We start from the raw sequence: 55036 nt of genomic DNA, 5'->3' as shown, positions 1-55036 counted from the left end.
TCCAGGCGTGACTGCATGAACGAATCGTTCCCCCGTTTTCATACCGGCCGCTCGCGAACCCTGTCCGCGTGCCGCGCCGGACTTGCTGCGCTGATTGTCGCGTTGCCGCTCGCCGGCTTCGCGCCGCTCGCGCACGCAGACCGCGCCGACAAGGACAAGCCGCTCAATATCGAAGCGGACAACATGACTTACGACGACCTCAAACAGGTCAACATCTTCACCGGCCATGTGGTCGCGACCAAAGGCACGATCGTGATCAAGGCCGACCGTGTCGACGTGACGCAAGACCCGCAGGGCTATCAGTACGCAACCGGCACGTCGAGCGGCGGCAACCTGTCGTATTTCCGCCAGAAGCGCGAAGGTCTCGATGAATACATCGAAGGCACGGCCGTTCGTATCGACTACGACGGCAAGCAGGACCTGACCACCCTCACCACGAATGCGACCGTCAAGCGTCTGCAAGGCCTTTCCACGGTGATGGACCAGGTGCACGGCAGCGTCATCACATATGACGGGCAAAAGGACTTCTATACCGCGAAGGCAGGCAAGGACGTCGCGGGACCGGGCAACCCGAGCGGCCGTGTGCGCGCGATGCTTTCGCCGCGCAACGGCGGCGCGGCGCCGCTGAACGGTGCGTCGGCCACGCTCGCGCCGTCCACCACGATTCAGGGAGCGCCGAATCAGTGAGCACCTCCGCGTCCCTCCCCAATCGCAAGCCGGCCGGCACCAGTAGTTCGCTGGTCGTACGCAATCTGAAGAAGCGCTACGGTTCCCGCACAGTCGTCAAAGACGTCTCACTCGACGTGAAAAGCGGCGAAGTGGTCGGGCTGCTCGGGCCGAACGGCGCGGGCAAGACCACGTCGTTTTATATGATCGTCGGCCTCGTGCCGCTCGACGCAGGCGAAATCGATCTGGACGGCAAGTCCATCAGCTTGTTGCCGATCCACAAGCGTGCTTCGCTCGGGCTCTCGTATCTGCCGCAGGAAGCTTCAGTGTTCCGCAAGCTTTCCGTCGAGCAGAATATTCGCGCGGTGCTGGAATTGCAGCACGAAGACAACGGCAAGCGCCTCACAAAAGACGCAATCACGAGCCGCGTGGAAGCCTTGCTGGATGAGCTGCAAATCTCGCATTTGCGCGAGAATCCTGCGTTGTCGCTGTCGGGCGGCGAACGCCGCCGGGTCGAAATTGCCCGGGCGCTCGCCACCAATCCGAGCTTCATTCTGCTGGACGAGCCGTTCGCGGGCGTCGATCCGATTGCGGTGCTCGAAATCCAGAAGATCGTTAAATTTCTGAAGCAACGCAATATTGGTGTGCTAATCACCGACCATAACGTGCGTGAAACGCTCGGTATCTGCGATCACGCCTACATTATCAGCGACGGCAGCGTGCTGGCCGCCGGCGCGCCGAGCGAAATCATCGAAAACGAAAGCGTGCGGCGCGTCTATCTGGGCGAGCATTTCCGCATGTAAGTGCTCGCGGGAATCGGCGGCGCCGCGCGCGTTTGCCGGTTCTTCCGTGGCAAGCGCCCGGGCCTGTTCCTGTCGCGGACGGCGCGCGTCCGGCGTCGCCGGGACCGGCGCAGCATAATTGCGAATTCGCAAGGTATCGCGGTCGTGGCAAACTCTCTACAATGAATCTGAACTTGCCATGAAAGCCAGCCTCCAACTCCGCCTATCGCAGCATCTTGCGTTGACCCCGCAACTGCAGCAGTCCATCCGGCTGCTTCAGCTGTCCACGCTCGAACTGCAGCAGGAAGTGGCAACCGCGATCTCGCAGAATCCGCTCCTTGAGAACGAGGACGACTGGATCGCGAGCCCGCTTCGCGTGGCGGCCGACGGTTCGCTGATTACCCAGACACCCAGTTCGTCAGCGCCACCCGACCAGATGGGCGGCAACGGCTCGTCATCGTCCAGCAGCAGTGAGCGCGCGGAAAACGGCGAGCCGCAAGGCGTGGACGAGTACAACGGCCTCTCGGGCGACAGCAACGGCGACGCGTCGCAATGGAATCTCGACGACTACGGCCGCTCCGGCAACGCCTCCGACGACGACGATCTACCCCCGCTGCAAATTCACGAATCGAGTACTTCGCTGCGCGATCACCTGATGGCGCAACTCCGCGTTACGCAGGCGGGTCAGCGTGACCGGGCGCTGATTACCTTCCTGATCGAGTCGCTAGACGACGACGGCTACCTTGCCGCCACGCTCGACGAAGTGCTCTCGGATCTGCCGGAAGAACTCGAAGTCGACCTCGACGAGCTGAATGCCGCGCTCGCGCTGCTGCATAGCTTCGACCCGGCGGGCGTCGGCGCACGCTCCGCCTCCGAGTGTCTCAAGCTGCAACTATTGCGGCTGCCGTCCTCGCCCACGCGAACGCTCGCGCTCGAAATCGTCGCCCATTATCTGGAACTGCTGGCCGCGCGCGATTTCACGCGTCTGCGCAAGCATCTGAAAGCAAACGACGACGACCTGCGCGACGCGCACATGCTGATCCGCTCGCTCGAGCCGTTCCCCGGCGCGGCGTACGGCAAGGCCGAAGCGGACTATGTGGTGCCGGACATCATGGTGCGCAAAACCGCCCAGGGTTGGCAGGCTGAACTCAATCCCGAAGTGGTGCCGAAGCTGCGCATCAATCACCTGTACGCCAATATTCTGCGCAACAACCGCGGCGATCCGGGCAGCGGTTCGTTGCGCCAGCAACTGCAGGAAGCGCGCTGGCTCATCAAGAATATCCAGCAACGTTTCGAAACAATCCTGCGCGTCGCGCAGGCCATTGTGGAGCGCCAGAAGAGCTTTTTTGTGCACGGCGAAATTGCTATGCGCCCCTTGGTTTTGCGGGAAATTGCTGATACGCTGGGCCTACACGAGTCGACTGTCTCGCGTGTGACAACCGGTAAGTACATGCTCACCCCGTTCGGGACGCTAGAGTTCAAGTACTTCTTCGGATCGCATGTCTCGACAGACACGGGCGGCGCGGCCTCTTCCACGGCCATTCGCGCGCTCATCAAGCAACTGATAGGAGCGGAAAACGCAAAAACGCCTCTTTCAGACAGCCGCATAGCCGAACTGCTGGCGGAACAGGGCTTCGTGGTCGCACGGCGCACCGTGGCGAAGTATCGCGAAGCACTCAGGATTCCGGCAGTCAACCTGCGCAAGTCTCTGTAGCCCGTCGCCTTCCGTGGCGGGCATTTACCGGCCGCTCCGCAAGTTGGCGGACAGGCCGGCCGATGCGACCTGCCAGAAGTCAGTCACCGGGGGGGCGACTCAGGCAAGCCGACAGATCGACCGGACCTACGTCATCGTGCGGACCAAGCGGCCATTAGCTTGGAGAAGCACTATGAATCTGCAGATCAGTGGACACCACCTCGAAGTAACGCCTGCGTTGCGCGAATACGTGATCACCAAACTGGATAGGGTGCTAAGACATTTCGATCAGGTCATCGACGGCAGTGTGGTCCTCTCGGTCGACAACCACAAGGAAAAGGACAAGCGGCAAAAGGTTGAAATCAACCTGCATTTGAAGGGCAAGGACATTTTTGTCGAGAGCTGCGACAGCGACCTCTACGCTGCGATCGATCTCATGATCGACAAGCTCGACCGGCAAGTGATACGTCACAAGGATCGTCTGCAAGGCCATCAGCACGAAGCGATCAAGTATCAACCGGCGCCGCAACTTGACGTGCCGCCGCAGTAAGCGAAATTAGAAGACTTACTTCATTTCGCTTCACCTCAGCCGCCCGAATTCGGGCGGTTTTTCGTTGGGATTGCGGTTTGTTTGTCGGTTGCTGTCCGGTTCCCACCGAACGATCCGCAAGGTTGCCGCGGCGCGAATCGCCCTGAAAAAAGAACCTATTGAGCATTGATGGCGCGCCGCACCATACGCCGCCGCCCTGTTCTATAATGTTCCGGTTACCATCGGGGTCTAGGTCGCATGCACGCGGTCTGCCGGAGTACTGTGCTTTCGGACTCCAACGCACATCGCGGTGAGCATCAAACGAATGGAACGCCAATCAATCGCCCCAGCGAGGAGAACCCAGGCCACGTTTTCGCCTGTCAACATGAATCGTTTAGCCAAATTTCTTCCCCTCGAGAACGTCGTCGTCGGACTATCGGTCACCAGCAAAAAGCGCGTGTTCGAGCAAGCGGGCCTCATCTTCGAGAACCAGAACGGCATCGCCCGTAGCACGGTCACAGACAATCTGTTTGCGCGCGAGCGCCTCGGATCGACAGGGCTTGGCGAAGGCGTCGCGATTCCGCACGGCCGCATCAAAGGACTCAAGCAGCCGCTCGCCGCGTTTGTCCGTCTGGCCGAACCCATTCCCTTTGAATCGCCCGACGGCCAGCCGGTCTCGCTGCTGATCTTCCTGCTCGTGCCTGAACAGGCCACGCAGCAGCATCTCGAAATCCTTTCGGAAATCGCGCAACTTTTGTCCGATCGCGAGGCCCGCGAGCGCCTGCATACGGAAGAAGACCGCGAATCATTGCATCGCCTGCTCACTCAGTGGCAACCTTGATGCAGCGGCGGTCATCCGCACGCCGCCTATCCGCACGTCCCACCGCCCGCGTGCGGATATAGCCAGGCTCGGCGCACGGCCCGCGTTAGCGTGGCCAGCGGTTTGCCCGGCAAGCGGCCAACACTGGAGTCACTGACTCATGGATACGTCCAGCATCAACGCCCAGAGCATTTTCGACGATAACGCCGCCACGCTGAAGCTAAGCTGGCTGACAGGGCATGAAGGCTGGGAACGCGGCTTTTCTTCAGAATCGGTCGCCAATGCCACGTCGAGCGCGGACCTCGTCGGCCACTTGAACCTGATCCACCCGAACCGGATCCAGGTCCTCGGCGACGCCGAAATCGACTACTACAAGCGCCAGACCGACGAAGACCGCTCGCGCCACATGGCCGAGCTTATTGCGTTGGAACCGCCGTTCCTCGTGGTGGCGGGCGGCGTCGCAGCTCCGCCGGAACTGGTGCTTCGCTGCACGCGCTCGTCCACACCGCTGTTTACGACGCCGATGTCGGCGGCAGCGGTGATCGACAGCCTGCGCCTATACATGTCGCGCATTCTCGCGCCGCGCGCCACATTGCATGGCGTGTTCCTCGACATTCTCGGCATGGGCGTGCTACTCACCGGCGACTCGGGTCTCGGCAAAAGCGAGCTCGGTCTCGAACTCATTAGCCGCGGGCACGGCCTCGTCGCCGACGACGCCGTCGACTTCGTCCGGCTAGGCCCGGACTTCGTCGAAGGGCGGTGCCCGCCGCTGCTGCAAAATCTGCTGGAAGTGCGCGGCCTGGGGCTGCTCGACATCAAGACGATTTTCGGTGAAACCGCCGTGCGCCGGAAAATGAAGCTCAAGTTGATCGTGCAACTGGTACGCCGTCCTGACGGTGAATTCCAGCGGCTGCCGCTGGAGAGCCAAACCGTCGACGTGCTCGGCCTGCCCATCAGCAAGGTCACGATTCAGGTGGCCGCAGGCCGCAACCTCGCGGTGCTGGTCGAAGCTGCGGTGCGCAATACCATCCTGCAATTGCGCGGCATCGACACGCTGCGTGACTTCATGGACCGACAGCGCCTCGCCATGCAGGACCCGGATAGTCAGTTTCCCGGCAAACTGATCTGAGTCGGTCGTAGATCGAGTACTTGCAGCCCACGCCAGTGGCCGGCTGCAGGTACGCGCGAGAGCAGTCAGATGCTATGATGAAACGGACCGATTTCACGACTCCATGCGCATAATCCTCATCACCGGCATATCCGGCTCTGGCAAATCCGTCGCGCTCAACGCGCTTGAGGACGCGGGCTATTACTGCGTCGACAATTTGCCGCCGCGCTTTTTGCCCGAACTCGCCTCCTACCTCGCCGAAGACGGAAACGACCGCCTCGCGGTCGCAATCGACGCCCGCTCGAGTGCGTCACTCGACGACATGCCCGCGATGATCCGCGACCTCTCGCGCGCTCACGACGTGCGGGTGCTGTTCCTCAACGCGAGCACGCAGTCGCTGATTCAGCGCTTCTCAGAAACGCGTCGCCGCCATCCGTTGTCGGGCTCGACCGCGCATGACGCAGATGTCGGGTTGCTCACGTCGCTTGCGGAAGCAATTGAACGCGAGCGTGAGCTCGTCGCGGGACTTGCCGAATTCGGCCATCAGATCGACACGAGCAATCTGCGCGCGAACGTGCTGCGCCAGTGGGTGAAGCGTTTTATCGAGCAGGAGCATGCAGGTCTCGTGCTGATGTTCGAGTCGTTCGGCTTCAAACGCGGCGTGCCGCTCGACGCCGATTTCGTGTTCGATGTGCGCACGCTGCCGAACCCGTACTACGACCATGAGTTGCGCCCGCTGACGGGTCTAGACAAACCGGTGATCGATTTTCTGGACGCGCTGCCGGTCGTTCACGAAATGATCGACGATATAGAGAAGTTTCTCGCCAAATGGCTGCCGCATTTCCGCGATGACAATCGCAGTTATCTGACAGTCGCGATTGGTTGTACGGGTGGCCAACATCGCTCGGTGTTCATTGCGGAGACGCTTGCCGCGCGTCTCGCCAATGCAGCGAATGTAATCGTGCGGCATCGCGACGCACCGGTCGACGCCGGGGCGTCATCGAAGTTAGTGGCTTAACTGGCCGCATCGCGCGGCCTTAACTCGAAGCGTTGCGCCATGTCCTCTACTTCTACTGTGCTCGCCGATGTGCCGCTGTTCCCGCTGCATACCGTTCTGTTTCCTGACGGCATTCTGCCGCTGAAAATCTTCGAAGCGCGCTACCTCGATATGGCGCGCGACTGCCTGCGCGAAAAGACGCCGTTCGGCGTGTGCCTGTTGAAAAGCGGCGCCGAGGTCGCGCGGGAACACGAGCCTTCGGTGCCCGAATCAATCGGCTGCCTCGCCGAAATTGAAGAATGCGACGTTGAGACCTTCGGCATGCTGTTGATCCGCGCGCGCGGCACGCGGCGCTTCCGGCTGCTGTCGCATCGCGTGGAAAGCAGCGGTTTGCTGGTCGGTATGGCCGAGCCGCTCGGCGAAGACCGGCCGCTGGAAGGTAACCAGCAACTCGCCAAGTTCGGCGCGTGCGCGGAGGTGCTGGAGCGCATCATCGCGACGATCCAGGAGCGTGATCCGGAAAGCCTGCCGTTCGCTGAACCGTTCAAACTGGAAGACCCGTCGTGGGTGTCCAACCGTCTCGCCGAAGTACTGCCGATCGCATTAAAAGCGCGGCAGAAACTCATGGAAATGCTGGATGCCGGCGCGCGCATCGACGTGGTTCATCACTACATGCAGCAGCATCAACTGCTGTAAGAGGCCGCTCCGCGCGTGACCGCTCAGATCAGCGAACCCTGCAGACTCTCCAGAAGTTTCCGTACGGGCGCGGGCACGCCGAAAGAATCGAGATCGCTCACCGACACCCAAGCCGTGTCCGCATCACGTAACGCCGCGAGAGCGCCGACACCGCGATCGAACTCTGCAAGCCGCGGCTCGATTTCCAGTTTGAAGTGCGTGAACACATGCGTGAGCGGCGCGAGCGGCGACACCGCGCCGTCGCCGCCGAACTCGCGCGCTCGCACGGCGAGTGCCGCTTCGTCCGCAGCCTCGGGTAAGCTCCACAGGCCGCCCCAGATACCGGACGGCGGGCGCTTTTCGAGCATTACCGCGTCGCCGTCGCGCAGCACGAGCATCCACGTGCGACGCGTCGGCACCGCTTTCTTCGGACGCGCGGTCGGCAGTTCGCGCTGACGTCCCGTCAGGTTCGCAACACAGTCGGCGGCGAACGGACAACGCAAACAGTCAGGCTTGCCGCGCACGCACAACGTGGCGCCGAGGTCCATCAGACCCTGCGTGTACGCGCTGACTTCGTCGTCCGATGCATTCGACGGCAACAGCGATTCAGCCAGCGTCCACATAGCATTCTCGACCTTCTTCTCGCCGGGGAACCCTTCGACGCCGAACACCCGCGCGAGCACACGCTTCACGTTACCGTCGAGAATCGTCGCGTGGGCGCCGAATGCAAACGACGCGATCGCCGCCGCGGTGGAACGGCCGATGCCGGGCAGTTCCGCGAGTTCGTCCACCGAAGCCGGGAACGCGCCGCCGTGCCGCTCGACGACCGCCTGCGCGCAGCGATGCAGGTTTCGGGCGCGCGTGTAATAGCCGAGGCCGGCCCACAGCGCCATTACGTCATCGACGGGAGCCGCGGCAAGCGCGGCAACATCCGGAAACCGCGCGAGAAACTTCGCATAGTACGGAATCACCGTCGACACTTGCGTCTGCTGCAGCATGATTTCCGACAGCCAGATGCGATAGGCGTTGCGCGTGTTCTGCCATGGCAGATCATGGCGCCCATGCTTGCGCTGCCACGCGATCAGCCGGGCGGCAAACCGGGACGTCAGCGCAGATGCGGGCACTGCGGATACAGCAGGCGCGGCGGACGGCGCGGAACGCGGACCGGAGTTCGGAGTTAAGCGGGAAGGCATTGAAAATTAGCGCTGACAGGTGGGACAAAAGTAAGTGGAGCGCTGACCTTGCACGATCTGTCTGATCGGCGTGCCGCACACGCGGCACGGCTGCCCCGCGCGGTCATAGACGAAATAGTCGAGCTGGAAGTACCCGCTTTCGCCATCGCTGCCGACGAAATCCCGCAGCGTGCTGCCGCCTTTCTCGATCGCCGCTGCGAGCGTCACGCGTACCGCATCGGCCAACAAGCCGTACCGTACGAGCGAGACGCGGCCTGCCGCAATGGTGGGCCGGATACCTGCGCGAAAGAGGCTTTCGGACGCATAGATATTTCCCACGCCGACCACGATTTCGCCGGCCAGCAGAGCTTGCTTCACCGACACCTTGCGCCCGCGCGTGAGCCGGTGCATCAGCGCGCCTGAGAATGCGGGCGAAAACGGCTCAACGCCAAGACTCGCAAGCAACGGATGCTCAAGCACGTCGCCGGCTTCACGCGGATGCCACAGCACCGCGCCGAAGCGTCGCGGATCGCGGAAGCGCAGAACGAAATCGTCGAAAATCCAGTCGACGTGGTCGTGCTTCGCCGCGGCCGGAGGATGCGGCACATGACGCAATACACGCAGTGTGCCCGTCATGCCAAGATGCACGATGAACCAACCCGCGTCGATTTCGAACAGCAGATATTTGCCGCGCCGCTCGACGTTGCGCACGACGTGCCCTCGCAAGGTCTTCGCAAGGTCCGCGGGAATCGGCCACCGCAGCGCAGGCGTACGGACATCGACGCGCTGCACCTTGCGGCCGGACACATACGGCTCGATCCCTCGTCGGGTAACCTCAACTTCTGGCAGCTCTGGCATGTCTAACTGGTCTGCAACTTGCGTGAGTGGTTGTGCGCGTATTGTAGCGAGCGCGTTACAATCGTCCGAAACATTGAACGGATTTCCATGAACTTGTCCTTCGTGAAGCTGTTTTCGAAGCGCCCGGCTAGCGCGTCCCGCGTGCCGCACGCAGTGTCCGCGCGGCGCTCGCTGGGGGTGGCCGCGCTCGCGCTCTGGGCGTTCGCCGCGCTGCCCGCGCACGCGCAGGACCCATCGCCGGAGTCGGACGACACCTCGGTCACGCTGTCCGACCCGCTCGGCCCGCCGTCAGCGGAAGAACAGAAAGCGCTGCCGAACGTGCAACTGACGAGCCAGATCGTATTCCAGGTGCTCGCCGCCGAAGTCGCGCTGCAGCGTAATCAGCCTGCGCCCGCCTATCAGACGTATCTCGCGCTCGCGCGCGACACGCACGATCCGCGCATGGCGCAGCGCGCCACTGAAATCGCGCTGGCCGCGCAGAGTCCGTCAGACGCGTTGGCCGCCGCGCAATTGTGGCAGCAGTATGCGCCGAACTCGGAACGCGCCGCGCAACTCGACGCGTCGCTGCTGGTACTGTCAGGCAAGCCCGATGACGCAGCGCCGCTGCTTGCGCGCGAGCTCGAGCAGGTGCCCGCCCAGAATCGCGGCAGCGCAATTCTTGCGCTCCAGTTGCTGATTTCTCGCGGACCGAATCGCATCGGCGGTCTGCACGTGTTGCAGGACCTGCTGAAGAACGATATGAACCGGCCGGAAGCGCAGCTGGCCATCGCACGTCAGCAACTCGTTTCCAATGACGCGCCGGGTGCTCGCAAGTCGCTGGAACAGGCGCTTGCCCTTAAGCCTGACTATTTGCCCGCCGCGCTGATGCTGTCGCAAATGGGCCCTGAGGAACGCAAGGAAGGAATCGCGTCACTCGAGAAATACGTGCAGCAAAACCCGAAATCGCATGACGCGCGTCTCGCGCTCGCTCAAATGTATCTGGCGAGCGACCGCCTGGACGACGCGCAAAAGCAGTTCGAGATCATGCACAAGGCGAATGCGAACGACCTCACGCCGCTCATGGCGCTCGCGCTCATCAAGATCCAGCAGAAGAATTTCAACGAGGCGCAGACCTATCTCACGCAGTACGCGCAGCAAGCCGAGAAGACGCCTGGCGCGGATGCGGGGCAAGCGTATATCTATCTTGCGCAGTTGTCGCTCGAACAGAAGAACGAAGCGGCCGCCGCCGACTGGCTCGACAAGATTTCGCCGTCGAGCCAGCAGTACATGCCCGCGCAGATCACGCGCGCGCAGCTGCTCGCGAAGCAAGGCAAGCCTGACGACGCACGCCGCCAATTGGCCAATCTGCGGCCAGCCGATCCGCGCGACCAGGCGTTGGTCGCACGAACCGACGCGGCCATCCTGTTCGACGCGAAGCGCTACCCTGAAGCGGAAACGCGCCTGCAACAAGCCACGGCGGCATTTCCGGACGACCCGGATCTGAGCTACGACTACGCAATGGCGGCCGAAAAGAACGGCCACTTCGACGTCATGGAAGCGCAGTTGCGCAAGCTCATTCAGACGCAGCCAGACAATCCCCAGGCGTACAACGCGCTTGGCTATTCGCTTGCCGATCGCAATCAGCGTCTCGCGGAAGCGGACAAGCTGGTCGAGAAGGCGTCGTCGCTTGCACCGAACGACGCGTTCATCATGGACAGCGTCGGCTGGGTCAAGTACCGCATGGGCAACACGTCGGACGCGATCAAAGTGCTGCGCAAGGCCTACGACATTCAGCCGAACGCTGAGATCGGCGCGCACCTTGGCGAGGTGCTGTGGAAAGCCGGCGATCAGGACCAGGCCCGCGCCGCTTTCCGCGAAGCTCGCAAGCTCGAACCCAACAACGAAACGCTCGTCAAAACGCTGCAACGTCTTCAGGTGAACGATCTTTGATGCGTATTTCCCGTTTCAATTCTTTTTCATGGGCGCCGCGTCGCGCGGCGCTCGGGCTCGCTGCGGCGGCCGTCGTAACACTGGTCGGCTGCGCCTCGGTGAAACCGCAGGGGCCGTCCACGTCGAATGCGGCGACCGCGGTGACCACGCAAACGAGCCGTGCTTACCAAGGCCGTTTCGCCATCCAGTACAGCGACCAGAATGGCCAGCAGCGCAATGCGTACGGCAATTTCTCGTGGCAGGAAACGGGCGACACGGTGACCTTGCAATTGCGCAATCCGCTTGGGCAGACACTGGCGATCGTCACGTCGTCGCCGGCTTCGGCCACGCTTGAATTGCCGAACCGCCAACCGCTCACCGCTGACAACGTCTCCACGTTGATGCAAAACGCGCTCGGCTTTGCACTTCCCGTCGAAGGATTGCGTTACTGGCTGCAGCCTTCGCCCGCGCCCACCTCGCGTGCCAAGACGGAACGAGACCCGGAACAGCCGTCACGCTTCAAGGAAATCACTCAGGACGGCTGGACGATCGACTATCTTGCTTACGCCGAAGCGCCGGCCACTGGCGTAAAACGGGTGAATCTGACGCGCTCGGAGCCGCCGCTCGACATCAAGCTTGTACTGGACCAATAAAACGCGCGCCTCGCGCTCTTGCCGCTTATTCGGCGCCACCTTGGCGCATGCAGCCTCGACATGATCGAAACGACCGACTCGCTGCGCGATTGCCTCGCGCCAGCGAAACTCAACCTCTTTCTGCACATCACCGGGCGCCGGCCGGACGGTTATCACACGCTGCAAACGGTCTTCCAGCTACTCGACTGGGGCGACACGCTGCACTTCAAGCGTCGCGCCGACGGGCTCATCACGCGTAGCACCGAAATCGCCGACGTGCTCCCCGAACACGACCTCACCGTGCGCGCCGCCACGCTTCTGAAAGCGCATACGGGCTCGCCGGAAGGCGTCGACATTGAAATCGAAAAGCGCCTGCCTATGGGCGCAGGGCTTGGCGGCGGCAGTTCCGACGCCGCCACCACGCTGCTCGCGCTGAACCGGCTGTGGAAATTGAACGTGCCGCGGCTGGAATTGCAGGCGCTGGCGTTGAAGCTCGGCGCCGACGTGCCATTTTTCGTTTTTGGAAAAAATGCGTTTGCCCAGGGTGTCGGTGAAGCTTTAGACGTTGTACAATTGCCGCCGCGTCATTTCCTGGTAGTGACGCCGAGGGTTCATGTTCCGACTGCAGCGATTTTTTCCGAAAAAGCGTTGACAAGAGATTCAAAAGCCCTCACAATTACGGACTTTCCTGCAGAACTTAGCTGCAACACTGAATGGCCAGAAAGCTTTGGCCGTAATGACATGCAGCAGGTTGTCGTCGGAAAGTACGCGGAAGTAGCGCAAGTGCTGCGATGGTTTGAAAACGTCGCGCCGGCGCGGATGTCCGGATCTGGTGCAAGTGTCTTTGCAGCGTTCCGTAGTAAAGCTGAAGCAGAAGCGGTGCAAGCTAAACTGCCAGGCGAATGGAACAGCGCAGTGGCCGCCAGTCTGGAACAACATCCACTCTTTGCTTTCGCGTCATAGGTTTTGCATCGTCGAACGAAACTCCACGTTCGGCGGGGCTCAAAGTTAGTGTAGGGGAGTCGCCAAGCTGGTTAAGGCACCGGATTTTGATTCCGGCATGCAAAGGTTCGAATCCTTTCTCCCCTGCCAATAATTCTCGCATTTCCCCTCGCCCCCAGCCTGAAGCAGGTGCACGATGAGCAGCCATGACGGCCTGATGGTTTTTACTGGCAACGCAAATCCCGCGCTTGCACAGGAAGTCGTCAAAATCCTCGGTATTCCCCTCGGCAAAGCAATGGTTAGCCGTTTCTCGGACGGTGAAATCCAGGTCGAGATTCAGGAAAACGTGCGTGGCAAAGACGTCTTTGTTCTGCAGTCCACGTGCGCACCGGCGAATGACAACCTGATGGAACTGATGATCATGGTCGACGCGCTCAAGCGCGCATCGGCCGGTCGGATCACGGCAGCCATCCCCTACTTCGGTTATGCACGTCAGGATCGCCGCCCTCGTTCGGCGCGCGTCGCCATCTCGGCGAAAATCGTGGCGAACATGCTGGAAATCGCAGGCGTCGAGCGGATCATCACGATGGATCTGCACGCCGACCAGATTCAAGGCTTCTTCGACATCCCCGTCGACAACATCTACGCTACGCCCGTGCTGCTCGGCGATCTGCGCAAGCAGAACTACGAGAACCTGCTGGTCGTTTCGCCGGACGTCGGCGGCGTGGTGCGTGCCCGGGCATTGGCGAAGCAGTTGAACTGCGACCTCGCGATCATCGACAAACGTCGCCCGAAGGCGAACGTTGCCGAGGTGATGAACATCATCGGTGAAGTGGAAGGCCGCACCTGCGTGATCATGGACGACATGGTCGACACCGCCGGCACCCTTTGCAAGGCGGCCCAGGTTTTGAAGGAACGTGGCGCGAAGCAGGTTTTCGCTTATGCCACCCACCCGGTTCTGTCGGGCGGCGCCGGCGAGCGCATTGCCGCATCCGCACTCGACGAACTCGTTGTCACGGACACGATCCCGCTCGGCGAAGAAGCCCGCTCGTGCGCGAAGATCCGTTCGTTGACCAGCGCCGGCCTGCTTGCCGAAACGTTCTCGCGGATCCGCCGCGGCGATTCGGTCATGTCGCTGTTCGCTGAAAGTTAAGTATTTGCGAAGGCGCGGTGTATCGCTTCATGCGACACACGCGCTTTTGCACAATCGGCGTGAACGAACGAAGGTTCATGCCGCAGCTCTGGGGCCTCAGCCATAACGGCTTGCGGGCCCCGTTTTTACTGCCTGGTCGCGGGCAGTGCATTGGAGATTCAAAATGAAAGTTGTCGCTTTCGAGCGTTCTTTGCAAGGTACGGGTGCGAGCCGCCGCCTGCGTAACTCGGGCAAGACCCCGGGCATCGTATATGGCGCTGGTGCTGAAACGCAATTGGTCGAACTGGACCACAACGCGCTGTGGCACGCGCTGAAGAAAGAAGTTTTCCACTCGTCGATCCTCGATCTGGAAGTTGGTGGCAAGTCGCAACAGGTTCTGCTGCGCGACGTGCAATACCACCCGTTCCGTCAGCTCGTGCTGCACGTGGACTTCCAGCGTGTCGATGCATCGAAGAAGCTGCACACCAAGGTGCCGCTGCACTTCATGAACCAGGAAAGCAACCCGGCTGTGAAGCTGGCGAGCGCGGTTATCTCGCACGTCGTCAATGAACTGGAAATCGAGTGCCTGCCGTCGGCACTGCCTGAATTCATTGAAGTCGACCTGGCCAAGATCGAAGCTGGTCAATCGGTTCACGCTAAGGACATCCCGCTGCCGGCAGGCGTGTCGCTGGTTGCTCACGTCGAAGCAGAAAACCCGGTGGTCGCTGCTGCAACGATCCCGGCTGGCGCAGTGTCCGAAAGCGACGCCGCTGCTGGTGAAGGCGAAACGCCGGCTGCTTGAGTGCGCCTCGCGCAGCGAGCAAGTAATCCTCTCGATCCGTTTCAATGAGACGATCGATGTGACCCGCCGAGGCTCGCCCCGGCGGGTTTTTTTTCGGTTATTTCGGCCCGGCCGCGTTTGGTTTGCGGGCCAAGATGGACCCACGCAATCATGATCAAGCTGATCGTCGGCCTCGGCAATCCGGGCGCCGAATACACTGCGACGCGCCATAACGCCGGCTTCTGGCTGGTGGATCAAATGGCGCGCGAGGCGGGCACAACGCTGCGCGACGAGCGGCGCTTCCATGGCTTCTACGCTAAGGCGCGACTCCACGGCGAGGAATTGCACCTGCTGGAGCCGCAGACTTATATGAACCGCTCGGGTCAGTCCGTCGTCGCGGTGGCGCAGTTCTTCAAGATTCTTCCCGACGAGATACTCGTCGCGCACGACGAGCTCGACATGCCGCCCGGCAGCGTAAAGCTCAAGCTCGGCGGGGGGAGCGGCGGACACAATGGCTTGAAGGACATCACCGCGCATTTGTCGTCGCAGCAATATTGGCGGCTGCGCATCGGCATCGGGCATCCGCGCGACCTGATTCCCGAAAGTGCGCGTGCGGGCGCCAAGCCCGACGTCGCGAACTACGTGCTGAAACCGCCGCGGCGCGAAGAGCAAGACGTGATCGACGCGTCCATCGAGCGCGCGTTGGCAGTCATGCCGCAGATCGTCAAAGGCGAGCTTGAACGGGCAATGATGCAACTGCATCGCAATTCTTAAGCTGTGTTGCTCGGCGGCGCAGGTTGGGATGAAGCAGCGCGGCCTCGTGCCAGAGCAGCAAGAGCGGCCGGAGCGCCAACCCCGACCAACCGCACTGCAACGATAGGAGAGCGCTTTGAGCCGATACTGGAGTGACATTGTTCACCGTCTGACGCCGTATGTGCCGGGCGAACAGCCCCTCCTCGCCCGTCCGGTCAAGCTGAACACCAACGAAAATCCCTACCCTCCGTCGCCCCGCGTGCTCGAGGCGATTCGCCAGGAACTCGGCGACACGGGTGAGTCGCTGCGCCGCTACCCGGACCCCACCGCGCTCAAGTTGCGCGAAACGGTCGCCACGTACCACGGCATCCGTGCGGATCAGGTCTTTGCGGGCAACGGCTCAGATGAAGTGCTTGCGCTCACGTTCCAGGCTTTGCTCAAGCACGACAAGCCTCTGCTGTTCCCTGACATCACGTACAGCTTCTATCCCACGTACGCGAGGCTTTTCGAGGTCGACTACCAGACGATTCCGCTCGACGATGGTTTCGCGCTCAACGTCGACGACTACGCCGTTGCGAACGGCGGCATCCTGTTTCCGAATCCGAATGCGCCCACCGGACGTCCGTTGCCCCTCGCCGATATTGAGCGCCTCGTAGCGAAAAACGCTGATTCCGTTGTGGTGATCGACGAGGCCTATGTGGACTTCGGAGCCGAATCGGCGATCGGACTGATCGATCGCTATCCGAATCTGCTCGTTGTGCAGACAGTGTCCAAGTCGCGCTCGCTGGCGGGCATGCGCGTCGGCTTCGCCTTTGGCAACGCGGACCTAATCGACGCGCTCAATCGGGTAAAAGACAGCTTCAATTCGTATCCGCTCGACCGCCTCGCACAAGTCGCCGCCCGCGCGGCCTACGAAGACGACCGGTGGTTTCGCGACACCTGCGCAAAGGTGATTGCAAGCCGGGAGCGACTGAGCGCGGGGCTGACGGCGCTAGGCTTCGACGTCGTGCCGTCGGCAGCCAATCTGCTTTTTGCGCGTCACGAGGCCTACGACGCGGCAATGCTCGTGTCTCTTCTTCGTGAAAGGGAAATTTTCGTGCGTCACTTCAACGCACCGAGAATCGACCAGCACCTGCGCATTTCGGTCGGTACCGACGCCGAATGCGGCATTCTGCTCGACGCATTGCGCGACATATTTAGCGCTTACATCGGCTGAGCAGATCTGCGCAAAAAAAAGGCGAGGCCCGTGGCTCGCCGCTTCACATTTCCATCGCAACAACATCACGCGCTCTTTGCTGCCTGCAATGCGTGATATTTCGCCATCAAGCCTTCCGGCGTTTCGAGGTGCTCGGGATCGCGCGGAATGCACTCGACCGGACACACCTGGATGCACTGCGGTTCGTCGAAATGACCGACGCACTCAGTGCACTTCTTTGGGTCAATCACGTAGATTTCCGGGCCCATCGAAATCGCGTCGTTCGGGCACTCGGGCTCGCACACGTCGCAATTGATGCACTCGTCGGTAATCATCAGGGCCATACTTCTCTCACTTCGCGCCGGCCGCAGCCGGCTTTGATCCGTCAAACCGACAGTTTACGCCGGTTACGGCTGCGCCGCCGAAGCACCGTTATCCGGGTCCAATGCCGCAACCTTCTCCTTCAGCCATTTTTCGACCGACGGAAAAACGAACTTGCTCACGTCGCCGCCCAGCTGCGCGATCTCGCGCACGATCGTTCCCGAGATGAACTGGTACTGATCGGACGGCGTCATGAACATGGTCTCGACGTCGGGCAACAGATAGCGGTTCATGCCCGCCATCTGAAACTCATACTCGAAGTCGGACACCGCGCGCAGCCCGCGCACGATCACTCGCGCGTTATTGCTGCGAACGAAGTCCTTCAGCAGCCCTTTGAAGCTCATGACCTGAACATTCGGGTAATGGCCCAGCACTTCGTGAGCGATATCGAGCCGCTCTTTCAGCGTAAAGAACGGCTTCTTGTTGCGGCTGTCGGCGACGCCGACCACCAGCGTGTCGAAGATGCTCGACGCGCGCCGAACGAGGTCTTCGTGACCGCGCGTTAGCGGATCGAACGTGCCCGGGTACACGGCGACTACCATGAGACTTCTCCTCTCTTCAGACAGATGGGCACGTCAAAGCGTCCACGCGACGCATTTGGCACCGGCCGCGCGCGTGACGGCGAACCCGTCCGGCGCTTGTTATGGAAGGCGCATTATTCCTCATTTTCGCGTTGCAGCAAATGGAAGTGGACAGCGCCCGCTTTGCCCTGCCGCACGATTTCCCACCCGGCAAGCGCTTCGTTCGCGCCGGGCTCGATCGCCACGCCGGCTTCCACATACAGGAAACCGTCGCCGCTCACGAGCGGAGCCGCCAGCGCGAGCGCTTTGTCCAGTACATCCGAGCCAAACGGCGGGTCGAGGAATACCACGTCGAACGAACCGGGCGGCAGACTCGCTGCAAGACGCAAACCGTCCGCCTCGGCAATTTCGATCATCCGCGCCGCGAGTCGTTCCTGGTTCGCCCGCAACTGGGACGCCGCTCGCGAGTTACGCTCAACCATTAATACGCGTGCGGCGCCGCGCGACGCCGCTTCGAAGCCGAGCGCGCCGCTGCCGGCAAACAGGTCAAGGCAGCGCTGGCCATCCAGACGTTGCCCGAGCCAGTTGAACAGCGTTTCGCGGACCCGGTCCGGCGTGGGGCGCAAGCCGTCGAGGTCGAGCACGGGCAGCGGCGTGCGTTTCCAGTCGCCGCCAATAATCCGGATGGCGTGCGGCTTACCGCCTTTAGACGAAGCGCCATGGGCGCGGGAAGAGGCTGAACGGGGCATGCAGTTTCGATTGCGTTGACAGAAGCGTCCGCTGCGTCGAAGCAAGCGGACCGGAGCGCCAACGTTACCACAGGGGCGCGGCGCGTCCAGCCTGGCCGTTCGGCCTATACAACGTGCGACGGCGCGCCTGATAAAATGTGCGGCTTCCAGCGCCTTGCATCCCGCATCGCAACGCTGCCTGCCGCTTTCGCCGGTGCTGTACCGGCCGCGCGCATCGGCGCGCGCTCTCACCACGCCAGATCATGTTCAGCTTTTTCAAACGATTCAAGGGTTCGAAAGAGTCCGAAAACGCGCCAGACGAATCGCAAATCGCGCCTGAGGGGCTAATTGACGAGCCGGCTGCAGCAGCGCCGGCCGAGCCGCCTGTGCCCGCGAAAGCCGGGCCGGCCGCAAGTGCCAGCGTGCCGGCGAGCATTGTGTCGCCGCCCGCCGCCTCGCCCGAACCCCAGCCCCAGCCCGATTTCGAGGAATCGACGCTCGAGACGGTCGAAATCGTGCCTCCGCCGTTGCAGGATGCGAGCGCGAAACGCTCGTGGCTGACTCGCCTGAAGACCGGCTTGTCGAAGACCAGTTCGAGCCTCACCGGCATTTTCGTCGGCACCAAGATCGACGAGGATCTTTACGAAGAGCTGGAAACCGCGCTGCTCATGTCCGACGCGGGCGTCGACGCAACCGAATTCCTGCTTGAAGCGCTGCGCGAGAAGGTGCGCACCGAGCGTCTTACGGAGCCGCAACAGGTCAAGACGGCGCTGCGCACGCTACTGGTCGAGTTGCTCAAGCCGCTCGAAAGCTCGCTCATGCTCGGACGCGCGCAGCCGCTCGTCATGATGATCGCGGGCGTCAACGGCGCGGGCAAGACGACGAGCATCGGCAAGCTCGCCAAGCATCTGCAGAGTTTCAACCAGTCGGTGCTGCTTGCCGCCGGCGACACGTTCCGCGCCGCCGCGCGCGAGCAGTTGGCAATCTGGGGGCAACGCAACAACGTCACCGTGGTGTCGCAGGAAAGCGGCGATCCGGCGGCCGTGATTTTCGACGCGGTCGGCGCCGCGCGGGCGCGCAAAATCGACGTGATGATGGCGGATACGGCCGGCCGTCTGCCCACCCAGTTGCATCTGATGGAAGAGCTGCGCAAGGTCAAGCGCGTGATCGGCAAGGCGCAGGACGGCGCGCCGCACGAGGTGTTGCTCGTAATCGACGCCAATACCGGGCAGAACGCGCTTGCGCAGGTCAAGGCTTTCGACGACGCGCTCGGCTTGACCGGCCTGATCGTCACCAAGCTCGACGGTACGGCCAAAGGCGGCATTCTTGCAGCCATCGCGCGGCAACGACCCATCCCGGTGTACTTCATTGGCGTTGGCGAAAAGGTGGAGGACTTGCAGCCTTTCAGCGCTGAAGAGTTCTCCGACGCATTGCTAGGCGGATAGGCGGAAGCCTCGCCACTATCGGCGCCTCGCCAGCAAGTCACAAAAAAGGGCACTCTTCGGAGTGCCCTTTCTACACCGGCAACGCGGTACGGCTCATTCGGCGTCTGGTTGCACGCCGGGCGCGGCGCGCGCGAATGCGTCGATTTGCATCGCGTGGTCGTAAATGCGCTGTATGGTCGGATATTTCGACGTATCGACGTTGAAGCGCTGCGCGTTGAACACCTGCGGGATCAGGCACGCGTCCGCGAGTGTCGGTTCGTCGCCGAAACAGAGCTTGCCGGTGCGCGCGTCGCTCGCAAGGTGAGCCTCCAGCGTCGCAAAGCCTGTGTCCACCCAGTGCCGGTACCAGGCGTCTTTCGCGTCGTTCTCCACGCGCAGCGTGTGTTTCAGATACTTCAGCACACGCAGATTGTTGAGCGGATGAATCTCGCACGCCACCTGCAACGCGAGCGAGCGGACATACGCACGGTCGGCGGGCGCCTTCGGCAAAAGCGGCGGCTCGGGATGCGTTTCTTCCAGATATTCGATGATGGCAAGCGACTGCGGCATCACCTCATGGCCGTCGATCAACGTGGGGACGATGCCATCCACGTTGACCGCGCGATATTCCGGCTTCAGCTGCTCCCCACCATCTCGCACGAGATGCACAGGCACATACTCGTACGGCAGGTTCTTCACGTTGAGCGCGATCCGCACCCGATACGACGCCGAGCTGCGAAAATAGCTGTAGAGCTTCATGTCGTTGTCTCCTCCCAAAACTGCTTCAGACGACGCGCACGCTGAATTCGCCCAGTCCGTCCACGCCGCCTTTCATCAGGTCGCCCTGCACCACCGCGCCGACGCCTTCTGGCGTGCCGGTGAAAATGAGATCACCCGGCTGCAACTCGAACAACGTCGAAAGGTAGGCAATGGTCTCGCCCACGGACCAGATGAGTTGCGACACGTCCGAGCGTTGCTTCTCTTCACCGTTCACGGACAGCCAGATCGCGCCCTTCCCGATGTGGCCGACGCTCGACACCGGATGAATCGGGCCGAGCGGTGCAGATTGATCGAAACCCTTTGCGGTGTCCCACGGACGACCCAGCTTCTTCGCCTCGGCCTGCAGGTCGCGGCGCGTCATATCGAGACCGAGCGCGTAGCCGTAGACGTGATCCAGCGCGCTTTCCGCGGAGATATTTTTGCCGCCTTTACCGATCGCCGCGACGAGTTCCATTTCGAAGTGGAGGTTTTTAGACAGCGTCGGATACGGGAATTCGCCGGTCTCGCCCGGCGCGACATACAGGACGGCATCCGCCGGCTTGCTGAAGAAAAACGGTGGCTCGCGGTCCGGATCATGACCCATCTCGCGGGCATGCGCCTCGTAATTGCGGCCGACGCAATAAATGCGACGCACAGGGAACTGCTCGCTGGACCCAACAACCGGCACTGCGACCACCGGTGCCGGTGCAAATACGTAACTCATCCGGTTCTCCGTTCTTCGATATGAGCCGCGGTGCGGCGATAAAACAGCGAGTGTAACGCGCGCTAGAAGGTGGCGCGCGCAAGTCAGGCACGGGTTCGGGACAGCGACGCGTCAGTGCGCGCGTCTCGGCGGACGGCTATAGATGCGATACTCACACCAGAACGTCCCTTGAATACCGTGGCGACCGCCCCGACGGCGGCACGCCAGCACGTCAATCGCCCTCATGACAGACTCTGCCGACACCGCCAATCCATTCCCCTGCGCCCGCTTCATCAAGGAAATCGGCCGCGGGCCGAACGGAGCCCGCGCGCTCACCGCCGAGGATACGCGCGCGCTCTACACTGCCATGCTCGACGGCCGCGTCGGTGAACTGGAACTGGGCGCGGTGCTGCTCGCTTATCGTGTGAAAGGCGAAACCGCCGACGAACTCGCGGCGATGCTGGCAGGCGCCCATGCGTCGTTCGAGCCGGTTCATCTGCGTCCCGGCGAGTTCCGGCCAGTATCGATCCCCAGCTATAACGGCGCGCGCAAACAGCCGAACCTCGTGCCGCTGCTTGCGCTGCTGCTGGCGCGTGAAGGGGTGCCGGTTCTCGTGCACGGCATTACCGACGATCCTGGCCGCGTGACGAGCGCCGAAATTTTCACGCATCTGCGGATACCGCACGCGACCTCGCACGACGACATTGAAGACGGCCTCGCAGAGCGCCGTCTCGCGTTTGCGCCGATCGACGTGCTCGCGCCAAAGCTTGCACGTCTGCTCGCGCTGCGGCGGCGCATGGGCGTGCGCAATTCGACGCATACGCTCGTCAAGATTCTCCAGCCGTTCGCGCCCGCCGGGCTGCGTCTCGTGAACTACACGCATCCGCCGTATCGGGACAGCCTCACGCAGCTATTTAGCACCCATCCCGACGCGGCGGCCGGCGGCGCTTTGCTCGCGCGCGGCACTGAGGGCGAAGCAGTCGCCGACACCCGGCGTCAGGTGCAGGTGGACTGGCTGCATGACGGGATCTGCGAGACGCGAGTGCCGCATGAGCGCTCGTCGCGCGACGCACCTGAGGTCGAGTTGCCTGAAGCGCGCGATGCCGCGACGACAGCGGCATGGATCGGCGCCGTGCTGCGCGGCGAGGCGCCGGTGCCAAGCGCGATAGAGAGGCAAGTCGAGTTGATTGCCGACGTCGCGCGAACGCCCGCGCACTGAGGCTCACTCAATCGCGCAACGCGTCGCCTGCCATGCAATGAGGCGCCATTGGCCGTCTTCCTGCGTGTGGATCGCCGTGTAGGCAATCGGAAAAAGCAGTGCGCCGCTATTCGCTTCCATCTCGATCAGCGCGCGGCCGGTCACGACGCAGGTTTCGCGGCCGACCGGCAGCACATCTTGCGACTGCACTTCGATTTGCCGATAGCGGCGGCGCCCGGCGGTAATGCCGTCGATGAACTGCCGCTTCGTCTCGCGCTTGCCGTTCGTGTGCACGTAGCTCACGTTCTCTGCGAGCAGCGCGTCGAGCGATTGACCGTCGCCGTCGACCATCGCGCGGAAGCGTTCGCGTTCCAGCCCGCGGATCGCCTCGATTGTCTTTGCCGCCATTGCTCAGCCCCTTGCACCGGTGAGCCAGACGCGGCCACGGTCGTCAGAAGTTATATTGCAGGTATAGCTGGTGGAAATTTATACCAGGATTCGGCTCTTTGATACCGCCATTCGAAACATGCTGGAAGCGGTAGCCCGCCTGATACTGCTGATGGCCGCCGAATTGTATGCCCACGCCCGCCATATCGGCGAACTGGAACGCAGTGGACAGTGTGAAAGTCGAAGAAATTCTCGGGCTCGACAACAAGCGCACACCCACGCCTGCCTCGACGAAAGGCCGGATAGATCCGGATCCTTTAATGAAGCGAATGATAGGCGTCACACCGATCTCGCCGATGTTCTCATGCACATTGCCTTCGTTCGTGTGCCACCAGGCAACGTGGGCCTCGCCGATCAGCGCGAAATGCCAGTCGCCGACCTGCCACCACGTGAGATTCGGGTCCCACACGAGGCCGAGGTCCAGTTTCTTGACATGATGATCGCCCAGAGCCCCGGTGACCTGGACTCCGAACTGATCGGCGGCAGCAACGCCGGAAAGAGTAAGCAGCAGAGCCGCGCATGCAGCTTTTAGAGCCAGACCACGGAAGACATTCTTTTTGTTGTCCATCTGATACCCGAGCTCAGCAAGTTGAACATTCTGTAACAGTTTGCGTATTCTAAAGACAATCTGAAGGCGGTGGATCCTGTTAAGAAATTTAAATTTTCGCAATTACATACATCATAAATTGAAAAAATCGGTCGAAAGTAAGAATGAATGGACTTCGTTAGGTAATTTCTACGGCACCAGCGCTGGCCGTCAAAGGCGAGTATGATGACTATTGAAAGTTGAAATTCAATAGGAAACAACGGAACTTGGATGCCCCTATGGGCTCTAAGTATTAGCACTCGGAAATCGAGAGTGCTAACATCCAACGCTGGAGTCGTTACCTGAACAAGCTTTTGCCTGATTCCAAAGGAGCTTTAAACGTGAGCCATGCATTGACCCTTCCGAGTACTCTGAGCCCGTCGTCGGCTAAGGCCGCTCCGGCAGGTGCGCTGGCGCTCTCGCATTCCTCCCTGCTGCCCGGTCAACTGGGCAACATCGACGCCTACATCCAGGCCGTAAATCGGATTCCGATGCTGACGCCGGCAGAAGAACGCCAGTTCGCCACAGAATTCCGCGAGCACGACAACCTCGAGGCTGCACGCCGCCTCGTGCTGTCGCACCTGCGGCTGGTCGTCTCGATCGCGCGCAACTACCTGGGCTATGGGCTGCCGCACGCCGACCTGATCCAGGAAGGCAACATCGGCCTGATGAAGGCCGTGAAGCGCTTCGATCCGGAGCAGAACGTACGTCTCGTGTCGTACGCCATGCATTGGATCAAGGCCGAGATCCACGAATACATCCTGCGCAACTGGCGCATGGTGAAGGTCGCCACAACCAAGGCGCAGCGCAAGCTGTTCTTCAACCTGCGCAGCCATAAACAAGGCTTGGGCGCTTTCACGCCGGACGAGATCGAAGGTCTCGCCAAAGAGTTGAACGTCAAGCGCGAAGAAGTAGCCGAGATGGAAACGCGCCTCTCGGGCGGCGACATCGCGCTGGAAGGCCAGGTTGAAGACGGCGAAGAGTCGTATGCGCCGATCGCGTATCTCGCCGACTCGCATAGCGAGCCGACCGCGGTACTGGCCTCGCGTCAACGCGACAAGCTGCAAAGCGACGGTATCGCGACGGCACTGGAGGCACTCGACGCCCGCAGCCGCCGCATCATCGAAGCTCGCTGGCTGAAGGTGGAAGACGACGGTTCGGGCGGCTCGACGCTGCACGAACTGGCCGACGAGTTCGGCGTATCGGCTGAGCGTATTCGCCAGATCGAAGCTAGCGCAATGAAGAAGATGCGCGGTGCGCTGACCGAATACGCGTAACGCACGCTAGCGGTCACATCGGCGTGGTGCAAGCCCGGTTGACCCAAAAAGAAGCGCTGAAGTCGCAAGCCCTGCCTCGCAAGACGGCGGGGCTTTTTTTATGCGTCGTTCCCGCGCTGCGACAGATGAACATGCGCCGGCTACGCGAGAAGGGTCGGCGTACAGCACACTAACGAGTAGTGTGTCCGGCATGGCGCCGGTAAACGCAAAGCGGCACCTCGGATCGAGGTGCCGCTTTCTTATTGCGCTGCTGGTCGGGCGTTCAGTTGACCCGCGCTAACCGCATCGCGGCGTGGCACGAAGCGCCTTGAGCGCTTCGCCGCCACACCTGTTCAGTCACGCAGGCAAAGGCGCCGCGCCGCCGCTGGGCGGCAGGCGAGTTGCCAGTGCTTCCGCGTAACGCCGCGCCGCATCGCCGACGACGATATGGAACGTATCCGCCGCAACCCACGCCGTGTCGAGTGTCGCGAGACGCTGACGATCCACCGCCGACGGATCCTGAACGACGATACGCAGACGCGTCGCCGCCACGGCGTCGAGCGACTTCACGTTGCCGGCGCCGCCGAACACCGCCAGCCAACGCAATGGATCGGGATCGAGCGGACCATTTGCGGCTGCCGAAGCACCGCCCGCAGCAACCACACCACCCGCCGCCGAAGTTGCAGCCGAAGTCAAAACCGCAGCAGCGGAGGCAGCCAGCTTCACCGCACCTGCATCGTTGCCGCCCCGCTCCATCGCAGTCCGAATTTCATCAGCGATGATGTCCGCTTCCGGCCCGATAATGACTTGCACGTTCGTCGTGCCGCGCTTGAGCACGCCGCGCGCGCCGATGGTCTTCAGTTCGTTTTCCGACACCTTGCTGGAGTCCACGACGGACAGACGCAGACGGGTCGTGCACGCATCCACCAACGAGAGATTCGCCGCGCCGCCGAGCGCCGCGATATAACGCTGCGCGCGCGGGACGGCAGCGCCTGCCACGGGCGAAACGAAACCGCCGGCCGCGAACGAATCGGCTTGCTCGTCGGCAGCGGCGGGTTCGCGGCCCGGCGTCGCCATGTTGAACTTGCGGATGAAGAAGCGGAACAGGCCGTAGTACACCACCGCATACACGATGCCGACCGGGATGGCCAGCCAGCCCTTGGTCGAAAGGCCGTAGTTCAACACGTAGTCGATCGCGCCCGCGGAAAACGTGAAGCCGAGGTGAATGCCGAGCGCCGAACAGATCGCGAGGGCAAGACCCGTCAACAGCGCATGGATCACGTACAGCACCGGCGCGAGAAACATGAAGCTGAACTCGATCGGCTCCGTGACGCCCGTCAGAAACGACGTAAGCGCCATCGAAAACAGCAGACCGCCCACAATCGCGCGGCGCTCCTTCGGCGCTTCATGGAACATCGCGAGACACGCGGCCGGCAAGCCGAACATCATGACCGGGAAGAAGCCCGTCATGAACGTTCCGGCAGTCGGATCGCCGGCGAAGAAGCGATGCAGGTCGCCCGTCACGGCAACGCCGCCCGGCGGCGTGAAGGTGCCGAACACGAACCACGTCAGCGAATTGAGGATGTGATGCAAACCCGTCACGAGCAGCAGCCGGTTCAGCACGCCGAACACGAATGCGCCGAGCGCGCCCGCCGTGGTCAGCCAATGGCCGGCTGTATCGATCACGCTCTGCACCGGTTGCCACACATAGCCGAACAGAATGCCGAGCGCGAGACAGACCACGCCCGTGACGATCGGCACGAAGCGTTTCCCTCCGAAGAACGCCAGGTAGTCCGGCAGCTTGATGTCCTTGTAGCGGTTGTATAGCAAGCCGGCCACGATACCCGCCACGATCCCCGACAACACGCCCATGTTGAGCTTGTCGTTGATGTCCTTCATTACCGCGACTTCGATCAGATAGCCGATCGCGCCCGCGAGACCCGCGACACCGTTGTTGTCCTTCGCGAAGCCGACCGCCACGCCGATTGCAAACAGCAGCGGCAGGTTGTCGAAGATCGCGCCGCCGGCGTCGGCGATCATCTTGATGTTGAACACATCGGGCTGGCCGAGGCGCAGCAGCAGGCCGGCAACCGGCAGCACCGCGATAGGCAGCATCAGCGCGCGTCCCAGGCGCTGAATCTTCAGAAACGGATTCCCATCCATTGATACCTCCAATCCTTGTCTCGTTGTCGACGGACGTCGTTGAGTTATGTAGCGTTGCGCACCGTGCGGGGTTCAGTCCAACGGCCACGTTTCGCGGCTTACTGCTCTTACCGCCTGCGCCGATTCGAGCGCCAGCGCATCCTGCGCGCGTTGACGGCACAGTTGATAATCGAGGTCGCGCACCCGCGCCTTGATGCCCGGCACCGAAACCGGGTCCACCGAAAGCTCGGTTACGCCGAGGCCGACAAGCAGCGGCATCGCAAGCGGATCGCCCGCCAGCGCGCCGCATACACCGACCCATTTGCCATGCTTGCTCGCGCCTTGCACGGTCGCTGCGATTAGCCGCAGCACGGCCGGATGCAGACCGTCTGCCTGTGCGGCGAGGTCGGCCTGACAGCGGTCCATGGCAAGCGTGTATTGCGTCAGGTCGTTGGTGCCGATCGACAGGAAGTCCGCGTGTTGCGACAGTTGGTCGGCAAGCAGCGCCGCCGACGGCACCTCGATCATCACGCCGACCTCGATCGGTTCCGTGCGGCCTAACTCGCGAGCGAATTCGTCGATTCGTTTGCGGATCCGGATCAGCTCGCCGACATCGGTCACCATCGGCAACAAAATGCGCACGGCGCCAAACGGCTTTACGGAGAGCAGGCCGCGCAGCTGATCGTCGAGCAGGTCGGGGCGCACCTGCGCGAGGCGAATGCCGCGCAAGCCGAGCGCGGGGTTCGGCTCCGGCGGCAGCGTGAGGTAGTCGACTTCCTTGTCCGCGCCGACGTCGAGCGTGCGGATGATCGCGGTGCGACCGTTCAATGCGTCGACAATGCCTTGATAGCTCTGCCGATGCTCGTCCGTGGTCGGCGCGGCTGCACGGTGAATGAATAGCAGTTCGGTGCGCAGCAGGCCGACCGAGTCCGCGCCGTTTTCCACGGCCGTTTTTGCGTCGTCAAGCGTCGCGATGTTCGCGGCGACTTCGATCGCGCGGCCATCGGCCGTGACCGCAGCTTCTTGCGACTTACGGCGATTCGCTTCGCGCACACCCGCGAGGCGGCTGCGCTCGAGTCGCGCGCGCTCGACATCGAGCTCCGTCGGCGCAAATTCCAGCCGACCCGTGGTCGCGTTCACCACGACCTGCGTGCCTTCGGGAATCGCATACAGCGCATCGCCCATGGCCACCAGCGCGGGAATGCCCGCCTGCCGCGCGAGAATCGCCGCGTGCGACGTCGCACCGCCGCGCGCCATCACGAGAGCCGTGACACGCGAGCGATCCAGTGCGGACAAATCGGATGGCGTGAACTCTTCCGCGGCAAGCACTGCTTCCTCCGGAAGCGTTCGCGCCGCGGCATTCGTATAGCCGAGCGCACGCAGCACGCGTTTCTCGATGTCGCGCAGGTCGGCGGCACGCTCGGCGAGCAACGCGTCTTCGATATTAGTAAGGATGGCTATCTGTGCACGGATCGCTTCGCGCCACGCAAAGCCCGCGCTCTTGCCGAGACTGATCAGATCGCGCGCGGCGTCGAGCAGCGTGGGGTCTTCGAGCAGCACACGATGTACCGCGAAAATACCTGCTTCGCCGACCGCGCCGCGTTGCGACGCGTCGCGCACCGTCGTGCCGAGGTCGGCGTCGACGGTCGCAATCGCCTTGTCGAGCAGGCGGCTTTCCGCAGCCGACGTGCCGCTTGCCTGTTCGGGCGGATCGATGTCCGCGTCGTCCCAGCGCACCAGCTTGCCGATTGCCAGGCCCGGCGCCGCGCAGACGCCGGCGAGCGTGTTCGGCGCGAGAGTCTCGCCCGCCGCCGGTGTCACGGTTTGCGGCGCGGGCGAACTTTGCCGCGCCGGCTTCTCTTCGACTTCGCCGTGCGCCTCGCGCGTCAGTTCGTCAGCGATCGCGTCTACGGCGGCTCGGGCTTGCGGCCCCACACCGAGTAGCTCCACCGTCGCGCCCTGACCCGCGCCGAGTCCCAGCAGTCCAACCACGCTTTCTATTGCCGCCTTGCGCCCGTCGTAACGCACCTCCACACGCGCATCGAAACCGCGCGCCACTTCACGAGCACGCGCTGCCGGCCGCGCATGAAGGCCGCCCGCGTGAACCAGTGTGACTTGCGCGCGCGCTTCTTCGGTCACGCTCGTTGCGCTCAACTGACGAGACGCGTCGGCCGCCGCACCGGCGCGAGGACGCAGCAACAACAGCGGCGTTTCACCCGCCTTCAGCATGCCGCCCTGCGCGCGCTCGACGATTTCGAACGCGTCGGAGTTTGCTATAGCGATGACAGAAACAAGGCTCGGCGCATGCAAGGCAATCTGATCCTGATCGAACTCGATCAGCACGTCACCGGCATGCACGTATGCGCCCTGCTCGACCATCGGCGCAAAGCCTTTGCCGTTCAGCTCGACAGTGTCGATACCGATATGCAGCAGAATCTCGGCGCCCTCCGCTGTGGCCAGCGTCACAGCGTGGCCGGTGCGCGCAAGATGGGTGACCGTTCCCTCGCACGGCGCGACGAGTCGGCCCTCGAGCGGATCGACGCCGATCCCGTCGCCGAACATGCCGCCCGAAAACACCGGGTCGGGCACGTTCGCGAGCGGCACGACCGGACCGGTCATCGGCGCCAGCAAAACAATATGGCCTTCAGAATGGCTCATTAAACGGGACTCCTCGACACGTCGCATCTGATTTCTCGTCAGTGAGTTTCGGTGATTTTGTTGAGATGGCGCGGCGCATCGGGATTGCGCCCGCGCGCGGCCGCAAGGCCCGCGGCCATTACGTAAAAGGACAGGATGGCGGCGATCGGATCGAGCGCCGCGTGAGCGGTGGTAGCGAGCGGCAGCGTCGCTTCGGGTACATCGGACGGAGCGGCGAGCAATACGCGAGCGCCGCGAGCCTGCATGTCGCGCGCGAGTTGTAGCAGACCAGCCTGCTCCGGCCCCCGCGGTGCGAACACCAGCAACGGATAGTCGCGGTCGATCAGTTCCATCGGACCGTGCCGCACTTCCGCGCTAGAAAACGCTTCTGCCTGAATGCCGGAGGTTTCCTTCAGCTTCAACGCGGCTTCCTGCGCGATGGCAAGGCCGAGACCGCGCCCGATCACGATCATGCGTTCGATGCCGCGCAGTTCGTCGACGGCCATCGACCAGTCGAGCTTGCCGGCGGTCTGCAACGCGTCGGGCAGCGTATTTAACGCAGCCAGCAGTTCGGGATCGCGCTGCCAATGCGCGACCAGTTGCGCGGAAATCGAGAGCATCGCGATGTAGCTCTTGGTGGCCGCAACGCTCAGTTCAGGACCAGCGACGAGCGGCAGATGCCACTCGCACGCGTCGGCGAGCGGTGAAGCCGGTGCATTGACTGCGGCAACGGTCAACGCGCCCGCCTCGCGCAGCGCCTGCATCGTGCCGACCAGATCAGGACTCTTGCCCGACTGCGAGAACGCCAGTGCAAGCTGATCGCGAACCTGTAGCGGCGCCTGTTGCAGCGTCGCCACCGACATGGGCAGCGACGCGACCGGCACGCCGAGGCGGCTCATCGTCAGGCTCGCGAAGTAACTCGCCGCATGGTCGGAACTGCCGCGCGCGACCGTCAACGCGACATGGCGAGGTTGTTGCGCGAGCCGGGCGGCCAAGGCCTCGACGCGCGAGGTGTCCGTGAGTTGCGCGGCGACCGTTTCTGCGGACGCCAACGCCTCTTTAAGCATATTCGACAATTGCTTCTCCTTCGACGTACGTCGCGCTTAACGCCAGTTCACGATCGAACACAACGACGTCGGCCCATGCACCGCGCGCGATGCGGCCGCGGTCTTCAATGCCGAGGTAGTCGGCGGCGTAGCGCGACAAACGGTTTGATACATCGGCGATCGGCAGACCGATCGACACCAGATTGCGCAGCGCCTGATCCATGGTCAGGGTGCTGCCGGCGAGCGTGCCGTCGGCGAGACGCACACCGCCGAGACACTTCGTCACGTGTTGGCTGCCGAGGCGGTATTCGCCGTCGGGCATGCCGGTCGCCGACGTGCTGTCCGTGACCACATACAGACGCGGAATCGCGCGCAGTGCGGCGCGGATCGCGCCCGGATGCACGTGCAGCAGGTCGGGAATGATTTCGGCGAATTCCGCATGCGCGAGCGCCGCGCCGACGAGCCCAGGATTGCGGTGATGCAGCGGCGACATCGCGTTGAAAAGATGCGTAAAGCCGCACGCGCCGTGTTTGAGCGCGGCAACGGCGTCGTCGTATGTGCCGAGCGAATGGCCAAGCTGCACGCGCACGCCGCGCGCCGCCATCTCGGAGATGATGTCCATATGGCCGGCAATTTCAGGCGCCAGCGTGACGACGCGAATCGGCGCGATGGACAGATACTTGAGCACTTCGTCCATCACGGCGCAGACGGCTGCATCGGGCTGCGCGCCCAGCTTGCCTGGGTTGATGTACGGCCCTTCCAGATGCACGCCGAGCACCCGCGAGCAGCCGGGCGTGCGCACGCGCGCGACGTCGCCGAGACCGGCGACCACGCTCATCAGTTCGTCGCGCGGCGCGGTCATCGTGGTAGCTAGCAGACTCGTCGTGCCGTAGCGCGCATGGGTGCGCGTGATGGTTTCGATCGCGTTGCCGGCTTCCATCACGTCGGCGCCGCCGCCGCCGTGCACGTGCAGGTCGATGAAGCCGGGCAGGATGTACGGCGCGTCGTTCGTCGCGGGATCGACGCGCTCGCCGGTAAGCGCCGTGATGCGGCCGTTTTCGTATTCGAGCGTGCCGTGAATCCACCCGTCGGTGGTGAGTATGTTTCCGGTCAGCATGAGTCTCTCTTGCAAGGCGTGATACGGGGTGTGGCTGAATCGCGCCTGAGCGCGCGGTGCGGGGCGGCGCGGCTTACGCGGCCGTGCGCCCCACCTGAAAGCGGCGCTCAGGTCCGCAATTCAGCGACGAAGTCGTAGTAGTCGTCGCGGCAATAGGTGTCCGTCAATTCGATTGCGCGCTGGTCGGCGCTATAACCGATACGGGTAATGACCAGCAGCGCCGAGCGCGGTTCGATATCCATGAGTGAAGCGATCTCGCTCGAAGCGTTGACCGCGCGAAAGTGCTGCAACGCGCGCACAACCGCTGCGCCGCGTTGCTCCAGATAGCTGTAAAGCGAAACGCCGATTGCCTGCGGATCGGGAACGATCGCGACCGGAAGCGCCGAGTGCTCGACCGCCATCACGATGCCGTCCGCGCGGCGCAGCCGGCGCAGGCTCGCCACTGCTGCACCGGGCGACAAACCGAGGCGCACTAGCTCTTCCCGATTGGCGGCGCGGATATCGCGCTCGAGCCAGACCGAGTCCGGACGGAAGCCACGCTGCTGCATCTTCTTGGTGAAGCCGGTGAGCCGCGACAGCGGATCTTCGACGCGTGGCGTGATGAAGCTGCCCGCGCCGCGCGCGCGCCGGATGAGCCCTTGCTCGACCAGCAGTTCGATCGCCTTGCGCGCGGTAATGCGCGACACGCCGATTGCGTCCGAGAGCGTCCGCTCCGAAGGCAACGCTTCACCGGCCGACCACACCCCGCAATGGATCGCGGTCGCCAGATTGCGCGCGAGCTGCAAATACAGCGGCGTGACGTTTCGAGCGTCAGGCATGAGTGCGGACCAGCGGGTTTCCATGGCGCTCCGGCGGCAGTAACGGAAGGTTGGGCTTGCAAAAACGAGAGCCCATTATATAACCAACATAATACCAGTCAACGAACTGGTTCTATGCCGGCATGACAGGGCGCAAAGCCTTGTAGAACAAGCCAGAGCGGCCGATGAACGTGGTCCGCATGCCGGTTCGGAGAGCCCAGGATTTACCCGCATTCGAGACAAATTAAGCGTGTAGCAGTCCCAATTGCGAACCAGTTCGCGAGGTCTGGAAGGGTGCACGTTCGTCCGTTTTCGAACCCCGCGCGGTTTATGCCAAACGCATGATTTTGTTAATAAGGGCGCGTTCCAATATAGTGGTATGCGAATCCATAAAAAAAACGGGAGATCAGCATTTGACCGATTCCGAGACGCTGCGACGGGCCCAGGCAGTCCGCCATTTCAATCGCTTCTACACGCGGCTTATCGGCGCTCTGCACGAGCGCCTGGCTCGCAGCACGTTCTCGTTGACGGAGGTGCGCGTGCTGCACGAACTGTCGCGCGGACGCGCGCAGACGGCGTCGGCGCTCGGTCGCGCGCTTGGACTCGACAGCGGTTATCTGAGCCGCTTGCTCACCAGTTTCGAGCATCGCAATCTGATTACGCGACGGCCGTCCGAGACGGACGCGCGCCAGTCGCTGATCGAACTGACGGCTAACGGCCATGCAGCCTATGCGCCGCTCGACTCGGCAGCCGTTGAGGAAGTGCTGGACCTGCTCGGCGGGCTCGGCGCGGGCTCACAGGAGCAGTTGATTGCCGCGATGAACCTTATCGAAAGACTGCTCGGCGACAAGCCGCAGCGGAACGTCATTGAACTGCGCGCGCCGCGCCCCGGCGAATGCGGCTGGCTCGTGCATCGACAAGCGCAGTGGTTCGCGGCGCAGTATGGCTGGGACGGATCGTTCGAAGGGTTGCTTGCGCGCGTGGTCGCCGATTACACGCAACGCAACGATAGCTTTCGCGAAACGTGCGTCGTCGCTGATCACAACGGCATGGTGGTGGGCGCGGTGTGCATCGTCGCCGTGTCGACGACGGTGGCCGGCGTGCGCCTCTTGTGGGTCGAACCGGACGTGCAGCGTCTTGGCATCGGCACACGTTTGATGACCGAAGCAACGCGGTTCGCGCGGCGCGCGGGTTACACGAGACTGACGCTAACCACGGCCAGCGCATTGGAAGAGCCGCGGCGCCTGTGCAAGCGCGCCGGTTTCGAACTCGTCAGCACGGCGCCGGAGCGCCGTTTCGGCAAGGATCTGATGATCGAGCGGTGGGAGTTGGGACTGTAAGCCGCGTTAGAACGACGGAACCACCGAACCCTTGAACTGCGTCTTGATGAACTGACGCACGTCTTCCGACTGATACGCTGCAACGAGCTTCTTCACCCACGGCTTGTCTTTGTCCTGGGTGCGCACCGCGATCAGGTTCGCGTACGGGCTGTGAATGTCTTCGAGCGCGATCGCGTCTTTGGTCGGCTGCAGACCGGCGGAAAGCGCAAAATTCGTGTTGATCGCGGCTGCGTCCACATCGGCAAGCGAGCGCGGCAATTGCGCGGCATCGAGTTCGACCAGTTTGATCTTCTTCGGATTCTCAGCGACGTCGAGCGCGGTCGCATTGTTGCCGTTCGTGCCCGCGCCGGCCTTCAGCTTGATCACGCCTTGCGTCTGCAGGAGCAGCAGCGCACGGTTCTCGTTTGACGGATCGTTCGGTACAGCGATCTTCGCGCCTTGCGGCAAATCTTTTAGCGACTTCAGCTTCTTCGAGTAGATGCCGAGCGGCGAGATGTAGGTGAGGCCCGCGTTGACAATCTTGTAGCCGCGCTGCTTGATCTGGCTGTCGAGATACGGCTGATGCTGGAAGCTGTTGGCGTCGAGATCGCCTGCGTCGAGCGCGGCGTTCGGCTGCACATAATCGTTGAATTCGACGACTTTCACGTTCAGGCCCTCGCGCTTCGCCACCTTGGTGACGACTTCCCAGATCTGCGCGTCCGGGCCGCCGATGGTGCCGACCTTGATGACTTTGTCGTCGGCATGGGCGCCGGGGCTGGTGACGATCGCCGCGCCGGCGATCACTGCGGAGAGGGCTTTGAGGATATTTCTGCGCTGCATGTAATTCTCGCTGTTTCTAATCGAATCGTTCGCATGAGATTCGGGTGATAGCCGGACGCGGGCACCGATGACACGCAGGTAGCAGCGGGATCCGAGCGCGCCGCCGGCCGGACCGTAAATCGTCTCATATGCTGTGCGAGATGTGAAATACAGCAATCACATATAGGTATGCGAAGCGCGATCGGGCGGCGAAGCGCCACGCTGTGGCTGATAATTCGAAACGTTGCCGCGAACATCCGCGGTACGTTCAATCACCTGCGAGGACGCCCATGTATGTCATCAACCTGATCTATACCGCTTCACTCGAGCGCATCGACGACGCGCTGGAAGCGCACCGTGCGTTCCTGACCACGCATTTCGATGCAGGTGTTTTCGTGGCCGCGGGGCCGAAAGTGCCGCGCGACGGCGGCATCATTCTGGCGGTGCGCATCGAACGCGACAGGCTGGATGCGATCCTCGCAACCGATCCGTTCGCCGTGCAGAAGCTCGCGCGTTACGAGGTGACCGAGTTCAAGACGACACGGCTTGCGCCGGGGTTGAATCTGCCGATGCCGGTTTGAGGTTGAGGTATGCACAACACGACGTCAGTCAAGCAGTAGCTTGATGTCGTGTACCCAAGGCGCGGCGCCTTGGCCATCGCGCGCGAAAAGGCGCAGCTTGCCCTCGGTGTCGAACACATAGCTCGCCGCCGTATGGTCCATCGTGTAGCTGTCCGGGGTCTTGCCGGGCACCTTGGCGTAGTAGACGCGGAAGTCTTTCGCCACTTTCTTCAACTGTGCCTCGTCAGCGGGACGCAGGCCTACAAAGGTGGGATTAAACGCGGAGACGTATTGCCCGAGCAGCGCGGCAGTGTCGCGCTCGGGATCGACGGTGACGAACAGTACTTGAACGCGCCTGGCGTCTTCGGGACCGAGTTGCTGCAGCGCTTGCGAGAGCTCGGCCATCGTGGTGGGGCAAACGTCCGGGCAATGCGTGTAGCCGAAAAACAGCACGACGACCTTGCCTTTGTAATCCGCCATTGTGCGAATCTTGCCCGACGTGTCGGGTAACGAGAAGTTGCTCCCAAACTGGGTATTGCCGGTCAGGTCCAGGTTCTGGAACGCTGGCGGCTGCTTGCCGCAGCCCGCCACGAACAATGCGCTGCCGAGCGCGCAGGCAATCACAGCAGCACGCGCCGCACGCGCGAAGCGGGTATTGAGCATGGTATTACGCGCCGATCACAACGCGCACATAGTGGTCGACCAGCAGCGCGGCAAACAGCAGCGACAGATAGACGATCGAGTAACGGAAGGTCCGGCGCGCGAGATTGTCGGAGTAATCGAGGTAGATCTTCCACGCGTAGGCGAGAAACACCGCGCCGAGCACCACAGCCGCTGCGAGGTAGAGCACGCCGCTCATGCCGGAGATGAACGGCATCATAGTCACGGCGAACAGAATTACTGTGTACAACAGAATATGCAGCCGCGTGTACTTTTCGCCGTGCGTATTCGGCAGCATCGGCAAGCCGGCGTTTTCATAATCTTTGCGACGGTACAAGGCGAGCGCCCAGAAGTGCGGCGGCGTCCACACGAAAATGATCAGCACGAGAATCCATGCGTCGCCCGGTACCTGACCGGTGACGGCGGCCCAGCCGAGCGCCGGTGGCATCGCACCCGACGCGCCGCCAATCACGATGTTCTGCGGCGTGGCCGGCTTGAGCAGCAGCGTATAGATGACGGCATAGCCCACGAACGTGGCGAGCGTGAGCCACATGGTCAGCGGATTGGCGAACGTGTAAAGCGCCCACATGCCGAGGCCGCCGAGCACGGCCGAGAACAGCAGAATCTGCGTAGTGGTGATCTCGCCGCGCGCCGACGGTCGCCACGAAGTGCGACGCATTTTCGCGTCGATTTTTTGTTCGACGAGGCAATTGATTGCAAACGCTGCACCGGCGAGCAGCCAGATGCCGACGGTGCCGCCGATCAGAACGGTCCAGGGCACCATGCCGGGTGTCGACAGAAACATGCCGATGACGGCACAGAACACGGCAAGTTGCGTGACGCGCGGCTTGGTCAGCGCAATGTACTGCGAGATCCGGCTGCCGGGCGTATGAGGGAGTGTTGTGCTGTCCATGTGGAGTCACGCTGGCGCGGCATCGCGCGTAGGCAACACGGCGCGGCCGGGACGGCTATAAGCGATTCGAAAGTTTAACATAACGAGCAGGAGCAACAGGATCGCCGCGCCTCCGTTATGAGCTACCGCAATAGGCAGTGGCCATTGCAGAACGATGTTCGACAATCCGGTGACGAACTGGATCAGCACCACCAGCAAAACGCCGTTCGCCGGACGCCGCAGCGACTCGAAGCGGCGCAATTGAAGCGCGAACCACACGAGGTAGCCGACGACCACGAGCGCGAAGGTGCGGTGCGTCCAGTGAATCGCTACCAGTGCATCTTGCGTGATCATGTCGCCGCTGCTTGTCATGCCGAGCGCACGCCACAGGTGAAAACCGTGCGAGAAGTCCATCGGCGGAACCCATTGGCCGTTGCAGGTGGGGAAATCCGTACACGCGAGCACCGCGTAGTTCGTGCTGACCCAGCCGCCCAACGCGATCTGCACGATCAACAGCGCGAGACCCGCGACCGCCGCGACGCGCCAACGCGCGGCTTCCGGCTCGTAGGCGGGCAACGGCGTCTGGCGCGCGGCCAGCCAGCCGAGCGTGCCCAGCAGCGCGAGACCGAGCAGCAAGTGCGTCGTCACGATGACCGGTTGCAGCTTCATTGTCACCGTCCATGCGCCGAACGCGCCTTGCACGAGAATCAGCAGCAGCAGCGAAGTCGGCCACCAGGGCGACACGTGCAGCGGACGCCGCTTGATGCGCGCGGTCCATGCAATCACCGTCTGCGCGATGATCAGCACGCCGATCGCCATCGCGAAGTAGCGATGGATCATTTCGATCCACGCCTTGGTCATGCTGACGGGGCCGGTGGGCATCGCCTGATGCGCGGCGGTGATCGCAGCATGCGCGATAAATGGCGACGACGTGCCATAACAGCCGGGCCAATCCGGACAGCCGAGCCCCGAGTCGGTCAGACGCGTGAAGCCGCCGAACATCACGAGGTCGAGCGTGAGGAAAGTGGTGAGCCACACGAGCTTGCGGAATTTGTTGTCGTCGGCCTTGACCCACACATAAGACAGCGGCAACAACGCAATACACAAGCCGATCAGACCCAATTGCAGTACGAACATCTTCTCTTACCCTGGTTGCGGCATCAGCCGATGCTCGACCATTTCAGCAGCTTGGTCACGTCGCCCTTGATCTTGCTCGGGTTCGGATCTTTCGGGAAACGCATCATCAGATTGCCGTTCGGATCGACCATGTAGATATGGTCGGTGACCTTGGTGCCGTTCGCGGTCGGCAGCCACGCCGACACCTGCGCCGGATCGGCAAGCAGCATGTTGGTGTCGGGATAAGCCTTTTGTATCACGTCCGCCACGTTGCCCGCACCTGTCCGCAGCCACACTTCTACGACGCGCTCGCGTTCCGGGCCCTGTGCCGCGCGGATTTGCCGCATGAAGTAGAGCTTCGTCACGCACGCTTTGTCGCAAGCGGTGTCGTCGACGGAGATCAGCAGCCAGTGGCCACGCAACGTGGCGAGCTTGAGCGGTTTGCCGTCTTCGCCGGTGACGACGAGCGACTCGGGAATCGGCCGCTGCGGCTCGACGAGCGTGCCGTAACTGGTGCTGCCGCCGCTCGGCTTCACCACGTAGTACATGAAATAGGACACGGCAATGGGCGCCGCGCAGACGATCGCGAGCAACAGCAGGATCCAGCGGCCGCGCTCCCAGGAGCCCTTGCCGTTGGGCTGACCGGGCATCGGCTTGGCGGCGGTCGGTTTGCGGGCTTGCTGCGAACGGGGAGATGGCGTCGACACTACATAACCTCTTTCAATAATTTGTGCGGCTCGCCCAGGTCGTGGAGAGCCGCGCCGGGCACGCGCCGCATCACACGATGGGCGCCTGCTGTTTTCTGGCCGCGCGGCGCGCGGCGTACAGGCCGAAGGCCAAAGCCGCGACCGCCATGCCCCACCACTGGAACATGTAGCCGTAGTTGCGCTCGACGCCGTTGGTTGGAGCCGGCCAGTCGCGCACGAGTTTGTCGCCGTCGTCGTTCAATTGCTGGATCACGAACGATTGCAAGGGCAGTCCGGTCTCGGCGGCATAGGCGGCGACGTCGAGATTCTGGCGAATCGCCTGATGCGCGGCCGAACCGCCCTGCCCCAGTTCAAACGCGCGCGACGCATCCGCACGCGCAATTCCTTCTATTTCGATTTCGCCCTGGGGCGTAGTGTACGGCGCGATCGTCTCGCGATTATTGATGTTACGCGGCAACCAGCCCCGATTGACAAGCACATAACCGCCGCCGGTGAGTTTAAAAGGCATCACCACGTAAAAACCCGGCTGGTCGTTATACGGACGATTATCGAGGTACACGACCTTGTCAGCGACAAACGTGCCGCGCGCTTTCACGCGATGAAATTCGATGTCCTTCAATGCCACCGGCGCGCTGGTGACAGCTTGCGCGGGCGCGTTCTCAAACTGCGTGATGCGTGCCTCGAGTGCTTCTTTCTGATGCGCGCGGTCGCGCTGCCAGAAGCCGAGCCGCAAGGTCACCGCGACCACCAGCAGGATCAGCAACGCGGGAACGAGCCGGATCTTCATCGACGACACTCCAGGTGCGGCTTGAGCGGGCTGGCGAACGTGGGGCAAACGCCGGCGCGCGGTGAGATAATGGTCACCTTGCCTTCGCGCTTTTCCGTCTCAGCAGCTTCCATGCACATTCTCGTTCCCATCGCCTTCGTCCTGATCATCGCCAGCATGGTGTCGGCGCTGTACTTCATGATGCATGACAAGGGCAAAACCAAGCGGATGGTCTGGTCGCTCGCCACGCGAGTCGGACTTTCGATCTCGCTGTTCCTCTTCATTCTGTTTGCGTACTGGATGGGCTGGATTCACTCAACCGGCATTCCGTACGGGCGCTGATCCTGGCGTAACCATCACTGCTCTATAAACAAAACGCCGCCCTGACGGGGTCGAGGGCGGCGCTTCATCAATCCTGCTCACTACGCGTGCGCGGTGTTCCGATGGACGCTGCACGACGGCCCCCGCGCGTTCCGGTATAGCCGGCCGCGGCGCGGGCAATCAGTCTTACAGCCAGTACACGACGACGTAGAGTCCAAGCCAGACGACGTCGACAAAGTGCCAGTACCAGGCCGCGCCTTCGAACGCAAAGTGGTGTTCCGCCGTGAAGTGGCCGCGAATCATTCGCACCAGCACCACCGCGAGCATCGTGCCGCCGAGGAACACGTGAAAACCGTGGAAGCCCGTCAGCAGGAAGAACGTGGAGCCGTACACGCCCGAAGCCAGCGTCAGGTTCAGTTCGTTATACGCGTGGAAATATTCGAAGCCCTGCAAGAACAGGAAGCACACGCCCAGCACGAGTGTAGCTGCCAGCCAGATGATGGCCTTCTTGCGATGATCTTCACGCAGTGCGTGGTGCGAGACCGTCAGCGTGGCGCCCGACGAAAGCAGCAGCGCCGTGTTGATGGTCGGCACCGGCCATGGCGTCATGGACTTGAAGGTCGACACGAGCGACGCGGGACCGTTGTTGGGCCACACCGCCGAGAAATCCGGCCAGATCAGCTTGTAATCGAGACTCGCCAGTTCGTGCAGCGCGATTGCGCGCGCGTAGAAGAGCGCGCCGAAGAAAGCGCCGAAGAACATCACTTCAGAGAAGATGAACCAGCTCATGCTCCAGCGGTATGACTTGTCGACATTCTTGCCGTACATGCCGCCTTCGGACTCGGCAATCGCGTCGCCAAACCAGTGCCACAACGTAAAGAGCAGCCACAACAGGCCAACGACAACGCCGATCGGCGCCCAGTCATGTTCGTTGATCCACGCCGCAAGCGATCCGAGCATGACCAGCAACCCAGCGGCGGCGCTGATCGGGTGCCGCGACGGATGCGGTACGAAATAGTACGGGCTCTCGTTTTGACCGCTCATTCTTGATTCTCCACTTCAGTCCAGTTGTTCCGGAAGCTCCGGCTGCATCTTCGACGGCGCGTGTGTACCGCACCGCTTCACTCTAATTCGTGGGCGCTGCTACGCCCGTACTACATGCATGCGCAATGTCAGCCAACCACCGCGCGTACCACCAGAATCAGTACGCCGATGAAAATCGCCGTGCTGATCAGCGCCGCGATAATGACGTGCACCGGGTTCAGTTGCGTTGCGTCGGCTTCAAGATCGCGCCGCTTACGCACGCCGAAAAACGACCAGAACACCGCCTTCATCGACTGGCCGAAACTGCTTCTGCGCGGGCCGCCGCTGTTATCGCTCATCGTTGTCTTCCTTCGCCGGCGGCATGGGCCGTCAGGCGGGATTGGCAGCAGTTGCCGCCGTCTCGGCCGGGAGCGCCGCGCTTCCGACCTTCGCCGTTGCCGGCGTGTTCAACTCGAAAAACGTGTACGACAACGTGATCGTTTTCACGTCCTTCGGCAGCTTCGGATCGACGACGAACACGACCGGCATCCGTTTCGTCTGATTCGCCGTCAACGTCTGCTGCGTAAAACAGAAGCACTCGATCTTCTTGAAGTACTCAGTTGCCTGTTTTGGCGCGTAGCTCGGAATGGCTTGCGCCTGGATCGTGCGCGCCTGTTCGTTGCTCACCTCGTACATCACTGTTGTCACTTCGCCCGGATGCACGTCCATGCTGCGCTGTTCCGGCTTGAAACCGAGCGGGCCGCGCGCGTTCGCATCGAATTCGATCGAAACCGTACGGCTCATGTCGACCTGCGTATTCTTCGCCTCGCGCACCGTTGCATCGCGCTGCACCAGGTTGTTGATGCCGGTGATCTGACAGATCGCGCGGTACATCGGCACGAGCGCAAAACCAAAGCCGAACATCATCAACGCGACGACGAACAGCTTGACCAGCATCGAACGGTTGAAAGAGCGATCGGCCTGAGCCGGCGGTTGCGTCGACATCTCAATCCTCAACAAACCTGCAAACTACACCTGGACCGGTTCCATCAGGAAAACCAACCCTGATTGATGATGACGCTCGCGAAAAATACCGCTGCGATTGCGAGCAGCACAAGACCTATCCGCCTGTTGCTCGCCCGAATCTGCTCCGGCGTACGTCTTTCCTGTGAATTGCGCGTCATGCTCGAGTTTCTGAATACCTGGTTACTGCCATTGCCGCGCTTTCGCCGCCGTCCGGTCCGGGCGACGATGCAATCACGTCGCCACGGAACCGGCTACTTCGCTAAACGACGATTACTCGACGGTCGGCGGGTTTTCGAACGTGTGGAACGGAGCAGGGCTCGGCACGGTCCACTCGAGGCCCGTTGCACCGTCCCACGGCTTGTCGCCGGCTTTTTCGTGGTCGCCGCCGCCGCGATACGCAGGCAACGCCACCGCGAACAGGAAGTACACCTGCGCGAGACCGAAGCCGAACGCGCCGATCGAAATCACCTGGTTCCAGTCGGTAAATTGAGCCGGATAGTCGGCGTAGCGACGCGGCATGCCTGCGAGACCGACGAAGTGCATGGGCAGGAACGCGAGGTTGAAGAAGAACATCGACGCCCAGAAGTGAATCTTGCCGCGCGTTTCGTTGTACATCCAGCCGGTCCACTTCGGCGCCCAGTAGTACCAGCCCGAGAACAACGCGAAGAGGGAGCCCGCCACTAGCACGTAGTGGAAGTGCGCGACCACGAAGTAAGTACCGTGGTACTGGATGTCGAGCGGCGCCATGGCGAGCATCAGGCCGGACAAGCCGCCGAACGTGAACACCAGCAGGAAGCCGACCGCGAACAGCATGGGCGTCTCGAAGGAGAGCGAACCGCGCCACATCGTGGCGACCCAGTTGAACACCTTCACGCCAGTCGGCACGGCGATGAGCATGGTCGCGTACATGAAGAACAGCTGGCCCGTCACCGGCATGCCGGTTGCGAACATGTGGTGCGCCCAGACCATGAACGACAGAATCGCGATGGACGACGTTGCGTACACCATCGAGCTATAGCCGAACAGCGGCTTGCGCGAGAACGCCGGAATGACCTGCGACACGATCCCGAACGCCGGCAAGATCATGATATACACCTCGGGGTGCCCGAAGAACCAGAAGATGTGCTGGTACATGACCGGGTCGCCGCCGCCCGCCGCGTTGAAGAACGACGTGCCGAAGTGGCGATCGAACAGCACCATGGTGATCGCGCCAGCCAGAACCGGCATCACGGCGATCAGCAGGTACGCGGTGATCAGCCAGGTCCAGACGAACATGGGCATTTTCATCAGCGTGAGGCCAGGCGCGCGCATGTTCAGGATCGTCACGACGATGTTGATCCCGCCCATGATCGACGAAGCACCCATAAGGTGGACCGCGAAAATCGCGAAGTCCATGCCCGGTCCCATCTGCGTGGACAGCGGCGCGTACAGCGTCCAGCCCGCGGCGGTCGCGCCGCCCGGCGAGAAGAACGAACCGACCAGCAGAACAGCCGCCACCGGCAGAAGCCAGAAGCTGAAGTTGTTCATGCGGGCAAAGGCCATGTCCGATGCGCCGATCTGCAGCGGCACCATCCAGTTCGCGAAGCCGACGAACGCCGGCATGATCGCGCCGAACACCATGATCAGCCCGTGCATGGTGGTCAACTGGTTGAAGAACTCGGGGCGCATGATCTGCAGGCCCGGCTCGAACAATTCGGCACGAATCATCAGCGCCATCACGCCCCCGGAGAGGAACATGGTGAACGAGAAGATCAGGTACAGCGTACCGATGTCCTTGTGGTTGGTTGCGAACAGCCAACGACGCCAGCCATGCGGCGTTTCGTGGGCATGGTCGCCGTGCACGTGCTCGTGGCCCGCGACTACATCGTGTCCGATGCTAGACATGACAATCTCCTAAAGCGAATACTGCGGTGCTGACCGTGACACGTCAGGCAGCCGGGCTGATCTGAACACGCCGGGCTTCTTTCGCGTCGCTGCCGCCCGTGATCGTTTCCGGCTTCTTCAAAATAATATGGTCTTCGGCGATGCCGGCTGCTTTCAACGCGTCGCGCACGGCTTCCGCACGGCTCTTCGCGAGCTTCGCGTTCGTCTCCGCGGAACCGCTGGCGTCGGTGAAGCCAGACAGCGTGAACTTCGCGTCCGGATGCGCCTTCGCGTAAGCCGCGGCTGCTTCGACCGCCGCTTTTGCGTCGGCCGGCAGCGTGCTCTTGCCGGTATCGAAGTAGACGCTCGCCGGCAACGCTGCTTGCGAAGCCGCCGCGCTTTCCGAACCTGCGGACGCTGCCTGCGCACCCGCTGCTTCCGAAGCCGCAGCACCCGACGCCGCTTCGGCGCCGCTCGCCGCCGCGCCTGCGTCGGCCAGATGGTTGCCGCCTTCCGGCAGTTTGCCGTTACGGGCGTCCGCAACCTGCTTCGGCTGGAGAATGTCGCCGGTGTGGTTGCCCCACGAATTACGTTCGAACGTGACCACCGAGGCAATCTCTACGTCGTTCAGCGTAGGTGCCCACGAAGGCATTGCGTTCTTGCCCTTCAACACGATGCTGACGTGCTCGGCAATCGCGCCGTTGGCAACCTTGCTGCCGTCGAGCGCCGGGAATGCGCCCGCGCCCTTGCCCGTAGGCTGATGGCAGACCGCGCAGTTCGCTGCATAGACCTTGCCGCCGCGCTCCATCAACTCGGCCATCGTATAAGTCTTGTTCGGATCGTCCTGACCCGCGGCCATTTTCTTCTTCTGGGTGTCGACCCACTTCGCGTAGTCGTCGGCGGAGAGCACCTCGACCACCACCGGCATGAACGCGTGTTCCTTGCCGCAAAGCTCGGTACAAAAGCCGCGGAAGGTACCGACCTTGTCAGCCTTGAACCACGTGTCGCGCACGAAACCAGGAATCGCGTCCTGCTTCACGCCGAAGGCCGGCACGTACCAGGAGTGGACCACGTCGTTGGCGGTGGTGATGATGCGGATTTTCTTGCCGACCGGCACGACCAGCGGGTTGTCGACTTCTTGCAGATACGTAGTGGAAATCGGCTGACGGCCGTCGGTTTCTGCACGCGGCGTGGCCAGCGTGGAGAGGAAGTTGATGCCCTCGCCCGGACCCTTCACGTAGTCGTAACCCCACTTCCACTGGTAGCCCGTGACCTTGATGGTGACGTCGGCATTGGTCGTGTCCTTCATTGCGACAACCGTCTTGGTGGCCGGCAACGCCATCAGCACGACGATGACGAACGGCACGATCGTCCAGATGATTTCGACGGTGGTGCTTTCGTGAAAATTCGAAGCCTTGTGGCCTTTCGATTTGCGGTGGGCAAAGATCGAATAGAACATCACAGCGAACACGCCGATGAAAATCACCGTGCAAAGAATCAGCATGAACGTGTGGAGGCTGTAGAGCTCCTCAGCGATTTTCGTCGCAGGCGGCTGGAGATTGATCTCGTTGACGGCAGGGCCGCCCGGAACATCGCCCACTGCCAGGGCTGCACCGGCGAAAAGCAGTCCGCTCATCGCCAGCACGCCCATGAGCGCTCGCTTGATTGTTTTCATAGCTTCCTTACCCAAAATTTCCATTCAAACCCTCGACCCCGCTGACCCCGTGACGGGCTGCCCGCGCTCCCCGTGAACGCCGCATGACCGGATGCGCCTAACAACGCGCGAGCCAGATACGCAACTCGCCGGCGAACTGCGCGCGCCGGTGCTGCGCGAGATGCTGCCCGATCATGATCGTCTCGCCGCGCGAGACCAGCTTGATCTGATCACGCGGTGTTGCGCCAGCCTCGATCCGCACCCAGCGCGGATTGAACTCGAACTGCGTGACCTGCTCGGCGCTCACCTGTTCGATTACAAGCCGGTTCTGAAACAACCGGATGCGTTCGTAATCGACAGCGTGGCGCGCATACATGGCAAACGCGACGCCCACCGCCAGCAATTCGATACCGGTGAACGGCAACACCAGCCAGGCGCCGACCAGAACCAGCATGAAAGCAATTGCCAGCGAGAACAACGCGAGCGACACGTAGAAACACACGAACTGCCGCGGCGACATGGAGCAGTTGCGCTTCATGGTCCAGTCCTTCAGGACCGGTTCTGAATCCGCCAGCAGATCTGATGCATCCATCGCTGCCTCCCGCCGAACGTCACCAACGCGTCAACACGCGCCACCAACGGCCGCCTGCAATGCCCGACAGTGACCTCAACCCGCGACCTCATATTCCGGCCGCCCAACCGCCACCGCGTCAACTCGTGTTGCAGCCCGTGCCTCGGGCCTGCCGCCCCAAATGTGGGAACTCCGGGCGACAAACTGACGCATTATAGGCGCGATCCATAGCATCCACAAGCAAGCCCCGACAGCCTCACAAGCCAGGCGCGACAAGCCTCCGCGCCGTTTTGCCGCACCTTTTTCACGGCTTTGAAAGCGGTAATTTCAGACATAACAGATGTCCTCTTTACCTCTTTAGCGATTCCTCCACGAGCCTCGCCCAATGTCCTCTATTCGCACGATGCCGTGTCCTTCCGCCGTCGTGCGCGGCACCGCTTTCCACGCGTGTCCGTAGATCACCTCGAAGGTCAGCGCGATCGTTCCGTCGCCGCGCCGACGCGCTTCGAGCGCTGCCAGCAACGCTCTGTGCAACCGCCGTGCCGCCGCGCCCGACGACTCTTCGCGCTCGAACGGATACGCGCCCCAGCGGCGCACGTCCGCGAGCAGCGACTCGGGCGACTTATAGGTGATTGTGATGGTTTCCTGGTCCATCACGGGAATTTCGAAACCGCTTTCGACCAGCATGTCGCCAAGGTCATGCATGTCGACAAAGTCGATTACATGCTTGCGCGAGCCGACACCGTGCGCCGCTTCCACTTCGGCGTATGCGCCGCGCAACTCTTTCAGGGTGTCGGGTCCGAGGGTACTGAACATCAGCAGCCCGTTCACCTTGAGCACGCGCTGCCACTCAGGGAACACGAGGTCCGGGCGCGAGTGCCAGTGAAGTGCGAGATTGGACCAGATGAATTCGAAGGCGCCAGCCGCGAAAGGCAGCGCGGAAAAGTCCGCTTGCGCGAAGCGCGGACCGCGTGCGCCAAGCGCCTTGCCCAACGTGGCCGGCAAGAAGCGCCGCCAGCTCGTGTCGCCGGAATCGTGGCGCAGCGCGCGAGCGAGCATGCCGTGCGACAGGTCCGAGCCGAACACAGGCGCTTCCGGGAAGCGCTCACGCAATGCAGGAATGTCTTCCCCTGCACCGCAACCGGCATCGAGCACGCTTGCCGGCGCGACCTTGATGTAATCGAGACGCTCGCGCATGCGCTGGGCGATCTCGCGCGGCAGGAAGGCGACGTCGTCGAAAGTCGTTGCACGGCGGTCGAAAATCCGCCTGAGGCGCTGGGAATCGTAGGCCGGACGGCCTGATTGAGCGGAAGTTGGGGGCATGGGTGTCGTACTGGCGTAGAGCCCGAAGTATACTCGTTCGCTTCCTCCGCTTCAGTGCGAAAGGCCTTTGCGGCCGCCAGTGCATGACATTCCGAGCATATTTTTCGTCGTCAGCCAGTCCGTTCTCGCGATTCGCGCGCGGCGTGCGTTCGGCGTGGCCGCATGCAATGCACGCGATCTTGCCTAACGCCTGCGCTTTGTGCGGCAATTTGTCGCACAGCACGCTGTGCCCCTTTTGCGACGAATCCTATTGGAACGAGAGTGCGTTGCGTTGTCGCGTCTGCGCCGAGCCGCTGACATTCGCGCGAAGGGAACAGCACGCGTCTTATCGCTGCGCAGATTGCGTCGTCGAAAACCCGCCGTTCGACGCGACATTCGCGCTCGCCGACTATCGCGCGCCGCTCGACGCGCTCGCAGTCGGCCTTAAGTTTCGCGCCCAGCTGATGCTGGCGCGCGAATTCTCGCGGCGGCTTGCCCGGCTCGCGCAAGATACCTGGCAAGAGCCGTCCGACTGCCCCGATGTCATCGCTCCCGTACCGCTCGCAGACCGGCGTCTCAGAGAACGTGGCTATAACCAGGCATGGCAGATCGCCAGAGCGCTGGCTCGCTCGTTGAAGGTGCCGGCCGACCCGATCCTGGTGCGCCGCGTGATCGACACTGCGCCGCAGTCGCGGCTCGATCTCGACGCGCGCCGCCTCAACGTGGGCCGTGCATTCCAGCTTGCCGGAAGAGTTGAAGGACTGCATGTAGGCATCGTCGACGATGTAATGACGACCGGCGCAACGCTCGAAGCGCTCGCCCGCACGCTGAAGGCAGCCGGTGCGCGGCGCGTCACGAACTTCGTCGCATTGCGCACTCCGAAAAACTAGTTTCTACCTGATCACTCTATGTTCAACGTCGTTCTTGTCGAACCGGAAATTCCGCCGAATACCGGCAACGTCATCCGCTTGTGCGCCAACACGGGGGCGCGACTGCATCTGATCGAGCCGCTCGGCTTTCCGCTCGACGACGCCAAGCTGCGCCGCGCCGGCCTCGACTATCACGAGTACGCGCAAATGAAGGTGCATGCCGACTGGGCCGCCTTCATTGCGAAAGAGTCACCGGATCCGTCGCGCATGTTCGCGTTCACCACGCGCGGCTCGGGCCGCTTCCACGAGCACGCGTTCGAATCGGGCGACTGGTTCGTGTTCGGCGCGGAAACGCGAGGCTTGCCCGACTCGGTGCTCGAACAGTTTCCGAACGAGCAGCGCGTGCGCCTGCCGATGCGTCCCGGCAACCGCAGCCTGAACCTGTCGAATACAGTCGCGATCGTGGTGTTCGAAGCGTGGCGTCAAACAGGTTTCGACGGCGGCGCCTGACGGCGCTGCAACTCAGCCTGATAGCGCTCGAACATCGCGTGATCGAAGCAGGCGAAGATCACCTGCTCGAGCTGCGGCATGCGAGGTAGATTTTCGACTACCGTTTGGACCGCGATACGAACTGCTTCATCGGCAGGAAAACGGTAGATGCCGCAACTAATCGCGGGGAATGCAATGCTCGCGCAGTTTGCCTCGCGCGCTACTTCAAGCGAGCGCTGATAACTGGAAGCCAGCAGATCGGCCTCGCCATGCGTGCCGCCGCGCCAGACCGGGCCCACCGCGTGAATCACATAGCGCGCCGGCAGATGGTAGCCGCGCGTAAGCTTCGCGTCGCCTGTCGCGCAGCCGCCAAGCGCTTCGCATTCGCCCAGCAATTCCTTGCCTGCGGCGCGATGAATCGCGCCGTCCACACCGCCGCCGCCGAGCAATGACGTATTGGCTGCGTTGACAATGGCGTCCACGTCGAGAGTCGTGATGTCGGCCACGCGGGCCTCCAGCGTGCAACCACCGATATTGAGCATATGAGCCTCGCTGATCCGTAGCGTCGATAGACGATGGACAGCGAGTGCAGACAGCCGTTCAGCGTCGTTACACGCCAAACGGCTGACAGACAGCGCGCCCGTAACGTGGGCGGCGGCTTATTCGGCCTTCGAATCGCGCCGCAGCAGGGCGCTGACGGCGTCGCGCGGCGCAACGCCGTCGAACAGCACGGCACAGACCGCCTGGGTGATCGGCATTTCAATTGCATGAGCACGCGCGATTGCGAGAACCGCTTGCGCGCAACGCACGCCTTCGGCCACATGGCCCAGTCCGCCGAGAATATCGGCGAGCGAGCGGCCTCCGGCGAGCTGCACGCCGACCGTGCGGTTGCGCGACAGATCGCCGGTCGCGGTGAGAATCAGATCGCCGAGCCCCGTTAAACCGGTGAACGTCTCCGCGCGTCCGCCGAGCGTCACGCCGAGACGCGACATTTCCGCGAGTCCGCGCGTGATCAGCGCCGCGCGCGCGTTCAGTCCGAGACCTAGACCGTCGGCGATACCAGTTGCAATCGCCAGCACGTTTTTCACCGCGCCGCCTACTTCTACGCCGACGATGTCGTCGCCCGTATAAATGCGCATCGCGCCGTGATGAAACGCCGCAACCGTGCGCTCGCGACAGGCCGCCGAAGCGCTCGCGATGGTCAGCGCAACCGGCAAGCCCCGGCCGACTTCCCGCGCGAAACTCGGCCCCGACAACACGCCATTGCTGCCGTGCGCGGGCAGCTCGGCCGCGACCACCTGATGCGGCAACAACTGCGACTCCGCCTCGAAACCTTTGCAGAGCCACACGATATGCGCGGGCACTTTGCCCGCATCGCGCATCGACTGGAACAGGGCGCGCAGTCCGGCCACGGGCGTGGCCACGACGCATAGCGCATCGTCGGCAAGCGCGTGGTCGAGCGCCGCGTTCAGGTCCGCTTCGTAGCGAAGCGCCGACGGCAAGGCAACGCCCGCCAGATAGCGGGCGTTTTCGTGCGAAGCGGAGAGATCTGCGACCAGCGCGGGCTCGCGCGCCCACAACAGCGTGTCGTGCCTGACGGCCAGATGGCCGGCGAGGGCCGTGCCCCATGCGCCGGCTCCGAGGACAGCAACCTTCATAGCCGGCACTGCCTGCGACACTTAGTGCGTGACGCCGTTTTGCGCTGCGCCGTCCTGGCCGCCCATCTGCGCGAGGCGTTGCTCATAGAGCGCCTGGAAGTTGATTTCGGCGAGGTGAATCGGCGGGAAGCCGGCGCGCGTGATCGCGTCGGCAATGTTCGAGCGCAGGTACGGGAACAGGATGGTCGGGCACGCAATGCCGACGAGCGGATCGACCTGTTCAGCCGGAATGTTGCGAATATCGAAAATGCCTGCCTGCTTGGCTTCGATCAGGAACGCGACCTTGTCCGACACCTTGGCGGTCACGGTGCCCGTCACGAGAATTTCGAACACGGTGTCGGCGAGGCGCTCGGCCTTCACGTCGACTTCCACTTCCACCGACGGCATTTCCTGCTCGAGGAAAATACCCGGCGAATTGGGCTGCTCGAGCGACATGTCCTTCAGATAAATGCGCTGGATGTTGAAGAACGGCTGGTTATTCTCGTCGGACATGATTGAGTGATTCCCTGATAGGTATGCGTAGCGGCGGCCCATGAAGTCACAGGCCGCCAGATAGTTGCGGCGCGCCGCCTGCCCTCGCGGGGCGACGATGCGCCGGCTTGTATTTCACCCGCCGCTTCCGGCGCCCAACGGCGCGAGAATTCAGGCGGCTTCGAGCAGAGGCGTCAGACCGCCCGCGCGATCGAGCGCGGAGAGATCGTCATACCCGCCAACGTGCGTCTCGCCGATGAACACCTGCGGCACCGTGCGACGACCGGTCCGGGTCATCATCTCCTCACGACGGGCCGGGTCCTTGTCGATCAGTACTTTTTCGATATTCTCGACGCCGCGCGACTTTAAAAGACGTTCGGCCATCTGGCAATACGGGCACACCTGTGTGCTGTACATGATCACTTTGTTCACTTGGCTACTCCTTGTTTCACAACCGGCATGCCGGCTTTCTGCCAGGCGTCGACGCCGCCTTCCAGAACGTGGACTTCCGCATATCCTGCATCCTGCACGATACGCGCTGCCTTGTTCGACTGCTGGCCGGTCTGGCAAACCAGCAGCACGGGGTTGTTCTTATTCTTCACCAGTTGCGCGACCTTTGCTTGCAACTCGGCAAATTCCAGGTGCCGCGCCGCGGGCAAATGCCCTTTGGCGAAGTCGGCCGGCGGACGCAGATCGATGACCGCCGCATTGCGCCGATTGATCAACTGCGTGGCTTCGGCGGCCGACAGGCCACCGCGGCCGCGCCGGCTAATGGTCGGCCACAGCAGCAACCCACCGGAGATGAGGACGATCGCAATGAGAACAAGGTTTGTGTAATCAGTGAAAAACTTCACGGAAGATCCGCCGAAAAAGAGAGAAATCGGAAAGGGCAATCCGGGCATTATAAAATAAGCGTCTGACGCGATGGCGGCGCTCCTCGACGTGCGCCTGGCAGCGCTTACCGCTTCCTTACTACCGACCGGCAATCTTATGTACAAACTCGTTCTCATCCGCCACGGCGAATCGACGTGGAACAAGGAAAACCGCTTCACGGGGTGGGTCGACGTCGACCTCACCGAGCAGGGCAACCGCGAAGCGCAGCAGGCGGGCGTGCTGCTGAAGGAATCCGGCTATTCGTTCGACATCGCTTACACGTCCGTGCTCAAACGCGCTGTCCGCACGCTGTGGCATGTGCAGGATCAGATGGATCAGATGTACATACCCGTCGTGCATTCGTGGCGTCTGAACGAGCGCCACTACGGCGCCCTGTCGGGTCTGAACAAGGCCGAAACCGCAGCGAAATTCGGCGACGAACAGGTGCTGGTCTGGCGCCGCAGCTACGACACGCCGCCGCCTGCGCTCGAACCGACGGACGAGCGCGCGCCGTACAACGATCCGCGTTACGCCAAGGTGCCGCGCGAACAGCTGCCGCTCACCGAGTGCCTGAAGGATACGGTGGCGCGCGTGCTGCCGCTGTGGAACGAGTCGATTGCGCCGGCCATCAAGTCGGGCCGCAAGGTGGTGATCGCGGCGCACGGCAACTCGATCCGCGCATTGGTGAAGTACCTCGACAACATCTCGGACGAGGATATCGTCGGGCTGAATATTCCGAACGGCGTGCCGCTCGTCTATGAACTGGACGAGAACCTGAAGCCGCTGAAGCACTACTATCTGGGAGACCAGGAAGCGATCGCGAAGGCACAGGCTGCAGTCGCGAAGCAAGGCAAGGCGGGCTGATTCCGCTGCGCAGCTATTTGCAGAGTGACGGCAACTTAGCTGCCTTTTGTCGCGTCGCAGCGCTTCTTTGTTAAAGATGGTTGCGGCGAAGCTGACCGCAAGCGCCGCGGCGCGCCACAAACGGACCACGCCGACCAGCAAGACGTACCGGTCAGCGCGGTCCGCTTTCTTCGATCGCGTCCATTCTGATCGCGATCCACTTCCACTGTTACGGCACATTACTTCGACGTCGCGTGCGCGTTGCGCCGAACCCGGCACGCTTCGCGCTGTCGAATCACGATTGCCTGCACCGCGCCCTGAGTTGGCGGGTGTGCAGTTATACTTGTCCGTCCCCATCTCTATCGACGCTGCCACGCGCTTCCGACCGCAACAGACTCTATGCGAAAGAACCTGAAAAATATCGGCCTGATCGCCGCGGGCCTTGCTACCGGTGTATTCGCCACTTTGCAACTTTCGGCCTCGGCCCAGCAGCCCGCCAGCGCCGCCGCCACTCCGTTGCCGCTGGACCAGCTCAGGCTGTTTGCCGAAGTGTTCGGGCAGATCAAGCACGAGTACGTCGAACCTGTCGACGATAAAAAGCTTCTCACCGCCGCAATCAAAGGCATGGTGTCGAGCCTCGACCCGCATTCGTCCTACCTCGACAAGACCGATTACGAGGAACTGCAGGAGCAGACCAAAGGTCGCTTCGCGGGCCTCGGCATTGAAATTTCGTCGGAAGACGGCCTGATCAAAGTGATCTCGCCGATCGAAGACACGCCCGCGTTCCGCGCCGGGATTCGTCCGGGCGACCTGATCACGCGCATCAACGACAAGCCCGTACGCGGCATGACGCTCGACCAGGCGGTCAAGCAGATGCGCGGCGAGCCGGGCACCAAGGTTACGCTCACGATCTTCCGCAAGACCGACGACCGCACTTTCCCGCTCACGGTGACGCGAGCGCTCATCAAGGTGCAGTCGGTCAAGATGAAGATTCTCGCGCCGGGCTACGCGTATGTGCGTATCACCAGCTTCCAGGAACGCACCACGCCGGACCTCGCCGCCAAGCTGCAGGACATTGCGCGTCAGCAGCCGAATCTGAAGGGTCTCGTGCTCGACCTGCGCAACAACGGCGGCGGGTTGCTGCAAAGCGCGGTCGGCGTAGCCGGCGCGTTCCTGCCGCCGAACTCGGTCGTCGTGTCCACCAACGGGCAGATTCCGGATTCGAAGCAGGTCTATCGCGACACTTACGACAACTACCGTCTGCAGTCCTTCGACTCCGACCCGCTGAAAGACGAAGCGCCGATCTTCAAGACCGTGCCCATGATCGTGCTGACCAACGCCTACTCGGCGTCGGCATCGGAGATCGTCGCGGGCGCGCTGCAGGATCAGCATCGTGCGCTGATCGTCGGCAAGACGACCTTCGGCAAGGGCTCGGTGCAGACCGTGCGGCCCATGACCGCCGACACGGCGTTGCGCCTGACCACGGCCTACTACTACACGCCGAGCGGTCGTTCCATCCAGAACAAGGGTATCCGTCCTGACATCGCGGTCGATCAGTACGCGGAAGGCGATCCGGACGACGCACTCGTCACGCGCGAAGTCGACTACTCGAATCACCTTGCCAACACGCAAGACCCGAACGAGAAAAAGGAAGCCGAGAAGCGCGAGCAGGATCGCATGGACCAGTTGCGTCAGCTCGAAGAGCAGAACGACAAGAAAACGCCGGAACAGCGCCAGAAAGATCGCGAGCGCAAGCCGGTCGAATTCGGTTCCGCCGACGACTTCATGCTGGCCCAAGCCTTGAACAAGCTAGAAGGCAAGCCGGTTCAGGAATCGAAGTCGGTGACCGAGCGCCGACTCGCGCAGAACAAGCCGGCCACGTCGGCGTCCGCGCCGGTCGCGGTGAAGCCGACGCAACCGGTGCCGGGCGCGTCGGGTGTTGCGCCGGCATCCGCACCGGCTACTCAGAGCAAGTAAGCAGCACGACTCACGTGTCTTCGCGGCGCAAGCCGCCGTGAAGACACGCAGCGAAGAAGACACGCTGGCCCCTCATGAATGACGATCAACTCCTTCGCTATTCCCGCCATATTCTCGTCGACGAAATCGGCATCGAGGCGCAACAGCGCTTTATCGATGCGCACGCGATCATTGTCGGCGCGGGTGGACTGGGTTCGCCTGCCGCGATGTATCTCGCGGCGGCCGGCGTCGGACGCTTGACGCTAGTCGATGCCGATACAGTCGATCTCACCAATCTGCAACGGCAGATCCTGCATGTGAGCGCGTCGGTCGGACGCAAGAAGGTGGAGTCCGGCCGCGACACGCTCGCGCAAATCAATCCCGAAGTGACAGTGAACGCGGTGGCCGAACGCGTCGACGACGCGTGGCTTGATCGTCATGTGCCGGCCGCCACAGTGGTGCTCGATTGCACCGACAACTTCGCCACGCGCCACGCGATCAATCGCGCCTGCGTGAAGCATGGCGTACCGCTGGTGTCGGGCGCCGCATTGCGCTTCGACGGCCAGATCAGCACGTTCGACTTCCGCAACGAAGCATCGCCGTGTTACGCGTGTGTATTCCCCGAAGACCAGCCGTTCGAGGAAGTCGCGTGCTCGACCATGGGCGTGTTTGCGCCGACGGTCGGCATCATCGGCTCGATGCAGGCAGCGGAAGCGCTGAAGGTCATCGGCGAAATCGGCACGCCGCTGGTCGGCCGGCTGACCATGCTCGATTCGCTGCGAATGGAGTGGACCACCATGCGCATTGCGCGTCAGCCCGATTGCCCGGTATGCGGACAGCCCCACCGCCCTTGAACAGAGGTACGAAGCCAAAATGAAAAACGCCGCACAATG

Annotated in this window: 59 protein-coding genes and 1 tRNA gene; 27 read left to right on the top strand and 33 right to left on the bottom strand. The window is 62.3% G+C overall.

Annotation, left to right across the window (positions count from 1 at the left end; all coding sequences use genetic code 11):
* Nucleotides 1–15 precede the first annotated feature (15 nt).
* The 8 genes from lptA (at nucleotide 16) to BCA01S_RS16190 (ending at nucleotide 7291) form a co-directional block, all read left to right on the top strand.
* Nucleotides 16–687 (top strand): lipopolysaccharide transport periplasmic protein LptA, encoded by a 672-nt coding sequence (gene lptA / locus BCA01S_RS16225; RefSeq protein ID WP_027777804.1) that lies wholly within the window; start codon nucleotides 16–18, stop codon nucleotides 685–687.
* Complete coding sequence (lptB, locus tag BCA01S_RS16220) at nucleotides 684–1469, top strand: LPS export ABC transporter ATP-binding protein (protein WP_027777803.1); 786 nt, start codon at nucleotides 684–686, stop codon at nucleotides 1467–1469. Before lptA ends, lptB begins: the two co-directional genes overlap by 4 nt.
* Nucleotides 1470–1647: 178 nt before the next feature.
* Nucleotides 1648–3162, top strand: a complete 1515-nt coding sequence (locus tag BCA01S_RS16215; RefSeq protein WP_027777802.1) for an RNA polymerase factor sigma-54 — start codon at nucleotides 1648–1650, stop codon at nucleotides 3160–3162.
* 172 nt (nucleotides 3163–3334) lie between these two features.
* Nucleotides 3335–3691 carry a ribosome hibernation-promoting factor, HPF/YfiA family gene (gene hpf / locus BCA01S_RS16210; RefSeq protein ID WP_020066967.1) on the top strand — a complete coding sequence of 119 codons (357 nt, stop codon included), beginning with the start codon at nucleotides 3335–3337 and terminating at the stop codon, nucleotides 3689–3691.
* Between the two features lie 304 nt (nucleotides 3692–3995).
* Nucleotides 3996–4511 carry a PTS sugar transporter subunit IIA gene (locus BCA01S_RS16205; protein WP_027804462.1) on the top strand — a complete coding sequence of 172 codons (516 nt, stop codon included), beginning with the start codon at nucleotides 3996–3998 and terminating at the stop codon, nucleotides 4509–4511.
* Between the two features lie 139 nt (nucleotides 4512–4650).
* Nucleotides 4651–5619 carry an HPr(Ser) kinase/phosphatase gene (gene hprK, locus BCA01S_RS16200; RefSeq protein WP_007179412.1) on the top strand — a complete coding sequence of 323 codons (969 nt, stop codon included), beginning with the start codon at nucleotides 4651–4653 and terminating at the stop codon, nucleotides 5617–5619.
* A 103-nt stretch (nucleotides 5620–5722) separates the two neighbouring features.
* A complete protein-coding gene (gene rapZ / locus BCA01S_RS16195; RefSeq protein WP_027777801.1) occupies nucleotides 5723–6616 on the top strand; it encodes an RNase adapter RapZ in 894 nt (297 codons plus the stop codon).
* A 39-nt stretch (nucleotides 6617–6655) separates the two neighbouring features.
* Nucleotides 6656–7291 carry an LON peptidase substrate-binding domain-containing protein gene (locus BCA01S_RS16190; RefSeq protein WP_027777800.1) on the top strand — a complete coding sequence of 212 codons (636 nt, stop codon included), beginning with the start codon at nucleotides 6656–6658 and terminating at the stop codon, nucleotides 7289–7291.
* Nucleotides 7292–7314: 23 nt separating this feature from the next.
* Here BCA01S_RS16190 and mutY read toward each other — a convergent pair whose 3' ends face one another.
* Together mutY and mutM are read right to left on the bottom strand one after the other, a co-directional pair.
* Nucleotides 7315–8463: an A/G-specific adenine glycosylase gene (gene mutY, locus BCA01S_RS16185; RefSeq protein ID WP_027777799.1), complete on the bottom strand. Its 1149-nt coding sequence runs from the start codon at nucleotides 8461–8463 to the stop codon at nucleotides 7315–7317.
* Nucleotides 8464–8469: 6 nt separating this feature from the next.
* Nucleotides 8470–9300, bottom strand: a complete 831-nt coding sequence (gene mutM, locus BCA01S_RS16180) for a bifunctional DNA-formamidopyrimidine glycosylase/DNA-(apurinic or apyrimidinic site) lyase (protein ID WP_027777798.1) — start codon at nucleotides 9298–9300, stop codon at nucleotides 8470–8472.
* 87 nt (nucleotides 9301–9387) lie between these two features.
* On the opposite strand from mutM, the gene BCA01S_RS16175 reads away from it, so the two are divergent.
* The 8 genes from BCA01S_RS16175 to hisC all read left to right on the top strand — a co-directional run bounded on the left by BCA01S_RS16175 (nucleotide 9388) and on the right by hisC (nucleotide 16664).
* Complete coding sequence (locus tag BCA01S_RS16175; RefSeq protein WP_027777797.1) at nucleotides 9388–11229, top strand: tetratricopeptide repeat protein; 1842 nt, start codon at nucleotides 9388–9390, stop codon at nucleotides 11227–11229.
* Complete coding sequence (gene lolB, locus BCA01S_RS16170) at nucleotides 11229–11861, top strand: lipoprotein insertase outer membrane protein LolB (protein ID WP_027777796.1); 633 nt, start codon at nucleotides 11229–11231, stop codon at nucleotides 11859–11861. The genes BCA01S_RS16175 and lolB overlap by 1 nt, the downstream gene beginning before the upstream one ends.
* A 60-nt stretch (nucleotides 11862–11921) precedes the next feature.
* A complete protein-coding gene (gene ispE, locus BCA01S_RS16165; RefSeq protein ID WP_027777795.1) occupies nucleotides 11922–12803 on the top strand; it encodes a 4-(cytidine 5'-diphospho)-2-C-methyl-D-erythritol kinase in 882 nt (293 codons plus the stop codon).
* A 52-nt stretch (nucleotides 12804–12855) separates the two neighbouring features.
* Nucleotides 12856–12932 (top strand) — tRNA-Gln (locus BCA01S_RS16160).
* A gap of 46 nt (nucleotides 12933–12978) precedes the next feature.
* Nucleotides 12979–13935 carry a ribose-phosphate pyrophosphokinase gene (locus BCA01S_RS16155; protein WP_006048037.1) on the top strand — a complete coding sequence of 319 codons (957 nt, stop codon included), beginning with the start codon at nucleotides 12979–12981 and terminating at the stop codon, nucleotides 13933–13935.
* A gap of 163 nt (nucleotides 13936–14098) precedes the next feature.
* Complete coding sequence (locus BCA01S_RS16150; RefSeq protein ID WP_020066979.1) at nucleotides 14099–14716, top strand: 50S ribosomal protein L25/general stress protein Ctc; 618 nt, start codon at nucleotides 14099–14101, stop codon at nucleotides 14714–14716.
* Between the two features lie 150 nt (nucleotides 14717–14866).
* Nucleotides 14867–15469, top strand: coding sequence for an aminoacyl-tRNA hydrolase (gene pth, locus BCA01S_RS16145; protein WP_027777794.1), 603 nt, complete (start codon nucleotides 14867–14869; stop codon nucleotides 15467–15469).
* A gap of 115 nt (nucleotides 15470–15584) precedes the next feature.
* Entirely contained in the window at nucleotides 15585–16664 is a 1080-nt protein-coding gene (gene hisC / locus BCA01S_RS16140; protein ID WP_027777793.1) for a histidinol-phosphate transaminase, read from the top strand.
* A gap of 65 nt (nucleotides 16665–16729) precedes the next feature.
* Here hisC and BCA01S_RS16135 read toward each other — a convergent pair whose 3' ends face one another.
* The 3 genes from BCA01S_RS16135 to rsmD form a co-directional block, all read right to left on the bottom strand.
* Nucleotides 16730–16987, bottom strand: coding sequence for a YfhL family 4Fe-4S dicluster ferredoxin (locus BCA01S_RS16135; RefSeq protein WP_013337947.1), 258 nt, complete (start codon nucleotides 16985–16987; stop codon nucleotides 16730–16732).
* A gap of 63 nt (nucleotides 16988–17050) precedes the next feature.
* Complete coding sequence (coaD, locus tag BCA01S_RS16130; protein ID WP_020067005.1) at nucleotides 17051–17566, bottom strand: pantetheine-phosphate adenylyltransferase; 516 nt, start codon at nucleotides 17564–17566, stop codon at nucleotides 17051–17053.
* 113 nt (nucleotides 17567–17679) lie between these two features.
* Entirely contained in the window at nucleotides 17680–18294 is a 615-nt protein-coding gene (gene rsmD, locus BCA01S_RS16125; protein ID WP_027777792.1) for a 16S rRNA (guanine(966)-N(2))-methyltransferase RsmD, read from the bottom strand.
* Between the two features lie 242 nt (nucleotides 18295–18536).
* Between rsmD and ftsY the strand changes: the two genes are divergently transcribed.
* Nucleotides 18537–19718 (top strand): signal recognition particle-docking protein FtsY, encoded by a 1182-nt coding sequence (gene ftsY / locus BCA01S_RS16120; RefSeq protein WP_027777791.1) that lies wholly within the window; start codon nucleotides 18537–18539, stop codon nucleotides 19716–19718.
* Between the two features lie 93 nt (nucleotides 19719–19811).
* Here ftsY and maiA read toward each other — a convergent pair whose 3' ends face one another.
* The gene (maiA, locus tag BCA01S_RS16115) at nucleotides 19812–20456 is read right to left on the bottom strand and encodes a maleylacetoacetate isomerase (protein WP_027777790.1); all 645 of its coding nucleotides are present in this window, start codon (nucleotides 20454–20456) and stop codon (nucleotides 19812–19814) included.
* 25 nt (nucleotides 20457–20481) lie between these two features.
* A complete protein-coding gene (locus BCA01S_RS16110; protein WP_027777789.1) occupies nucleotides 20482–21180 on the bottom strand; it encodes a fumarylacetoacetate hydrolase family protein in 699 nt (232 codons plus the stop codon).
* Between the two features lie 223 nt (nucleotides 21181–21403).
* Between BCA01S_RS16110 and ybiB the strand changes: the two genes are divergently transcribed.
* The gene (gene ybiB, locus BCA01S_RS16105) at nucleotides 21404–22378 is read left to right on the top strand and encodes a DNA-binding protein YbiB (RefSeq protein ID WP_027777788.1); all 975 of its coding nucleotides are present in this window, start codon (nucleotides 21404–21406) and stop codon (nucleotides 22376–22378) included.
* Nucleotides 22379–22381: 3 nt separating this feature from the next.
* Here ybiB and BCA01S_RS16100 read toward each other — a convergent pair whose 3' ends face one another.
* Nucleotides 22382–22765, bottom strand: coding sequence for a nuclear transport factor 2 family protein (locus BCA01S_RS16100; protein ID WP_020067011.1), 384 nt, complete (start codon nucleotides 22763–22765; stop codon nucleotides 22382–22384).
* 43 nt (nucleotides 22766–22808) lie between these two features.
* Entirely contained in the window at nucleotides 22809–23372 is a 564-nt protein-coding gene (locus BCA01S_RS16095; RefSeq protein ID WP_027777787.1) for an acyloxyacyl hydrolase, read from the bottom strand.
* Between the two features lie 359 nt (nucleotides 23373–23731).
* Between BCA01S_RS16095 and rpoH the strand changes: the two genes are divergently transcribed.
* On the top strand, nucleotides 23732–24667 hold the full coding sequence (rpoH, locus tag BCA01S_RS16090; RefSeq protein ID WP_020067013.1) for an RNA polymerase sigma factor RpoH: 936 nt from the start codon (nucleotides 23732–23734) through the stop codon (nucleotides 24665–24667).
* A gap of 336 nt (nucleotides 24668–25003) precedes the next feature.
* Here rpoH and nagE read toward each other — a convergent pair whose 3' ends face one another.
* The 5 genes from nagE to BCA01S_RS34910 all read right to left on the bottom strand — a co-directional run bounded on the left by nagE (nucleotide 25004) and on the right by BCA01S_RS34910 (nucleotide 32430).
* Nucleotides 25004–26809 carry an N-acetylglucosamine-specific PTS transporter subunit IIBC gene (nagE, locus tag BCA01S_RS16085; protein WP_027777786.1) on the bottom strand — a complete coding sequence of 602 codons (1806 nt, stop codon included), beginning with the start codon at nucleotides 26807–26809 and terminating at the stop codon, nucleotides 25004–25006.
* A gap of 72 nt (nucleotides 26810–26881) precedes the next feature.
* Nucleotides 26882–29446, bottom strand: a complete 2565-nt coding sequence (ptsP, locus tag BCA01S_RS16080; protein ID WP_027777785.1) for a phosphoenolpyruvate--protein phosphotransferase — start codon at nucleotides 29444–29446, stop codon at nucleotides 26882–26884.
* 38 nt (nucleotides 29447–29484) lie between these two features.
* On the bottom strand, nucleotides 29485–30492 hold the full coding sequence (locus BCA01S_RS16075) for an SIS domain-containing protein (RefSeq protein WP_027777784.1): 1008 nt from the start codon (nucleotides 30490–30492) through the stop codon (nucleotides 29485–29487).
* A complete protein-coding gene (gene nagA, locus BCA01S_RS16070; protein WP_027777783.1) occupies nucleotides 30485–31588 on the bottom strand; it encodes an N-acetylglucosamine-6-phosphate deacetylase in 1104 nt (367 codons plus the stop codon). Before nagA ends, BCA01S_RS16075 begins: the two co-directional genes overlap by 8 nt.
* Nucleotides 31589–31695: 107 nt before the next feature.
* Nucleotides 31696–32430 (bottom strand): GntR family transcriptional regulator, encoded by a 735-nt coding sequence (locus BCA01S_RS34910; protein WP_020067018.1) that lies wholly within the window; start codon nucleotides 32428–32430, stop codon nucleotides 31696–31698.
* Nucleotides 32431–32798: 368 nt separating this feature from the next.
* Here BCA01S_RS34910 and BCA01S_RS16050 point away from each other — a divergent pair, with 368 nt between their 5' ends.
* Nucleotides 32799–33725 (top strand): bifunctional helix-turn-helix transcriptional regulator/GNAT family N-acetyltransferase, encoded by a 927-nt coding sequence (locus BCA01S_RS16050; RefSeq protein WP_027777780.1) that lies wholly within the window; start codon nucleotides 32799–32801, stop codon nucleotides 33723–33725.
* A 6-nt stretch (nucleotides 33726–33731) separates the two neighbouring features.
* Here the strand turns inward: BCA01S_RS16050 and BCA01S_RS16045 are convergent, their stop codons facing one another.
* Nucleotides 33732–34544, bottom strand: coding sequence for a MetQ/NlpA family ABC transporter substrate-binding protein (locus BCA01S_RS16045; RefSeq protein ID WP_027777779.1), 813 nt, complete (start codon nucleotides 34542–34544; stop codon nucleotides 33732–33734).
* Nucleotides 34545–34813: 269 nt separating this feature from the next.
* On the opposite strand from BCA01S_RS16045, the gene BCA01S_RS16040 reads away from it, so the two are divergent.
* The gene (locus tag BCA01S_RS16040; RefSeq protein WP_027777778.1) at nucleotides 34814–35104 is read left to right on the top strand and encodes a YciI family protein; all 291 of its coding nucleotides are present in this window, start codon (nucleotides 34814–34816) and stop codon (nucleotides 35102–35104) included.
* A 24-nt stretch (nucleotides 35105–35128) separates the two neighbouring features.
* Here the strand turns inward: BCA01S_RS16040 and BCA01S_RS16035 are convergent, their stop codons facing one another.
* From BCA01S_RS16035 to BCA01S_RS16015, 5 genes are all read right to left on the bottom strand, one after another.
* Entirely contained in the window at nucleotides 35129–35746 is a 618-nt protein-coding gene (locus BCA01S_RS16035; RefSeq protein ID WP_027777777.1) for an SCO family protein, read from the bottom strand.
* Nucleotides 35747–35750: 4 nt separating this feature from the next.
* Nucleotides 35751–36656: a heme o synthase gene (gene cyoE, locus BCA01S_RS16030; RefSeq protein ID WP_027777776.1), complete on the bottom strand. Its 906-nt coding sequence runs from the start codon at nucleotides 36654–36656 to the stop codon at nucleotides 35751–35753.
* A gap of 6 nt (nucleotides 36657–36662) precedes the next feature.
* Complete coding sequence (locus tag BCA01S_RS16025) at nucleotides 36663–37772, bottom strand: COX15/CtaA family protein (RefSeq protein WP_027777775.1); 1110 nt, start codon at nucleotides 37770–37772, stop codon at nucleotides 36663–36665.
* 23 nt (nucleotides 37773–37795) lie between these two features.
* Nucleotides 37796–38458 (bottom strand): SCO family protein, encoded by a 663-nt coding sequence (locus BCA01S_RS16020; protein WP_027777774.1) that lies wholly within the window; start codon nucleotides 38456–38458, stop codon nucleotides 37796–37798.
* Nucleotides 38459–38528: 70 nt separating this feature from the next.
* Nucleotides 38529–39245, bottom strand: coding sequence for an SURF1 family protein (locus tag BCA01S_RS16015; protein ID WP_027777773.1), 717 nt, complete (start codon nucleotides 39243–39245; stop codon nucleotides 38529–38531).
* Nucleotides 39246–39356: 111 nt separating this feature from the next.
* Here BCA01S_RS16015 and BCA01S_RS16005 point away from each other — a divergent pair, with 111 nt between their 5' ends.
* A complete protein-coding gene (locus BCA01S_RS16005) occupies nucleotides 39357–39566 on the top strand; it encodes a twin transmembrane helix small protein (protein WP_020067028.1) in 210 nt (69 codons plus the stop codon).
* A 165-nt stretch (nucleotides 39567–39731) separates the two neighbouring features.
* Here the strand turns inward: BCA01S_RS16005 and BCA01S_RS16000 are convergent, their stop codons facing one another.
* From BCA01S_RS16000 to BCA01S_RS15965, 8 genes are all read right to left on the bottom strand, one after another.
* On the bottom strand, nucleotides 39732–40589 hold the full coding sequence (locus BCA01S_RS16000) for a cytochrome c oxidase subunit 3 (protein ID WP_020067029.1): 858 nt from the start codon (nucleotides 40587–40589) through the stop codon (nucleotides 39732–39734).
* Nucleotides 40590–40717: 128 nt separating this feature from the next.
* Entirely contained in the window at nucleotides 40718–40927 is a 210-nt protein-coding gene (locus BCA01S_RS15995; RefSeq protein ID WP_027777772.1) for a DUF2970 domain-containing protein, read from the bottom strand.
* 31 nt (nucleotides 40928–40958) lie between these two features.
* The gene (locus BCA01S_RS15990; protein WP_020067031.1) at nucleotides 40959–41573 is read right to left on the bottom strand and encodes a cytochrome c oxidase assembly protein; all 615 of its coding nucleotides are present in this window, start codon (nucleotides 41571–41573) and stop codon (nucleotides 40959–40961) included.
* Nucleotides 41574–41617: 44 nt separating this feature from the next.
* Nucleotides 41618–41752, bottom strand: a complete 135-nt coding sequence (locus tag BCA01S_RS38790) for a cytochrome oxidase small assembly protein (protein WP_020067032.1) — start codon at nucleotides 41750–41752, stop codon at nucleotides 41618–41620.
* Nucleotides 41753–41864: 112 nt separating this feature from the next.
* Nucleotides 41865–43478: a cytochrome c oxidase subunit I gene (gene ctaD / locus BCA01S_RS15980; RefSeq protein WP_020067033.1), complete on the bottom strand. Its 1614-nt coding sequence runs from the start codon at nucleotides 43476–43478 to the stop codon at nucleotides 41865–41867.
* A gap of 43 nt (nucleotides 43479–43521) precedes the next feature.
* Nucleotides 43522–45156: a cytochrome c oxidase subunit II gene (gene coxB / locus BCA01S_RS15975; protein WP_027777771.1), complete on the bottom strand. Its 1635-nt coding sequence runs from the start codon at nucleotides 45154–45156 to the stop codon at nucleotides 43522–43524.
* A gap of 73 nt (nucleotides 45157–45229) precedes the next feature.
* Nucleotides 45230–45703: a DUF2244 domain-containing protein gene (locus BCA01S_RS15970; RefSeq protein WP_027777770.1), complete on the bottom strand. Its 474-nt coding sequence runs from the start codon at nucleotides 45701–45703 to the stop codon at nucleotides 45230–45232.
* Nucleotides 45704–46039: 336 nt separating this feature from the next.
* On the bottom strand, nucleotides 46040–47005 hold the full coding sequence (locus tag BCA01S_RS15965; RefSeq protein ID WP_027777769.1) for a methyltransferase domain-containing protein: 966 nt from the start codon (nucleotides 47003–47005) through the stop codon (nucleotides 46040–46042).
* An 83-nt stretch (nucleotides 47006–47088) separates the two neighbouring features.
* Between BCA01S_RS15965 and BCA01S_RS15960 the strand changes: the two genes are divergently transcribed.
* Together BCA01S_RS15960 and trmL are read left to right on the top strand one after the other, a co-directional pair.
* The gene (locus BCA01S_RS15960) at nucleotides 47089–47874 is read left to right on the top strand and encodes a ComF family protein (protein WP_027777768.1); all 786 of its coding nucleotides are present in this window, start codon (nucleotides 47089–47091) and stop codon (nucleotides 47872–47874) included.
* A gap of 18 nt (nucleotides 47875–47892) precedes the next feature.
* The gene (gene trmL / locus BCA01S_RS15955; protein ID WP_027777767.1) at nucleotides 47893–48363 is read left to right on the top strand and encodes a tRNA (uridine(34)/cytosine(34)/5-carboxymethylaminomethyluridine(34)-2'-O)-methyltransferase TrmL; all 471 of its coding nucleotides are present in this window, start codon (nucleotides 47893–47895) and stop codon (nucleotides 48361–48363) included.
* Here trmL and BCA01S_RS15950 read toward each other — a convergent pair.
* The 5 genes from BCA01S_RS15950 to BCA01S_RS15930 form a co-directional block, all read right to left on the bottom strand.
* A complete protein-coding gene (locus BCA01S_RS15950) occupies nucleotides 48336–48884 on the bottom strand; it encodes an O-acetyl-ADP-ribose deacetylase (protein WP_027777766.1) in 549 nt (182 codons plus the stop codon). The two genes, trmL and BCA01S_RS15950, sit on opposite strands and share 28 nt — an antisense overlap.
* A 117-nt stretch (nucleotides 48885–49001) precedes the next feature.
* Nucleotides 49002–50000: an NAD(P)H-dependent glycerol-3-phosphate dehydrogenase gene (locus BCA01S_RS15945; protein WP_027777765.1), complete on the bottom strand. Its 999-nt coding sequence runs from the start codon at nucleotides 49998–50000 to the stop codon at nucleotides 49002–49004.
* 21 nt (nucleotides 50001–50021) lie between these two features.
* Nucleotides 50022–50492 (bottom strand): protein-export chaperone SecB, encoded by a 471-nt coding sequence (gene secB, locus BCA01S_RS15940; RefSeq protein ID WP_027777764.1) that lies wholly within the window; start codon nucleotides 50490–50492, stop codon nucleotides 50022–50024.
* Between the two features lie 150 nt (nucleotides 50493–50642).
* On the bottom strand, nucleotides 50643–50903 hold the full coding sequence (gene grxC / locus BCA01S_RS15935; protein WP_027777763.1) for a glutaredoxin 3: 261 nt from the start codon (nucleotides 50901–50903) through the stop codon (nucleotides 50643–50645).
* The gene (locus BCA01S_RS15930) at nucleotides 50900–51325 is read right to left on the bottom strand and encodes a rhodanese-like domain-containing protein (RefSeq protein ID WP_027777762.1); all 426 of its coding nucleotides are present in this window, start codon (nucleotides 51323–51325) and stop codon (nucleotides 50900–50902) included. The genes grxC and BCA01S_RS15930 overlap by 4 nt, the downstream gene beginning before the upstream one ends.
* A gap of 136 nt (nucleotides 51326–51461) precedes the next feature.
* On the opposite strand from BCA01S_RS15930, the gene gpmA reads away from it, so the two are divergent.
* From gpmA to BCA01S_RS15915, 3 genes are all read left to right on the top strand, one after another.
* Nucleotides 51462–52208, top strand: coding sequence for a 2,3-diphosphoglycerate-dependent phosphoglycerate mutase (gene gpmA / locus BCA01S_RS15925; protein WP_020067044.1), 747 nt, complete (start codon nucleotides 51462–51464; stop codon nucleotides 52206–52208).
* Between the two features lie 378 nt (nucleotides 52209–52586).
* On the top strand, nucleotides 52587–54164 hold the full coding sequence (locus tag BCA01S_RS15920) for a S41 family peptidase (protein ID WP_027777761.1): 1578 nt from the start codon (nucleotides 52587–52589) through the stop codon (nucleotides 54162–54164).
* A 74-nt stretch (nucleotides 54165–54238) separates the two neighbouring features.
* Nucleotides 54239–54997, top strand: coding sequence for a HesA/MoeB/ThiF family protein (locus BCA01S_RS15915; protein WP_027777760.1), 759 nt, complete (start codon nucleotides 54239–54241; stop codon nucleotides 54995–54997).
* The last annotated feature ends 39 nt before the right edge of the window (nucleotides 54998–55036 follow it).

It is taken from the genome of Paraburkholderia caledonica NBRC 102488, assembly GCF_000685095.1.
Lineage (GTDB): Bacteria > Pseudomonadota > Gammaproteobacteria > Burkholderiales > Burkholderiaceae > Paraburkholderia > Paraburkholderia caledonica.
This window is presented reverse-complemented; position numbering and strand designations above follow the sequence as displayed.

Coding starts and splice junctions, on each gene's coding strand:
- lptA (WP_027777804.1), top strand. CDS start 16: ATGAACGAATCGTTCCCCCGTTTTCATACCGGCCGCTCGCGAACCCTG.
- BCA01S_RS16215 (WP_027777802.1), top strand. CDS start 1,648: ATGAAAGCCAGCCTCCAACTCCGCCTATCGCAGCATCTTGCGTTGACC.
- hpf (WP_020066967.1), top strand. CDS start 3,335: ATGAATCTGCAGATCAGTGGACACCACCTCGAAGTAACGCCTGCGTTG.
- BCA01S_RS16205 (WP_027804462.1), top strand. CDS start 3,996: ATGGAACGCCAATCAATCGCCCCAGCGAGGAGAACCCAGGCCACGTTT.
- hprK (WP_007179412.1), top strand. CDS start 4,651: ATGGATACGTCCAGCATCAACGCCCAGAGCATTTTCGACGATAACGCC.
- rapZ (WP_027777801.1), top strand. CDS start 5,723: ATGCGCATAATCCTCATCACCGGCATATCCGGCTCTGGCAAATCCGTC.
- BCA01S_RS16190 (WP_027777800.1), top strand. CDS start 6,656: ATGTCCTCTACTTCTACTGTGCTCGCCGATGTGCCGCTGTTCCCGCTG.
- mutY (WP_027777799.1), bottom strand. CDS start 8,463: ATGCCTTCCCGCTTAACTCCGAACTCCGGTCCGCGTTCCGCGCCGTCC.
- mutM (WP_027777798.1), bottom strand. CDS start 9,300: ATGCCAGAGCTGCCAGAAGTTGAGGTTACCCGACGAGGGATCGAGCCG.
- BCA01S_RS16175 (WP_027777797.1), top strand. CDS start 9,388: ATGAACTTGTCCTTCGTGAAGCTGTTTTCGAAGCGCCCGGCTAGCGCG.
- lolB (WP_027777796.1), top strand. CDS start 11,229: ATGCGTATTTCCCGTTTCAATTCTTTTTCATGGGCGCCGCGTCGCGCG.
- ispE (WP_027777795.1), top strand. CDS start 11,922: ATGATCGAAACGACCGACTCGCTGCGCGATTGCCTCGCGCCAGCGAAA.
- BCA01S_RS16155 (WP_006048037.1), top strand. CDS start 12,979: ATGAGCAGCCATGACGGCCTGATGGTTTTTACTGGCAACGCAAATCCC.
- BCA01S_RS16150 (WP_020066979.1), top strand. CDS start 14,099: ATGAAAGTTGTCGCTTTCGAGCGTTCTTTGCAAGGTACGGGTGCGAGC.
- pth (WP_027777794.1), top strand. CDS start 14,867: ATGATCAAGCTGATCGTCGGCCTCGGCAATCCGGGCGCCGAATACACT.
- BCA01S_RS16135 (WP_013337947.1), bottom strand. CDS start 16,987: ATGGCCCTGATGATTACCGACGAGTGCATCAATTGCGACGTGTGCGAG.
- coaD (WP_020067005.1), bottom strand. CDS start 17,566: ATGGTAGTCGCCGTGTACCCGGGCACGTTCGATCCGCTAACGCGCGGT.
- rsmD (WP_027777792.1), bottom strand. CDS start 18,294: ATGCCCCGTTCAGCCTCTTCCCGCGCCCATGGCGCTTCGTCTAAAGGC.
- ftsY (WP_027777791.1), top strand. CDS start 18,537: ATGTTCAGCTTTTTCAAACGATTCAAGGGTTCGAAAGAGTCCGAAAAC.
- maiA (WP_027777790.1), bottom strand. CDS start 20,456: ATGAAGCTCTACAGCTATTTTCGCAGCTCGGCGTCGTATCGGGTGCGG.
- BCA01S_RS16110 (WP_027777789.1), bottom strand. CDS start 21,180: ATGAGTTACGTATTTGCACCGGCACCGGTGGTCGCAGTGCCGGTTGTT.
- ybiB (WP_027777788.1), top strand. CDS start 21,404: ATGACAGACTCTGCCGACACCGCCAATCCATTCCCCTGCGCCCGCTTC.
- BCA01S_RS16100 (WP_020067011.1), bottom strand. CDS start 22,765: ATGGCGGCAAAGACAATCGAGGCGATCCGCGGGCTGGAACGCGAACGC.
- BCA01S_RS16095 (WP_027777787.1), bottom strand. CDS start 23,372: ATGGACAACAAAAAGAATGTCTTCCGTGGTCTGGCTCTAAAAGCTGCA.
- nagE (WP_027777786.1), bottom strand. CDS start 26,809: ATGGATGGGAATCCGTTTCTGAAGATTCAGCGCCTGGGACGCGCGCTG.
- ptsP (WP_027777785.1), bottom strand. CDS start 29,446: ATGAGCCATTCTGAAGGCCATATTGTTTTGCTGGCGCCGATGACCGGT.
- BCA01S_RS16075 (WP_027777784.1), bottom strand. CDS start 30,492: ATGCTTAAAGAGGCGTTGGCGTCCGCAGAAACGGTCGCCGCGCAACTC.
- nagA (WP_027777783.1), bottom strand. CDS start 31,588: ATGCTGACCGGAAACATACTCACCACCGACGGGTGGATTCACGGCACG.
- BCA01S_RS34910 (WP_020067018.1), bottom strand. CDS start 32,430: ATGGAAACCCGCTGGTCCGCACTCATGCCTGACGCTCGAAACGTCACG.
- BCA01S_RS16045 (WP_027777779.1), bottom strand. CDS start 34,544: ATGCAGCGCAGAAATATCCTCAAAGCCCTCTCCGCAGTGATCGCCGGC.
- BCA01S_RS16040 (WP_027777778.1), top strand. CDS start 34,814: ATGTATGTCATCAACCTGATCTATACCGCTTCACTCGAGCGCATCGAC.
- BCA01S_RS16035 (WP_027777777.1), bottom strand. CDS start 35,746: ATGCTCAATACCCGCTTCGCGCGTGCGGCGCGTGCTGCTGTGATTGCC.
- cyoE (WP_027777776.1), bottom strand. CDS start 36,656: ATGGACAGCACAACACTCCCTCATACGCCCGGCAGCCGGATCTCGCAG.
- BCA01S_RS16025 (WP_027777775.1), bottom strand. CDS start 37,772: ATGTTCGTACTGCAATTGGGTCTGATCGGCTTGTGTATTGCGTTGTTG.
- BCA01S_RS16015 (WP_027777773.1), bottom strand. CDS start 39,245: ATGAAGATCCGGCTCGTTCCCGCGTTGCTGATCCTGCTGGTGGTCGCG.
- BCA01S_RS16005 (WP_020067028.1), top strand. CDS start 39,357: ATGCACATTCTCGTTCCCATCGCCTTCGTCCTGATCATCGCCAGCATG.
- BCA01S_RS16000 (WP_020067029.1), bottom strand. CDS start 40,589: ATGAGCGGTCAAAACGAGAGCCCGTACTATTTCGTACCGCATCCGTCG.
- BCA01S_RS15995 (WP_027777772.1), bottom strand. CDS start 40,927: ATGAGCGATAACAGCGGCGGCCCGCGCAGAAGCAGTTTCGGCCAGTCG.
- BCA01S_RS15990 (WP_020067031.1), bottom strand. CDS start 41,573: ATGTCGACGCAACCGCCGGCTCAGGCCGATCGCTCTTTCAACCGTTCG.
- BCA01S_RS38790 (WP_020067032.1), bottom strand. CDS start 41,752: ATGACGCGCAATTCACAGGAAAGACGTACGCCGGAGCAGATTCGGGCG.
- ctaD (WP_020067033.1), bottom strand. CDS start 43,478: ATGTCTAGCATCGGACACGATGTAGTCGCGGGCCACGAGCACGTGCAC.
- coxB (WP_027777771.1), bottom strand. CDS start 45,156: ATGGAAATTTTGGGTAAGGAAGCTATGAAAACAATCAAGCGAGCGCTC.
- BCA01S_RS15970 (WP_027777770.1), bottom strand. CDS start 45,703: ATGGATGCATCAGATCTGCTGGCGGATTCAGAACCGGTCCTGAAGGAC.
- BCA01S_RS15965 (WP_027777769.1), bottom strand. CDS start 47,005: ATGCCCCCAACTTCCGCTCAATCAGGCCGTCCGGCCTACGATTCCCAG.
- BCA01S_RS15960 (WP_027777768.1), top strand. CDS start 47,089: ATGACATTCCGAGCATATTTTTCGTCGTCAGCCAGTCCGTTCTCGCGA.
- trmL (WP_027777767.1), top strand. CDS start 47,893: ATGTTCAACGTCGTTCTTGTCGAACCGGAAATTCCGCCGAATACCGGC.
- BCA01S_RS15950 (WP_027777766.1), bottom strand. CDS start 48,884: ATGCTCAATATCGGTGGTTGCACGCTGGAGGCCCGCGTGGCCGACATC.
- BCA01S_RS15945 (WP_027777765.1), bottom strand. CDS start 50,000: ATGAAGGTTGCTGTCCTCGGAGCCGGCGCATGGGGCACGGCCCTCGCC.
- secB (WP_027777764.1), bottom strand. CDS start 50,492: ATGTCCGACGAGAATAACCAGCCGTTCTTCAACATCCAGCGCATTTAT.
- gpmA (WP_020067044.1), top strand. CDS start 51,462: ATGTACAAACTCGTTCTCATCCGCCACGGCGAATCGACGTGGAACAAG.
- BCA01S_RS15920 (WP_027777761.1), top strand. CDS start 52,587: ATGCGAAAGAACCTGAAAAATATCGGCCTGATCGCCGCGGGCCTTGCT.
- BCA01S_RS15915 (WP_027777760.1), top strand. CDS start 54,239: ATGAATGACGATCAACTCCTTCGCTATTCCCGCCATATTCTCGTCGAC.